This is a genomic window from Mesorhizobium sp. B2-5-4 (assembly GCF_006441095.1).
Lineage (GTDB): Bacteria > Pseudomonadota > Alphaproteobacteria > Rhizobiales > Rhizobiaceae > Mesorhizobium > Mesorhizobium salmacidum.
In genome coordinates this window covers 113899-169763 of sequence record NZ_VFUR01000011.1, presented here as the reverse complement: position 1 = coordinate 169763, position 55865 = coordinate 113899, and the positions used below count along the sequence as shown (strand labels likewise).

Sequence of the window (55865 nt, the reverse complement as noted above, 5' to 3'; positions counted from 1 at the left end):
CGGTCAATTGAAGGCCCTCATCGCCAATGACGGCGCCAAGGCCTATAGCTTCGCCGCCCCGAACGTGAAGCAGGTCTTCCCGACCGTCGATGCCTTCATGAACATGGTGACCAACGGCTACCCACCGGTGCGCAAGCCGCAGTCCTATTCCTTCGGCAAGTTCGAGGAGACCGGCTCGGGTTCGATCGTCCAGCACGTGCTGATCGTCGGCCCCGACGGCAAGGACTACGAGGCGGTCTACACGCTGCAGCAACAGCCCGACGGCACCTTCCAGATCACCGGCTGCAGCCTGCGCGCCTCGAACTCGCTGAGCACCTGAACGCTGCAGCGTCGGTGCGTTACAACGCCGGGATGTCGCCTCTCGCCCAGCCTTCGCTGATATCGGCGCCGCGTGCCTCGAAGCTGCCCGCCTCGATCGCGGCCCGGATGTCCTGCATCAGCTTCTGGTAATAGGAAAGGTTGTTCCAGGTCAGCAGCATCGCCCCGAGCGCCTCCTGCGAGCGCACCAGATGGTGCAGATAGGCGCGCGAATAGTCGCGCGCCGCGGGGCAATCGCTCTCGTCGTCGAGCGGGCGCGGATCGTCGGCGTGGCGGGCGTTGCGCAGATTGACCTTGCCGCGCCTGGTATAGGCAAGACCATGCCGGCCGGCCCTCGTCGGCATCACGCAGTCGAACATGTCGATGCCGCGCGCCACCGATTTCAGGATATCGTCCGGCGTTCCCACGCCCATGAGATAGCGCGGCTTGTTGTCGGGCAGTTCCGGGCACGTGATGTCGAGCATGTCGAGCATCACTGCTTGCGGCTCGCCGACAGCCAGGCCGCCGACAGCATAGCCCTTCAGGTCCATCGCGCTCAGCGCCTGCGCCGAGCGCACCCTGAGCGCCGCGTTGTCACCACCCTGCACGATGCCGAACATCGCCTTGCCCGGCTGGTCGCCGAACGCCGCCTTGCAGCGCTCCGCCCAGCGTAGCGACAATTCCATGGCGCGCTCGATCTCTTTCATCTCGGCGGGCAGCGCCGTGCATTCGTCGAGCTGCATCTGGATGTCGGAATCGAGCAGTCCTTGAATTTCTATGGAGCGCTCCGGTGACATTTCATAAGCCGCGCCATCGATGTGCGAACGGAAGGTGACGCCTTTCTCGGTCAGCTTCCTTAGCTTCGACAGAGACATCACCTGGAATCCGCCGCTGTCGGTCAGGATCGGGTGCGGCCAGCGGGCGAATTCGTGCAGACCGCCGAGCCGCGCCACGCGCTCGGCCCCAGGCCGCAGCATCAGGTGATAGGTGTTGCCAAGGATGATGTCGGCGCCGACGCCGCGCACCTGGTCCATGTACATGGCCTTGACCGTGCCACCGGTGCCGACCGGCATGAAGGCCGGTGTGCGGATTTGGCCGCGCGGCATGTCGATCAAGCCGCGCCGCGCCTTGCCATCGGTCGCCAGCACCTTGAAGGTGAACGTCTCAGCCATTGAATTCCTTGTCGTGGACCGGCGCATCCGGCGCCTGCCTGTCGAGCGATTGGCGATATCGGATGCAGCCGCGCATGAATTTGGGCCAGGGGGGCACAGCGATCGACGGCTCGGCCTTCTCAGGCAGCAGGTCCCACAGATCGGGGTGATGCCAGCACAGATCGTGCCCTGTGGTGTCGCGGTGTGCGCGAATGCCGGCGCGCAGCTTTTTCACTTCCGCGATCAGGCTTTCGCGATCGAGGGTTTGCAGATCATCGTCCATCGCTCATCTCCGCTCGGTAAAGCAGGCTTGCGTCGCCATAGGAGTAGAACCTGTAGCGGTTCGTTATGGCATGCGCATAGGCGGCACGCATCGTGTCGAGGCCGCTGAAGGCCGAAACCAGCATGAACAGCGTCGAGCGCGGCAGATGGAAATTGGTCATCAGCATGTCGGCGGTGCGAAAGCGGTAGCCGGGCGTGATGAAGATGTCGGTCGGGCCTGACCATGGCGCCAGCGTGCCGTCTTCACGCGCCGCGCTCTCGAGCAGGCGCAGCGAAGTCGTACCCACGGCGATGATGCGCCCGCCCCTTGCCTTCGCGGCGTTGAGCGCATCGGCGGTCGCCGGGCTGACCGAGCCGATCTCGGCATGCATTTTGTGGTCGGCGGTGTCGTCCGCCTTCACAGGAAGGAACGTACCGGCGCCCACGTGTAAGGTGACGAAGCGGCGCTCGACCCCCTTGGCGTCCAGCGCCGCAAAAAGCTCCGGCGTGAAATGCAGGCCAGCGGTAGGCGCGGCAACGGCACCTTCTTCCCGGGCATAGATGGTCTGGTAGTCGGCACGGTCGCGCTCGTCGTCATCGCGCTTCGAGGCGATGTAGGGCGGCAGCGGAATGTGGCCGACCGCGTGCAGCGCCTCGTCGAGGAAGGGACCGGATAGGTCAAAGCCGAGCAGCGCTTCGCCGCCCTTGCCCTTCTCGATCACCGTGGCATCGAGCTGGCCGAGGAAACAGGAATTGCCGTCATGGCCGAAATGGATGCGGTCGCCGGCGGCGATGCGCTTTCCCGGCCGCATGAACGCCAGCCAACGGTCTGGAGCCTTGCGCATGTGCAGCGTGGCCTCGACCTGCGCCACCGCCTCGCCGCGCCGCCTGATCCCTTTCAGCTGCGCTGGAATGACCTTGGTGTCGTTGAAGACCAGCACGTCGCCGGTGCGGAGCAAGGACGGCAGATCGCCAACCGTGCGGTCCTCCAGCCCCTTGCCCGGCTCGATGACGAGCATTTTGGCGCTGTCGCGCGGCTCTGCCGGGCGAAGCGCGATGCGCTCCTCCGGCAGGTCGAAATCGAAGAAGTCGACGCGCATCAGTACAGCCGAACGAGCAGCGCTCCGGCCAGCAGAAGCACGGCGCCGGCGATCCGGCCGAGCGAGATTTCGCGCACAGCGACACCAAGGAAGCCGACGCGGTCGATGAGCATGCCGGCGATCAACTGACCGGCCACCAGGAACGCCATCAGGGCGGCCGCACCAATGCGCGGCGTCAGGATAGTTGAAAGCGTGACGTAGAAGCCGCCGAGCATGCCGCCGGCGACGAACAACCAGGGTGCCGGCGCCTTCCAGTCGAGCGAAATCTCTTGCAGCTTCACCACCGTGACGGAGATGATGCCGAGTACGATCGCACCCGACAGGAACGAAAACGCGGCGGCCGCGACCGGGAGACCCAGGCCGCGCGCAAGCTGAGAATTGATCGGCGCCTGAATGGCAATGAAGGCGCCGGACAGGATGCCGAGAAGCGACCAGACGACGCCCATCATTGTCGTTTCGCCTTAGTTGACGTCGGCCGCGACCTTCAGCGACACGATCTTATCGGGATCCTGCACCGGCTCGCCGCGCTTGATCTTGTCGATATTGTCCATGCCTTCGATGACCTGGCCCCAGACCGTGTACTGGCGGTTGAGGAACGCGGCATCGTCGAAGCAGATGAAGAACTGCGAGTTGGCCGAGTTCGGATTCTGCGAACGGGCCATCGAGCAGGTGCCGCGGCCGTGGTTCGCGTTGGAGAATTCAGCCTTCAGGTCAGGCTTTTCAGAGCCGCCCATGCCGGCGCGCGATGGCGCAAACGAAGGCTTGCTCGAATTGCCGAACTTGACGTCGCCGGTCTGCGCCATGAAGCCTTCGATGACGCGATGGAAGACGACGCCGTCATAGGCGCCTTCGCGGGCCAGTTCCTTGATGCGGGCGACATGGCCGGGGGCCAAATCGGGAAACAGTTCGATGACGACCTTGCCCTTGGTCGTTTCCATGATGAGCGCGTTCTCGCGGTCCTTGATCTCGGCCATGTCAGATATCCTTTTGAAAAATTGAATTATTTGTCGGCGGCGATGCGCACTTTGATCATGCGGTCGGGATCGGTGACCGTGCCATTGTCCGCCTCGTCGCCCTTCTTGATCTTGTCCACCAGCTCCATGCCGCTGACGACATTGCCGATGATTGTGTACTGGCCATCGAGCGGCGGTGCCGGTGCGAACATGATGAAGAACTGCGAATTGGCGGAGTTCGGATCCTGCGAACGGGCCATGCCGACCACGCCACGCTTGTAATGCTCGGTCTGCGAGAATTCGGCCGGCAGGTCGGGCAGGTCCGAGCCGCCGGTGCCGACGGCCTGGGCATTGAAACCCTTGTTCATGTTGCCGAACTTGACGTCGCCGGTCTGCGCCATGAAGCCGTCGATGACACGATGAAAAGCAACATTGTCATAGGCATGATCGCGCACCAGCTTCTTGATCTGTGCGACATGCTTGGGCGCCAGGTCGGGGCGCAGGGCGACAGTCACGTCGCCATCTTTCAGGGTGATGATCATGGTGTTTTCCGGATCGGCGGCATGGGCGGAAACGGACGCGGTCAAGAGACCGGCGAGCACAACAAAGAATGAGGCGAGCCTTTTGAGCTGCATGAGGATTTTCTCCGGGCTTATTTCGCGAATTTTGCGGTGAGCGCACCGGCCACGGCCGCCGGCACGAAGGGGCGGATGTCGCCACCCATCGAGGCTATCTGGCGCACAAGTGTGGCGGTAATGGTGCGCACCGATGGGCTGGCGGGCAGGAAAACCGTCTGCAACTCAGGCGCCATGGTTTCGTTCATGCCGGCCATCTGCATCTCGTAGTCGAGATCGGTGCCGTCGCGCAGACCGCGGATCATGATCGAGGCGCCTTCTCGTCTGGCGGCATCGATCACCAGCCCATCGAAAGCGACCACTTTGATGCGGGCGCCGTCGCGGCCGAATTCGGCTTTCGTGGCAGCTTCGATCAACCGCACCCGCTCTTCGAAGGAAAACAGCGGCTTCTTGCCCGGATGAATGCCGATCGCGGCATAAACAGTGTCGGCAACCGCCAGCGACGCTTTCAGCACATCGAGATGGCCGTTGGTCAGCGGGTCGAAGGAGCCGGCATAAAGGGCGATGCGTTCGGTCATGCGGGAGCTTCTAGCGAGCCTCTCTCACAAAGGCAAATCCGATTGGCAGGTGGCCCGTGAACCTTTTCCGGCACATGAACGACAGATGAATACGCTGATCACGCAGCCTTCACGCAGCGTTCACTAGGTTCCACCCTTAATAAGATGAAACCAAAGTCCCATATATCCGTTTGTAAGGCGCAGGAGAACACGCACATGCTGATCTACATGCTCGCCACCGCGATGACCGTCGCCATGCTGATCGCCACAGTATTCGGGCTGCACCAGGAGGCACAGCGCATCCGCGTCAAGGCAACCACCAAGCGCTACGAAGGCTTTGGCTCGCGCAAGCCATATCGTCACTACTAAGTCAGTCCCGACTTGCTGCCACGCCGCCCATCGGCCGGCGTATGTCAAGCCTGCTCCAGGGACTATTCGGCGCTATCCGGACCGCTGTCCGACTCCGCGCCCACGGCCTCTTCCGTTTCCTCGTCCGATTGCGGCTCCGAAATCCGCTCGACCGAAACCACCTTTTCACCTTCAGCCGTGTTGAAGATGGTCACGCCCTTGGTGGCGCGGCTGGCGAAACGGATGCCGTTGACTGGCACCCGAATGACGGTGCCGCCGTCCGACACCAGCATGATCTGATCGTCGTTGCCGACCGGGAAGGTTGCCACCAACTGGCCGATTTCGGTTGTTTTCGAGACGTCGGTGGCGCGGATGCCCTTGCCGCCACGACCAGTCAGGCGGAAATCATAGGACGACGAACGCTTGCCGTAACCATATTCGGTCACCGTCAGCACGTACTGCTCGTGCGCCTTGAGGAATTCGTAGCGATCGTCTGGAAGCTCGGTCTCCTCGCCGATCTCCTCATTGGTGAGCGCGATCTCTTCTTCCTCTCCAGCCGTCTCGGCGGCAAGCCGCCGCTCCGACGCCGCCCGCTTGAGGTAAGCGGCGCGTTCCGCCGGTGAAGCATCGACATGCTCTATCACCGACATGGAGATGATGCGGTCGGTCGCGGCCATGGTTATGCCGCGCACGCCGACGGAGTTCCGGCTCTGGAAGACGCGCACGTCGCCGACCGAGAAGCGAATGCACTGACCCGAATTCGCCGTCAGAAGCACGTCGTCGTTATCGGTGCAGGTCTCGACGCCGAGGATTTCGTCGCCCTCCTCCTCCAGCTTCATGGCGATCTTGCCGTTGCGGTTGACCTGTACGAAGTCGGACAGTTTGTTGCGGCGCACGGTGCCGCGCGTGGTGGCGAACATCACGTCGAGTTCGCCCCAGCTCGTCTCGTCCTCGGGCAGCGGCATGATCGTGGTGATGCGCTCGCCCTGCTCCAGCGGCAGCATATTGATCAGTGCCTTGCCGCGTGACTGCGGGTTGCCGATCGGCAGGCGCCAGACCTTTTCCTTGTAGACGATGCCGCGCGAGGAGAAGAACAGCACCGGCGTGTGCGTGTTGGCGACGAACAGCCGGGTGACGAAATCCTCTTCCTTGGTCGACATGCCGGAGCGGCCCTTGCCACCGCGGCGCTGCGCCCGGTACAGCGAAAGCGGCACGCGCTTGATGTAGCCGGAATGGCTCACCGTCACGACCATGTCCTCGCGCTGGATCAGGTCCTCGTCTTCCATGTCCGCGCCGCCGTCAGTGAGCTCGGTGCGGCGTGGCGTGCCGAACTCGTCGCGCACGGCGGCGAGTTCGTCCTTGACGATCTGCTGGATACGCGCGCGAGACGACAGGATGTCGAGGTAGTCCTTGATCTCGTCGCCGATCGTGTTCAACTCATCGGCGATTTCGTCGCGGCCGAGCGCGGTCAGGCGCTGCAGGCGCAGTTCGAGGATGGCGCGCGCCTGTTCCTCGGACAGATTGTAGGTGCCGTCCTCGTTGATGCGGTGGCGCGGATCGTCGATCAGAAGGATCAGCGATTCAACGTCACCCGAAGGCCAGCGCCGCTCCATCAACTGCTCGCGCGCCGTCTGCGGATCCGGCGCGGTACGTATAAGCTTGATCACTTCATCGATGTTGGCAACGGCGATGGCCAGACCAACCAGCACATGGGCGCGGTCGCGCGCCTTGCGGAGCAGGAACTTTGTCCGCCGGCTGATCACCTCCTCGCGGAAGGTGACGAAGGCCGTCAGCATGTCGATCAGGTTCAGCAGCTCCGGCTTGCCGCCGTTTAGCGCCACCATGTTGGCGCCGAAGGACGTCTGCAGCGGCGTGAACCGGTAGAGCTGGTTGAGGACAACGTCGGCAACGGCGTCGCGCTTGAGCTCGATAACGACGCGATAACCCTGACGGTCGCTTTCGTCGCGGATGTCCGAAATGCCCTCGACGCGCTTGTCGCGCACCAGTTCGGCCATCTTCTCGATCATCGAGGCCTTGTTCACCTGGTAGGGAACCTCGGTGATGATGATCGATTCGCGGTCGTTGCCGCGCTGTTCGATGTTGACCTTGCCGCGCATGACGATGGAGCCGCGGCCGGTGGAATAGGCGCTATAGATGCCGGAGCGGCCAAGCACGATGCCGCCGGTCGGGAAATCGGGGCCTGGAATGATCTCCATCAGCGCCGGCAGGTCGATCGCCGGATTGTCGATGACGGCAATGGCGGCGTTGCAGACTTCACCGAGATTGTGCGGTGGGATGTTGGTGGCCATGCCGACGGCAATACCGCCCGAGCCGTTGACCAGCAGATTGGGAAAGCGCGCCGGCAGAACCTTCGGCTCGGTGTCCGAAGCATCATAAGTGTCCTGGAAATCGACGGTGTCCTTGTCGATATCCTCCAGAAGCTCGTGCGCGACCTTGGTCAGGCGCGATTCGGTATAGCGCATCGCCGCCGGCGGATCGCCATCGATCGAGCCGAAATTGCCTTGCCCGTCGATCAGCGGCACGCGCAGCGACCAATCCTGCGCCATGCGCACCAAGGCGTCATAGATCGAGGCATCGCCATGCGGATGGTATTTACCCATCACGTCGGCTACCGGACGCGCCGATTTCACATATTTGCGGTTCCAGTGGTAGCCGCTCTCATGCGCAGCATAGAGAATGCGGCGGTGCACCGGCTTCAGGCCATCGCGCACATCGGGCAACGCACGGCTGACGATCACGCTCATGGCGTAAGAGAGATAAGAACTCTGCATCTCCTCGATGATGGAGATGGGTTCAATGCCGGTAGGCCCGCCGTCGGCGCCGCGCGGTGTCTTTTGGTCGGTCAAATCGTATCACAATCTAATCAGGAATCACTGCCCGCTTATATAGGAAGCACGGCCGAAACTCCAACGTTCACGGCACTTTTCCAGTGTCATTTTCGGTGGTGATTTCAAAAGGATACCGCTAATTGCGACGATATGGCCATTATGCTTTTCGCCGCCGCCAAGGCAAAAGCCGGCAATGGACCAACTCCCCAAGCAAAAGCCGCGATCACCATGAATTGGAGCCTATGGCCGCCTTTCCGGGCGCTGAGCGGCTGGCAGGCCCGGGATCTCAATGGTGACCTGATCGCGGGCGACACTGGCCGCGATCGCTATTCCCGAACAGATGGCGACAGCCAGGCTCGGCGGTTTTGCTCCAGAGCTCGGCTTTTTCGCCTTTGTCGCCGGTTCGGTGGCGTTTGCCCTGTTCGGCGCCAATCGCCACCTTTCGGCGAGCGCGGATTCGACGGTCACGCCACTGTTTGCCGGCGGCCTCGCCATGCTGGCCGATCATGGACTGATGCCGCGGGTGTGACGCGATTTTTCAGCCGCGGCCCGCGCGCCTGGCGCGATAGCGGCCCGGCGTCTCGCCCATGACACGCCGAAACCGGCGATTGAACGTCGACAGATCGTTGAAGCCGGCCTCGAAAGCAATTGCCGAGATGGCATCGTTGGACGTGCGCAATCGCACCGCCGCGCGATGCAACCGGGTCCTGAGCAGGTACTGATAGGGCGTCATGCCGGCGACCTGCCGGAAGATGCGCAGGAAATGATAGGGACTGGTCGCAGTCTCATCCGCCAACGCCGGAAGCGAGATCGGCCCGTCGGCATCCAGTTCGATCCGCCGCACCGCCTCGGCAACCCTTTTCTGGTCGCGGCGGCTTGGATCGCACCCGGCATGCGTGTCGCCGGAGAGCGTTGCCACGGCGGCACCCGCGACGCGCAGGGCGAGTTCCTCGAATGCGTCCGTGTCGGCCATGTCGCGCGCGGCTTCCGCCTCGGCCAGCAGCGGCGCCAAGGCCTGTAACGGCGGCAGGCGTGGCGCCGCGAAGCTGAGCGTCCTGGCGCCCGGCACGTCGGCCACGATCCGGTCCATATAGGCCGACCCGAAATGGAAGGAGAGGCAACGGTCGCCATTGCCGTGCTCGTGCCCGCATTCGTAGCATGTGCCGGAATTGCCGAGCAGGAGGCTGCCTGGCGCGAGCACTGCCGTGCCTTGCTGCGCGCGGTAGCGGAACGAGCCGCTGGTGACGGCCGCAACGCAGAAATCCCGATGCGCTTCCTCGAATGGCCGATCGCCGGCGCTGGCCGTGCAGATTACATCCGCCACGTGCCAACCGGGTCCGGATGCAAGGGTATCCGCGGTCGCCGTCATGGCCAAAATATAGCAATTTTTCCCAAGCCCAGAACCCTGCCAGCACTTATTCTTGGCGATCTCCTGACAAGAAGAGGCCGCTGCCGTGTTCGACCAATCCTCATTTGCCGAAGCCTTGCACAGTCCCGGACCGATGGAAGGTCTCGCCGAAAAACTGAACCTTTACGGCCGCTTCGTCGGTGCCTGGACGTTTGACGCCTCGCGCCATCTCGAGGACGGCACGGTGCTGACCGGACGTGGCGAGGTGCATTTCGGCTGGGTTCTGGAAGGCCGGGCGATCCAGGATGTCTGGATCCTGCCCGCGCGTGACGCCGGTTCCTCGCCGTCGCTCGGCAAATGGACTTTTTATGGCACGACGCTGCGGGTCTATGACCCCCGCGTCGACGCCTGGCACATTTTCTGGAGCGACCCGCGCAACCAGTATTTCAGCCGCCAGCTCGGCCGCGCCGAAGGCGACACCATCGTGCAGGTCGGCGCCGATGACACCGGCTCCTCCGTGCGCTGGAGCTTTTCGCGGATCACCGAAAATTCCTTCCGATGGCTCGGCGAACGTTCACAGGACGATGGTGCGACATGGCGGCCCGAGGTGGAATTCCTGGCGCACCGATCAGCAAGAAGTTGACACCGCAAAGCATTGTAAGAATGGAGAAAACGATGTTCAATCATATCTCGATCGGCGTTCGCGACGTCACCGCCTCCAAACGTTTCTACGATGCCGCGCTAATGCCGCTCGGCTTCACTTGCGTCAGCCAATCGCCGGGTTCGCTCGGCTATGGCGCCCTGGGTGTCGCGCTATGGGTCAATGAGGCGGCGCGGCCGGTGCCGGCGGACGAAAAATCCGGCCTGCATTTCTGCTTCGCGGCGCCGACACGGGATAGCGTCGATGCCTTTCATGCCGGAGCGTTGCGCGAAGGCGGTAGCGACAATGGCGCGCCGGGCCTGCGCGCCGACTATGGCGAGAACTACTACGCGGCCTTCGTCGTCGATCCGGACGGCTATCGCCTGGAGGCCTATTGCGGCACTGCCGGCTAACCGTCGAGAGCTGTAGTTTCGCAGTCCTGACAGTTCCCACCGACCGGGCTTTGCACTACCAATGCGGGTACGGGCCTGGCCCGGTGGGAGGGTCAGCGATGCCGAGTTTCGACAGCCTGTTCAATGCCTTCGTCACCATTCTCGTGACCATCGATCCGCCCGGCCTGGCGCCTCTGTTCCTGGCCGTCACACGCGGCATGAATCGCGAGGAGCGCAGCCAAGTTTCCGTCCGCGCCTCGATCATCGGTTTTCTGGTGATGGCGTTGTTTGCGCTGGCCGGCGCCTCTATCCTGTCGGTGTTCGGCATCACCCTGCCGGCGTTCCGCGTCGCCGGCGGGTTCCTGCTGTTCTTCATCGCCTTCGAAATGGTCTTCGAGCGCCGGCAGGACCGTAAGGAGAAGATCGGCGACGTCGCCATCACCAAGGACATGATCCACAACATCGCCGCCTTCCCGCTGGCGATCCCACTGATCGCCGGGCCTGGCGCGATTTCAGCGACGGTGCTGCTCTCCGGCTCGTTTCAGGGCTTTGCCGCGCAGGCGGCCCTGGTCGGCATCATTTTCGTCTGCCTCGTCATAACCTATCTGGTGTTCGTGCTATCGGAACGCATCGACCGCATCCTCGGCCAGACCGGCCGCTCGATCCTGACCCGCCTGCTCGGCGTCATCCTGGCGGCCCTGGCCGTGCAGTTCGTGGCAGATGGCATCAAGGCGCTGATGGCCGGTTGAGCGGTATACCGCTCAACCTACTTCGCCGCTGTATCGACGATCTCGAAATCATGCGTAAGCGTGGCCGTCTTGGCCATCATGGCGGAAGCCGAGCAATATTTGTCGATCGAAAGATCGATCGCGCGCTTGACCTTGTCGCGCGACAGCGCACGGCCCTTGACGATGAAATGCATATGGATGCGGGTAAACACTTTCGGGTCGGTCTCGGCCCGGTCGGCGTCGAGTTCGACGACGCAGTCCTCGACCGCCTCGCGCCCCTTCTCGAGGATGTGCACGACGTCATAGGCCGAGCAGCCGCCGGTGCCGATCAGCACCAGCTCCATCGGGCTCGGTCCCGGCGTCTTGCCTTCCGGGCTGGACGCCGTGCCCATCACGACCTTGTGGCCGCTGCCGGATTCGCCAACAAAGGTGCGCTCCTCGACCCATTTGACACGTGCCTTCATCGCTCCATCCTTTCAGTCGTTGATCGCGCCGACTGTCGGCTCAAAATCAACAATGCAAAACCCCGAAAGTCCGTGCAGGACCCTCGGGGCATCTCAAGCAACAAGCATTCGCCGTTTGGTATGGCTTCCGATCAGAACGGTATCTCGTCGTCCAGCTCGCGCGACGAGCCACCGCCACCGCCCCCTTTGGAGCCGCCACCGCCGCCACGGCTAAAACCTTCGTTCGGGCTCGACTGGCCGAAATCGGAACCACGGCTGCTGCCGCCACCGCTGTAGCCGCCGACCTGACCGCCCTCACCTTGGCCGCGCGCGTCGAGCATCTGCAGTTCGCCACGGAATTTCTGCAGCACGACTTCGGTCGTGTATTTGTCGGCACCGGTCTGGTCCTGCCATTTGCGCGTCTGCAACTGGCCCTCGACATAAACCTTCATGCCCTTCTTCAGATATTGCTCGGCCACCTTGGCAATGCCCTCATTGAAGATGACGACATTGTGCCACTCGGTCTTTTCCTTGCGCTCGCCGGAATTCTTGTCGCGCCAGCTTTCCGAGGTGGCGATGCGGATGTTGACGACCGGCTCGCCCGAATTCAGGCGGCGGATTTCAGGGTCCGCCCCGAGATTGCCGACCAGAATGACCTTATTGACGCTACCCGCCATGATATTTCTCCGCGCTCATCCGAAACAAATTTTTGTCGCAGCACCTTACAGGCTGCCGATATTGGCCGCCTGCCAAGGCTGGCTTTTCCCACAAGGTTTTTGTTCCCTTTTCGTTCCTATGTGCATTGCCCCCAATTGTCAAGGAATGGCAGCAATGCCCGAACGCTGCATATGGGTCTCAAAACAGTGCTTGCCAAATCGATAAGTATCGACTTATGCTTTCGTCATGATCGAAGCAGAGATTTTCCGCGCCTTGGCCGACCCGACGCGCCGCGCCGTCTTCGAGCGTCTCGCGGCGAGCGAGATGAGCGTGTCGGAACTGCGCAGCGGCCTCACGGTGTCGCAGCCGGCCGTCTCCCAGCATCTGGCGGTGTTGCGCGGCGCTGGCCTGGTGGTCGAGCGGCGGGCCGGCCGCAACGCCTATTATCGCGCCGATCCGCAGGGGCTTGCCCCGCTGCTCTCCTGGATTGAACGCTATCGGACGTTCTGGCCGGAACGCATTGAAAAACTGAAGGCCGTTTTGAAGGACATGGATCAATGAAAGACGGGCGATCAATGAAAGACGGGCGATCAATGAAAGACGGGCGATCAATGAAAGACGCAAACCAAACCAAGGTCGCTCCAGAGGCGCTCGAATTCGAATACGACCTTGCCGAGCCGCCGGAAAAAGTGTGGCGGGCGCTGACCGTGCCGGAATTGCTCGCCGCCTGGATGATGCCGAACGACATCAGTCCGCGGACCGGCAGCCGCTTTGCCTTCGCCGGGCCTGACGCGCCGATCGAATGCGAGATCCTCGACGCCGAGCCCGAGCGCCTGCTGCGCTATTCCTGGCGGGAGCAGTCCGACGATGCGGCGCAACCGCTCGACAGCACCGTCACCTTCACACTCGCCCGTACCATTTCCGGCGGCACGCATCTGCGCATCGTCCATGACGGCTTTGCCCGCAAGGCGATGCCCGCTGTTGCGATGGCGGGGGCCGGCTGCCGGCTTTCGCTGCGCGGGGCCGGAAAGCCTATTGCCGCGAACACACCACGCCTTCTGCTGCCGCGCGCGGCCTGAACACGGAAATCGGAGAAGAGAAATGAGTGGTGTTGCCAGCCTTGTGCCGATGGTGATCGAGCAATCGAGCCGCGGCGAACGTGCCTTCGACATTTTTTCGCGACTGCTGCGCGAGCGCATCGTCTTCATCAACGGCGAGATCAACGACGACGTCTCGGCGCTGGTCTGCGCGCAGCTTTTGTCGCTGGAATCGGACAATCCCGGGAAGGAGATCTCGCTCTACATCAACTCGCCGGGCGGAATGGTGACCAGCGGCTTCGCCATCTACGACACGATGCAATATATCAGCTGCCCGGTCTCGACCGTGTGCATGGGCTTTGCCGCATCGATGGGATCGTTCCTGCTGATGGCAGGCTCGGCCGGGCGCCGCATCGCGCTGCCGAACGCCACCATCCTGCTGCATCAGCCGCTGGGCGGCTTCCAGGGCCAGGCTTCCGACATCCAACGGCACGCCGAACGCATCGGCCAGACCAAACGCCATATGACCGAACTCTACGCCCAGCATTGCGGCCGCAGCTATGAAGAGGTCGAACGCACGCTCGACCGCGACCATTTCATGACTGCCCGCGAGGCCCAGGCATGGGGCATTGTCGACCATGTTTTCGACACCCGCAAGAAAGCGGCGTGAGGCAGAGCCCCAGATCAAATCCTGCTAGGTGTCGAAGATTTGACGATATCGGTCTGGTTCCGGTGGCGGCAGGTCCCTATAAAAGAGGAATGACCGACACTCATCGACCCAGAACATCGCACCGTGTCACCGGCGCCATGGTGCTCGCAATCGTCGGCCTTGCGTCCAGTTCGGCACTTGCCGACGACGCTTCATCGTCAGCGCGAAAGAGCGCCCTGCCCGGCGTGGCCGGCGACTATCGCATCGCCAAGCCGGCCCCGGTGCCCGAACCCGACGACGCGTTCCCCAGCAGCGGCAATGGGCAGTTCAAGATCGGCAATACGGATGTCAGGATTTCCGGCAGCATCACGGTCGATGTCGGAGTTGGCGGGATCAAGCCGCCAAGGTAGGCCGAGGTCGGAGGCCTGCGAACTCAAGCCCACGCCCAAAAACAGCCCCGCCGTGCCTTGGGCAAACGGACGGGGCTTTTTGTTGGATTCTTAATCCATGCTTCCCGGGAGTGTACTGCCGGCGTTTGATTTCGGATGCTTCGCGGCATTCAGCCGACGATCCGACCAATAGTCTCTGATTTTGACGAATACGGCAGGTCACGGTTTGTCGGGTGGCGCAAACGCCTGCTCTGGCACTTATGCCTGCCGCGGCTCCAGTGACAACTGAAGCCCTGGGGGACTATCCGGTGGCGTCATGCTCCGCTCCTGTGTCCGTTGCGACATCGTCGTGGCGAAGCGCAATCGCAAATGCCTGCGGCGTCTCGCAGGCCGCCTTGGGGCGGCGAGGCCATCGAAAGACGGCCAGCTTCGCTGACTTCCGAAGACTGCTCCCGTGAGTTGGCCGCGTCAACCATCAATAGCCGGTTACGGAAAAATGTGATCACCGGAAGGTTACGTCCAGGTCAGTTTCCGCACAGTTTTGTCAGGAGCATGTTCGGCCTTTGTTCTTTCCGCTTGCCCCTTCGCGCGAAAGACGGTTAAACGACTTCTGTCGGGAGTTGTGGCGTCTCTCGACGTGGCGGCAAAAAGACCTACATAGGGGATGGCTAGGAAAACCCGCCAATCCCACGAATTCCAGATCTGAGGCGGCGACCGGCGATGGCCGACCATAAATTCCTTTCCATTCGCGGGGCGCGCGAACACAATCTGAAGAACGTCGATCTCGACCTGCCGCGTGACAGCCTGATCGTCATGACCGGCCTGTCGGGCTCCGGCAAATCGTCGCTGGCCTTCGACACCATCTATGCCGAAGGCCAGCGCCGCTATGTCGAAAGCCTCTCGGCCTATGCACGGCAATTCCTCGAAATGATGCAGAAGCCCGACGTCGACCAGATCGACGGCCTGTCGCCGGCCATCTCCATCGAGCAGAAGACCACGTCGAAGAACCCGCGTTCGACGGTCGGCACCGTCACCGAGATCTACGACTATATGCGGCTTCTGTTTGCCCGTGTCGGCGTGCCCTATTCGCCGGCCACCGGCCTGCCGATCGAGAGCCAGACGGTCAGCCAGATGGTCGACCGGGTACTCGCGGTCGAGGAAGGCACGCGCCTGTTCCTGCTGGCGCCCATCGTGCGCGGCCGCAAGGGCGAGTACCGCAAGGAACTGCTGGAATTGCAGAAGAAAGGGTTCCAGCGCGTCAAGGTCGACGGCGTCTTCTATGAAATCGCCGACGTTCCAGCGCTGGACAAGAAATACAAGCACGACATCGACGTTGTCGTCGACCGCATCGTCGTGCGCGGCGACCTTGCCACGCGTCTCGCCGACTCCATCGAGACGGCGCTGAAGCTGGCCGAAGGGCTGGCGGTGGCCGAGTTCGCCGACAAGCCGCTCGACGCCAGCCAGACCGGCGAGGATTCGGTCAACAAGTCGAAGAACGAGACGCATGAACGCATCCTGTTCTCGGAAAAGTTCGCTTGCCCGGTGTCCGGCTTCACCATTCCGGAAATCGAGCCCAGGCTGTTCTCCTTCAACAACCCGTTCGGCGCCTGCCCGACCTGTGACGGTCTCGGCAGCCAGCGCGCCATCGACCCCAACCTCGTGGTGCCCGACGAAAACGTGTCGCTGCGCGACGGCGCCGTCAGCCCATGGGCGAAATCGACCTCGCCCTATTACTCGCAGACGCTCGAGGCGTTGGGCAAGGCGTACGACTTCAAGCTCGGCGACAAGTTCAAGGATCTTTCCGCGCAAGCCCAGGAGGCGATCCTGCGCGGTACCGGCGAGCGCGAGATCACCTTCCAGTATGATGACGGCCTGCGTTCCTACAAGACCACCAAGACCTTCGAAGGCGTCATCCCCAATCTCGAACGGCGTTGGAAAGAGACCGAATCCGCCTGGATGCGCGAAGAAATCGAGCGCTTCATGTCGGCGACGCCCTGCCCGGTCTGCAAGGGCTACCGGCTGAAGCCCGAAGCGCTGGCGGTGAAAATTGCCGGCAAGCACATTGGCGAGGTGACGGAACAGTCGATCCGCAACGCCGACAAATGGTTCACCGACCTGCCGGCGCAGCTCAACGACAAGCAGAACGAGATCGCTGTCCGCGTGTTGAAGGAAATCCGCGAGCGCCTGCGCTTCCTCAACGATGTCGGGCTCGATTATCTCACTTTGTCGCGCAATTCCGGCACGCTGTCGGGCGGCGAAAGCCAACGCATCCGGCTGGCCTCGCAGATCGGCTCTGGGCTGACCGGCGTGCTCTATGTGCTGGACGAGCCGTCGATCGGCCTGCACCAGCGCGACAACACGCGCCTGCTCGACACGCTCAAGCATCTGCGCGACATCGGCAACACGGTGATCGTCGTCGAGCATGACGAGGACGCCATCCTGCACGCCGACTATGTCGTCGATATGGGCCCCGCCGCTGGCATCCATGGCGGCGAGATCATCGCCCAGGGCACGCCCCAGCAGGTGATGGCCAACCCCAATTCGATCACCGGCAAATATCTGTCGGGCGCACTCGAAGTGGCAACGCCTGGCGTGCGCCGCGAAGCCAAGAAGAACCGGCGGCTGAAGATCGTCGGCGCGCGCGGCAACAATCTGAAGAACGTCACCGCCGAAATCCCGCTCGGCACGTTCACCGCCGTCACCGGCGTGTCCGGCGGCGGCAAGTCGACCTTCCTGATCGAGACACTGTTCAAGGCGGCCTCGCGCCGCATCATGGGCTCGCGCGAGCATCCGGCCGAGCATGACCGCATCGAGGGGCTGGAATTCCTCGACAAGGTCATCGACATAGACCAGTCGCCGATTGGGCGGACCCCGCGTTCGAACCCCGCCACCTACACCGGCGCCTTCACGCCGATCCGTGACTGGTTCGCGGGTCTTCCCGAAGCGAAGGCGCGCGGCTATCAGCCGGGACGTTTCTCCTTCAACGTCAAGGGCGGCCGCTGCGAGGCCTGCCAGGGCGACGGTGTCATCAAGATCGAGATGCACTTTTTGCCCGACGTCTACGTCACCTGCGACGTCTGCCACGGCAAGCGCTACAACAGAGAGACGCTCGACGTCCTGTTCAAGGGCAAGTCGATCGCCGACGTGCTCGACATGACCGTCGAGGAAGGCGTCGACTTCTTCGCCGCCGTGCCTGGCGTGCGCGACAAGCTGGAGACGCTGAAGCAGGTCGGGCTGGGCTATATCCACATCGGCCAGCAGGCGACGACGCTGTCCGGCGGCGAGGCGCAGCGCATCAAGCTGGCCAAAGAACTGTCGCGCAAGGCAACCGGCAAGACGCTCTACATCCTCGATGAGCCGACCACCGGCCTGCACTTCCACGATGTCGCCAAATTGTTGGAAGTGCTGCACGAACTGGTCGACCAGGGCAACACCGTGGTCGTCATCGAGCACAATCTCGAAGTGATAAAAACCGCCGACTGGGTGCTCGACCTCGGGCCCGAAGGCGGTGATGGCGGCGGCGAACTGGTCGCCTCCGGCACTCCGGAAGCCATCGTGCGCGAGAAGCGCAGCTACACCGGCCAGTTCCTCAAGGAGCTTCTGGAGCGGCGCCCTGGAGGCAAGCGCGAAGCGGCGGAGTGATGACAGAGGATGGTCTCATCACGGTCCAGAGCCGCTTTGGCGTGACCGAAACCATCGACCGCCTGGCTGAGGTGGTCAAGCGCGCGGGACTGCTTGTGTTCGCGCGCATCGATCACCAGGCCGGCGCGCGCGATGTCGGCACCGCGCTGCGGCCGACGGAGCTTCTGATTTTCGGCAACCCGAAGGGCGGCACACCGCTGATGCAGGACCAACAGCTTGCCGGCATCGACCTGCCGGTGAAGGCGCTGGCCTGGGAGGATGAAGAAGGCAAGGTCTGGCTTTCCTACACTGACGTCCATTGGATCGCCGAACGCCACGATCTCCGTGACGCCAGCCGCGATGCCGTCGCTGCAATTGCCGCTGGCATGGAAAAGGTGATAGCGGCCGCTGCCGGAATGGATCAATCATGAGGCTCGCTGGCCCAGAAGATCTCGCCGCGATCGTGACGCTGACGCAAGCGGCCTATGCTCCCTACAACGCCATACTCGACGCGCCACCGATCCCCGTTACCGAGGATTATGCGCCCCGTATCGAGCGCGGCGAGGTCTGGCTACTTGAGAGCAGCAATGATCCCGCCGGGCTTATTGTCCTTGAACGACACGAAGACCACGCCATGATCTTCAGCGTCGCCGTCTCCCCTGCTTTTCAGGGCAAAAAACTCGGCATAGCACTGCTCAATCACGCGGATGAACAGGCGCGTCTGTGGGGTTTGCCGGAGGTGCGGCTCTACACCAACGCCAAGATGGAACGGAACATCGCGCTCTACGCCGCCTATGGCTACCGTGAAACAGGTCGCCGGCCCAATCCCTATCGGCCAGGGTGGATACTGGTCGACATGGCCAAACCCATCGACAGGCCCACCGCGGTCTGATCGCTTTTAGAAATCCGGGAGGACGACAATGAGCACATCGGGAACAATCCGCGCGGGCATGGGCGGCTGGACCTTCGAGCCCTGGGACACGTCCTTCTATCCCGAAAAACTGTCGAAGGCGAAGCAACTGCAATATGCCACACGGCAGGTGCCGAGCATCGAGGTCAACGGCACCTATTATTCGAGCTTCAAGGAGCCGACCTTCGTCAAATGGGCCAACGAGGCGCCGGACGGTTTCGTCTATTCGCTGAAAGGCAACCGCTTCGTCACCAACAGGCGCGTTCTCGGTGAAGCCGGTGAATCGATGATGCGTTTCCTGGGTTCCGGCGTTGCCGCGCTCGGCGACAAGCTCGGGCCGATCCTGTGGCAGTTCGCGCCGACGAAGAAGTTCGATCCGGACGATTTCGAAGCGTTTCTGAAGCTGCTGCCGGAAAAGCAGGACGGCGTCGCGCTGCGCCACGCGCTCGAAGTCCGCAACGACAGCTTCATCGTGCCGGAATTCGCCGCGCTCGCGCGCAAATACAAGGCGGCGATCGTCTATGCCGACCATGCCAAATATCCCGATATCGCCGATATCACCGGCGATTTCGTCTATGCGCGGCTGCAGACCGGCAGCGACGACAATCCCGATTGCTACACGCCAAAGGGCCTCGACGAATGGGCGGCGCGGGCAAAGATTTGGGCGAAAGGCGAGCAGCCGTCCGATCTGCGCCGCGCCGACCCTGCCACCGACGCCCCGGTCCAGCCACGCGACGTGTTCGTCTACTTTATCACCGAGGGCAAGGTGCGCGCGCCGTTCGGGGCGATGGCGCTGATGAAGCGTGTGGCCGATTAAAATGGCAAGCTTGCACCGCGGCCATGTCTTTTGACGAGGCTTCGAGGTCGGGTGTTGCTGCGTGTTCGGAACCCGCAGGGCATCTTGACCGTTTTGCCTATCTAGCCGAGAGCCGGTTTCCATGGCGCCCGGGACGTTGGGCAAAAGCGAGGAGAGATGGCTATCATCCTCATCGGAGCGTTGCTGACCATAGCCGGCCTTGTGTACATGGCGGGTGCAGCCATCAGGCGCGGCCAGTTGAGCGGCGGCTCGGCGCCTGCGGGCTCGACGGGCCCGACGCTTGAGCCACCCCGGCGTGGCCTTCGTTTCCTAGGCCTCTCGCAAGATTGGCCGGGCTTGCTGATGATGGGGGTCGGCATCCTCATGCTGTTGGCGGTGGCAATTCTCTGACACGAGAAATCCTGGCATTCTCGGCCCGTCGTAACCTTATTGACACTTCCTTGCCGCATGAATGCGCCGACGCCAGGCCGCAGAGCTGGAACCGCCGCCGGCAGGGAAAGAAGGGCATGTCGCTCGACTACACTTCACTCCTGCTGGCCGTCGGGTTCTCCGCCGCCTGCCTCAGCCTGACATTGTTCGGCATGTGGCTGACCGCCCGCTCGGAAAAATTCCTGCTGACATGGGCAATCAGCCTGGTGTTCGTGGTCGGCGATATTTTCATCTATGACGCCTATATCGACATGCCCGGGCGTCTGCTCGGCATCGCCACTTCAGCGTTCCTGCTGATCGGCTTTTCGGCCATGCTGGGTGCCGCCTATCAGTTCCGAACCGGCGGCTCGCCGTTGCCGCGGGCGCTGTGGGGTTGCGTTTCGTTGGCGATTGCGTTGCCTCCCATGGCTTTGGGCTATGATGGCCTCGGCTTCATGTTCGAGAACATGCTCGCCGCCTTGCTGCTGTTCGCCACGGCATTCGAATATTGGCGAGGCCGCGATGAGGCACCCGCCCTGACGATCGGCATCACCGCGCTCTATTCGGCCACGGCCACATCCTTCGCGCTCTGCGCCATGGTTCTTGCCTGGGATGGCAAACTGGTTCTGGGACACGCACCAAGCAACTGGGCCGAGGAGCTCAGCCTCATCGTGGTTATCGCCAGCATGACAGGCATCGGCGCGCTTTCGCTTGCCCTTAACCAGGGGCGCCTGGCGAGGTACCACCACCGCAACGCCCTGACGGATCCCTTGACCGGCCTGCTCAACCGGCGCGCTCTGTTCGACATGCACGGCGACGTCCCGGTCGGTGCCTTTACGGCGGTGGTCGTTTTCGACCTCGACAACTTCAAGACCATCAACGACGAATTCGGTCACGCGGCGGGCGATGAGGTGCTGAGGGTGTTCGCCAGGGAACTCGCCGGCAATCTTCGCCAGACCGACGTCGCCGCGCGCATGGGCGGCGAAGAATTCGCACTGGTGCTGAAACGCACTCTGCCGGAAACGGTCGAGCAATCGGCAGAGCGAATCCGGGCCGTATTCGCGACGCGGCTGATAGAAACCGAAAGCGGTTTGCTCACCTGCACGGTCAGCGCCGGGTTTGCCTTTGGCAGCAAGGAAGGGCTCAGCTTCGACAAGGTGCTCAACGCCGCCGACAAGGCGCTCTACGATGCCAAGCGCGGAGGCCGCAACCGCGTGACCGCCTCTCCCTTCCGACGCGTGAGCTGATCACGCGTATCATGGTGAGGCTGTGATTGTTGGATAGCGAAGGCTGCCCTTAGGCCGCCATGACGATTTCATTGAAGGCATCGAGGTCGACATAGAAGACCTTGGTGATCTCCTCGATCAGATCGTCGTAATCGCAGCCCTGTGACCTCAGGATGTTGATGGCGGCGATGATGTCGACGCGTTCGGTAAGCCGCCGCTTCTGGTAGTCCTCGACGTAACGTTCCATGGCTGTCCCTTAGCCTGTGTGCCCAAACGCGTTTGAACGACAATCAGATCGGGAAGCTAGGAAGCCTTGCTTGCGTGGAACTTGCAGAACCTTCGCCGCGCCTCGATCTGCGATACCAGACTGATACGGAAGCGGCCGACTCACAAAGCCTGGAAAAGACTAGCATGCGATATTGCGTGTGCCAGAGACGCAGATGATGGACGGAAGAAATATTGGACTTGCCAAGAACTTCAAATCTTCAAATGAAGTTCAGCGCCGATTCTAGACCGTAAGGAATTTGCGAACATCAGCCCGGTCCAAATCTTCCGCTGGGCCGGTGTGGACGATCTGGCCGCGGTCCATGATGTTGACCTCGTCGGCGAGTTCTCGGCAGAAGTCCAGATACTGTTCGACCAGAAGTACCGCGATGCCGGCTTGGTCGCGCAGGTAGCGTATGGCGCGGCCGATATCCTTGATAACAGAGGGCTGGATGCCTTCGGTCGGCTCGTCGAGCACTAGCAGCTTCGGCCGCATCACCAGCGCCCTGCCGATGGCCAACTGCTGCTGTTGACCGCCGGAAAGATCTCCGCCACGGCGGCCAAGCATCTGCTTCAGCACCGGAAACAGTTCGAAGACGTGCGCCGGCACGTTGCGGTCGGCGCGCCTCAAGGGCGCGAAACCGGATTCGAGATTTTCCCGCACGCTGAGCAGCGGAAAGATCTCCCTGCCCTGCGGCACGAATGCGATGCCCGACCGGGCGCGGTCATACGCCGCGCTCCGGTCGAGCGCCTTCCCCTCGAAGGCAACACTTCCGCTCGTCAGCCGGTGATGGCCGACGATCGATCTCATCAAACTTGTCTTGCCGACGCCGTTGCGGCCGAGCACGCAGGTGATCTTGCCCGCACCCGCCTTTAGCGACACGCCGCGCAGCGCCTGGGCGGCGCCGTAATGGAGCGTGGCATTGGAAACTTCGAGCATGTCAGCGCCTTCTCCAGAAGCGAAGAAACGACATGTCGAAGTGATGGAATTGCACCCGCCAGACCATATTCATCTCCCCAGATAGACTTCGACGACGCGCTCGTCGGCCGAGACGAAATCGAGCGTCCCTTCCGAGAGCACCGAGCCTTCATGCAGGCAGGTGACCTTCACGCCGAGCTCGCGCACGAAATGCATGTCGTGCTCGACGACAATGACCGAGTGGTCGCGGGCGATATCCCTGAGCAGCAGTGCGGTTTCCTCGGTTTCGGCATCGGTCATGCCGGCGACCGGCTCGTCGACCAGAAGCAGTTTCGGGTCTTGCGCCAGCAGCATGCCGATCTCGAGCCACTGCTTCTGGCCGTGGCTGAGATTGGCGGCGAGCTCGCGGCGCTTGTCGCCTAACCGAATGATACCAAGGATGTCATCGATCTGCCGTGCCTCGGCGGCCGATTGGCGGTGGAACAGCGCCGGGAAGATCGAACGCGGCCCCTTCAGCGCCAGCATCAGGTTTTCTTCGATCGTGTGGCTTTCGAAGACGGTCGGCTTCTGGAATTTGCGGCCGATGCCCATCATGGCGATCTCGGCTTCGTCATGCCTGGTGAGGTCCACCTGGCCGTCGAAGAACACTTCGCCTTCATCCGGCCTCGTCTTGCCGGTGACGATGTCCATCATCGTCGTCTTTCCGGCGCCGTTGGGGCCGATGATGGCGCGCATCTCGCCCTTGTCGAGCACCAGCGACAGATTGTTGATGGCGCGAAAGCCGTCGAAGGAGACCGAGACGCCGTCGAGATAGAGGATGGTGTTGGATTTGCTCATTGTCGCTTACTCCGCCGGCTGCGGTTCGGGGTCGGACCAGGACCATTCGCCCGGATTTCGCGCCGGCGAGCGAGCGGGCTTCGACGTCGCGGATGCGATCCCAACCTCGGTGCCGACTTCTTCAGCGAGGGAAGCCCCGCGCAACGCCCTGGCATTGCCGCGCCAACTGTCCCACATGCCGATGATGCCCTTGGGCAAGAGCAAGGTGACGGCGACGAACAGGCCGCCGAGCGCGAACAACCAGAATTCCGGCAGCACGCCGGTGAACCAGGATTTCCCGGCATTGACCAGCAGCGCGCCGATGATCGGCCCGACAATTGTGCCGCGCCCGCCGACGGCCGCCCAGATTACGACCTCGATCGAATTGGACGGCTCGAACTCGCCGGGATTGATGATGCCTACCTGCGGCACATAGAGCGCGCCGGCAATGCCGGCCATGACCGCCGAGACGGTGAAGGCAAACAGTTTTACGTTCTCCGCCCGCCAGCCGAGGAAGCGCGTGCGGCTTTCAGCGTCGCGCACGGCCATCAGGAGCTTGCCGTATTTGGAGCCGACGATCGCCCAGGTGATGAAGACGGCGAGTGCGAGCATGATGGCGCTGGCCGCGAACAGTGCCGAACGGGTCGCATCGGCTTGCACGTTGAAGCCGAGAATATCCTTGAAATCGGTCAGGCCGTTGTTGCCGCCGAAACCCATGTCATTGCGAAAGAAGGCGAGCAGCAGCGCATAGGTCATCGCCTGAGTGATGATCGAGAGGTAGACGCCGGTGACACGGCTTCGGAAGGCGAACCAGCCGAAGATGAAGGCAAGCAGACCGGGCACTGCCAGGACCATGAGGCCGGCGAACCAGAAATGGTCGAAGCCGGTCCAGAACCAGGGCAGCTCCTTGTAGTTCAGGAACACCATGAAATCGGGCAGGATCGGATTGCCGTAGACGCCGCGCGAGCCGATTTGACGCATCAGATACATCCCCATCGCATAGCCGCCGAGCGCGAAGAAGGCGCCGTGGCCGAGCGAAAGGATGCCGCAATAGCCCCAGACCAGGTCGAGCGAGAGCGCCAGCAGCGCGTAGCAGAGATATTTGCCGGTCAGCGCCACGATGTAGGACGGCACGTAGAAAGCGCTGGTCGGCGAGACGGCCAGGTTGAGCAGCGGCACGATGACGGCCACCGCCAGCAGGACGAAAATGGTGATGGCAATGCGGCGGTCGGCACCCGCGGCGAAGAAGCGTCCTGACATCATGCTTCCACCGCCCTGCCCTTGAGCGCGAACAGGCCGCGCGGGCGCTTCTGGATGAACAGGATGATCAGCACCAGCACGACAATCTTTCCGAGGACGGCGCCGGCATAAGGCTCGAGAACCTTGTTGACGATGCCGAGCGAAAAGGCGCCGACCAGCGTACCCCAGAGATTGCCGACACCGCCGAAGACGACGACCATGAAGCTGTCGATGATGTAGCCGCGGCCGAGATTGGGCGAGACATTGTCGATCTGGCTGAGCGCGACGCCGGCAATGCCGGCAATTCCCGATCCTAGCGCGAAAGTCAAAGCGTCGACCCACGGCGTCCTGATTCCCATCGAGGCGGCCATGCGCCGGTTGGCGGTGACGGCGCGCATCTGCAGGCCCCAGGGCGTGCGCTTCATCACGTAGAGCAACATGCCGAACACCGTGAGCGCGAACACCAGAATCCACAGACGGTTCCAGGTGATGGCCAGTTGCCCGATGTCGAAGGAGCCGGACATCCAGGACGGATTGCCGACCTCCTGGTTGGTCGGCCCGAAGATCGAGCGCACCGCCTGCTGCAGGATAAGCGAGACGCCCCAGGTCGCCAGCAGCGTCTCCAGCGGCCGCCCGTAGAGGAAGCGGATCACACCGCGCTCGATGATGAGACCGACGAACGCCGCGACCAGGAAGGCAAGCGGCAGCGCGATCACCAGCGACCAGTCGAACAATCCGGGAAAGGATGTCCGGATCACCTGCTGGACGACGAAGGTCGTGTAGGCGCCAAGCATCACCATCTCGCCATGCGCCATGTTGATGACACCCATGACACCGAAGGTGATGGCAAGCCCGATCGCGGCCAGCAGCAGGACCGAACCCAGCGAAATCCCGTACCAGATGTTCTGGCCGGCATCCCACAAGGCCAGTGTCGAATTGATGCTGGCGATCGCCGCCGTCGCCGCGTCCTTGACCGCGCCCGACGCACTGGCTTCGACCGAGGTGAGCAGCGAAACCGCATCGCGGTCACCACGCGTACCGATCAAGGCGACTGCGGCGAGTTTGTCAGCCTCAGGCCTATCGGACACAAGCACCGAGGCCGCACGAGCCTGTTCGAGCAGGGCCTTGACGCCAGCCACGGTCTCTTTGGCGATCGCCGTGTCGAGTGGCTCTATGTTCGAGGCATCGGGCGTTTTGAACATAGTGTCGGCCGCGGCCAGTCGTGCGGCCGAATCCTTGGCGCCAAGCGTCAACGTGCCCAGCGCGTCGCGGATGACGCGACGCAGCGTGTTGTTGACCTTGATCTTGGTGACGTCGTCCTTGGCAGCCTCGCCTGATGCGTCGCTGCCGAGCGGGTCGAAAAGCTGGATGCTTTCGCCGGCTTCCTTGCCGACGAAAACCAGGGAATCGGCCTTGCGGATATAGAGGTTGCCGTCGGCGAGTGCCGAGAGCGGCCTTTCGACCGTTGGATCGCCTGTGGCGGTTAGTTCATGCACCACTGCTCCGATGTCCGAAAAACCCTTGGCAGTAGCGAACTTGGCGATGGTGGCGCGCAGATCGGCTTCGCCTGCCCCCGACGACGACAGCATCGCCAGCAGGCACAACAGCGTCAGGCCAATCGTGCGGATCAAGGTCATCGGCTTTTGTGGACCCTTGGAGGCTTGAAATTAGGCGTCCGGACTGTGGAGGAAAAACGGCCCGGACGCGCGCGGTCTTGGGCATGGGCCTGAGGGCCCAGCCCGGCAGACCTGGGAGGATCAGTTTGTGCCCTTGCCGCCGCACTTGCCCGTGGCAACGTTGAAGTTGCCGCAGGACAGAGGCTTGCGCCAATCGGAGATCAGCTCCTTGGAGTCCGGCAGATAGTCCGACCATTCGTCGCCCATCACCAGGCCCGGTGTGCGCGAAACCGTTTCGAACTGGCCGTCGGCCTGGATTTCGCCGATCAGCACCGGCTTGGTGATGTGGTGGTTCGGCATCATCGTCGCATAGCCACCGGTCAGGTTGGGCACCGAAACGCCGACCATGGCGTCGATCACCTTGTCCGGATCGGTGGTGCCGGCCTTCTCGACCGCCTTCACCCACATGTTGAAGCCGATATAATGGGCTTCCATCGGATCGTTGGTGGTGCGCTTGTCGTTCTTGATGAACTTGTGCCAGTCGGCGATGAACTTCTTGTTCTCGGGCGTATCGATGCTCTCGAAGTAGTTCCAGGCGGCAAGATGGCCGACCAGGGGTGCGGTGTCGAGACCGGCCAGCTCTTCCTCGCCGACCGAGAAGGCCATGACCGGGATGTCCTCGGCCTTGATGCCCTGGTTACCGAGTTCCTTGTAGAATGGCACGTTGGCGTCGCCATTGACGGTCGAGACAACGGCCGTCTTCTTACCGGCCGAGCCGAACTTCTTGATCGCCGAAACCTCGGTCTGCCAGTCGGCGAAGCCGAACGGCGTATAGTTGACCATGATGTCTTCGGCAGCGACGCCCTTCGACTTCAGGTAGGCTTCGAGGATCTTGTTGGTGGTGCGTGGATAGACGTAGTCGGTTCCTTCGAGCACCCAGCGCTTCACCGAGCCGCCATCCTCGCTCATCAGGTAGTCGACAGCTGGAATCGCCTGCTGGTTCGGCGCGGCACCCGTGTAGAACACGTTGCGTTCGCTCTCCTCGCCCTCATACTGGACGGGATAGAACAGGATATTGTCCAGTTCCGAGAATACTGGCAGCACCGATTTGCGCGACACCGAGGTCCAGCAGCCAAACACCGCCGCGACCTTGTCCTTCGAGATGAGCTCGCGCGCCTTTTCGGCGAACAGGGGCCAGTTGGATGCCGGATCGACCACGACAGCTTCGAGCTTCTTGCCGAGCAGGCCGCCCTTGGCGTTCTGCTCGTCGATGAGCATCAGCATGGCGTCCTTCAGCGTCGTTTCCGAGATCGCCATCGTGCCCGACAGCGAATGGAGAATGCCGACCTTGATCGTGTCGTCGGCAGCCCTGGCCGGAGCGGCCATCAGACCGGCGGCAACCACGCTCGCCGAGAACATTTTTGCTATTGTCGAGAAATTACCCCTCATTACGGAAGACTCCCAAGCTGGTTGATTGCACCGCGACAATGCAATGCAACCCCCATGCCAACCGCTGAAGGTATGCCGAAAATAGGGAAATATCACAAGATTATCAGAGGGTTGTTATATTAGCATGAACAGATAGAAGAGAACCGGTTGAAAATTGACTGAGGGAAAATTGCGCAGTGTAGAGCGCGTTTGCCTAATTTTAGCCCATTTTCCCCAAATGCCTACATTTTGGCCGTATCACACGCGTCGTGGGCAACAAATGTTGCGGCGCGGCGCAAAAATAGGGCAAGCTTGTCGTTCAAGCGGACGGCATCATGACATCAGGCATCTCACGCATATTCATCGGCATATTGTCTCTGGCGGCGGCAACCGCAGCGGCGCGGGCCGACTTCAGCGACGGCAAGATGCCCGATGGCACCTATCACTGCGAAGTCTACCTGCTCGGCCTGTTCCTCAATCTCGGCGACATCACCATCAAGGGAAATGTCTACACGGGGCCCGTCACTTTCGGTACCGCCAAACAGGCTTACAATTACCAGATGGACGCAAACGGTGTGATCTCGTGGCTGGGCCCGCTGGGCGGCTACACCACTGGCGGCAACGCGCTCTCGATGACCCAGGCAACGCTCGACGGCCAGAGCCCGCCCTCCTTCGACATCATCATGAAGCAGCCCGATGGCGCCTTCACCGCCTCGACCTGCACCCGGGGAGGCACACAATAGGCCCTCGCCGCCATTGGGGGCACCAGCGGTCTGCACGTCTTCGCGGCCACCGGCCATCCATGGAGGAGGTGCTGAAGCGCGAGGCCGCCTAGCGCCCTTGCGTGGCAATTTCGAGCGCCAGGCGGCTCATGTCGGTGAAAAGCTCCTGGCGTTCGGAATAGTCGGCCTGTTCGCCTGTGATAAGATTGTCGACGACGGTCAGCAGCGACAATGCCCTCGCGCCGAAATGCGCCGAGATGCGATAGAGCGCGCTGGTTTCCATGTCTACGGCCAGCGCTCCGAGCGCCTTTGCATCGGCATAGCGGGCGGGCGCTTCAGGATGGTAGAATATGTCGGTGCAGGCTGTCAGGCCGGCGTGGTGGTCGATGCCGAGTTCGGTTGCCTTAGCCAATGCGCAAGCGAGCAGCGCCGGATCCGGGCCGACATCAGCTTCGTAAAGACCAAAGACCCTACCGCTTTCGGTGTCTTCAGGCCGTGCCGATTGCGAGATTACAAGGCTGCGCAGCTTTGCCTCGGCGCTCAGGGTACCGCAGGTGCCGGTACGGATCAGTGTTCGGGCACCATAATAGTCAAGCAATTCATGCGCATAGATCAGGAACGACGAAACACCGATACCCGTCGCCTGAATGCTAACGGGCTTGCCGCGAAACAGGCCGGTAAAACCAAGAGCGCCGCGTCGACGATTGACGCAGCGCGGCGCGTCCAGGAAAGTCTGCGCCATCCACTCCGCGCGCTGCGGGTCGCCCGGCAACAAAACCGTGTCGGCGTAGTCGCCCTTGTCTGCCTCGATGTGTGGCGTCAACAGCTGCTCCCCCAAGCCCGCCTGCCATATTGTCAATAATCATGGCGTTGTTACGGCGTTGTGCAAGGGCGCGGCATCAGAAATACCTAGTGGATAGAATCTAACACTTGGTGCCCACGTCTGACCGCTGCAATGATTTCGCGGGTCCCGAGTTCAGAAGAATGGCCTCGACACCACGTAGCGGTTGATGGCGGTTTGGAGATCGACGATGCTTTTGAAGGCGCCGCGCTTGAGGCTTGTTGGATATTCCCTCCGGCGAATACCGGTCCGGCCCGCGACAGGCACTCTTCCGTCAGGTCCGAACCACTAGGATTCAAGCACATCCTTCACGATCGTGGCCAGTTGCTTGAGCGAGAACGGCTTTGGCAGGAAGCCGAAATGCGCCTCCGCCGGCAGGTTCCTGGCGAATGCGTCCTCGGCATAGCCGGAGACGAAGACGAACTTGATGTCCGGCTGGCGTTTGCGCAATTCACCGAGCAGCGTCGGCCCGTCCATTTCCGGCATCACCACGTCGGAAACGACGATATCGACCTTGCCGCCGAGCGCTTCGAACACTTCCAGCGCCTCGACGCCCGAGGACGCCTCGTGAACGGTGTAGCCGCGCGAGGTCAGTGCCCGCATGCCACCCATGCGAACCGCGTCCTCGTCCTCGACCAGCAGCACCGTGGCCGACCCGGACAGGTCCTTGGCATTGTCGACCGGTTTGGCCGGCGCCGTGGCCGGCGCTTCGCCGGGTTCAGCTGCGTTTTTCGCTTCAGCGATGTGACGTGGCAGGAAGATGCGGAAAGTCGACCCCTTGCCGAGTTCGGAATCACAGAAAATGAAGCCGCCGGTCTGCTTGATGATGCCGTAAACCATGGACAGGCCAAGGCCCGTGCCCTTGCCGACCTCCTTGGTGGTGAAGAACGGCTCGAAGATCTTCTTCAGCACGTCGGGCGCGATGCCGCTGCCGGTATCCTCGACTTCGACCACCACATAGTCGGCCGCGGTGAGTTCGCGATAGGCAAAGTTCTTGCACTCCTCGGCGGTCACGTTGCGGGTGCGCACCGTGAGATCGCCGCCGGTCGGCATCGCGTCGCGCGCGTTGACCGCCAGGTTAACCACCACTTGCTCGAACTGGCCGATATCGACCTTGACCGGCCACAGGTCGCGGCCGTGGTCGACCTTGAGCTTGATGTCGTTGCCGACCAGCCGGGCAAGCAGCATCCTGAGATCGGCGAGTACGTCGGTGAGGTTCAGCACTTCCGGCCGCAGCGTCTGCTTGCGCGAGAAGGCCAGCAACTGTCTCACCAGGGAGGCCGCGCGATTGGCGTTCTGCTTGATGTTCATGATGTCTGGGAAGGACGGATCCGACGGCCGGTGATTGGTCAACAGCAGATCCGATGCCATGATGATGGCGGTCAGCACATTGTTGAAGTCGTGTGCGATGCCACCGGCGAGCTGGCCGACGGCCTGCATCTTCTGGCTTTGCGCCATCTGCCCTTCGAGCGCCTTCTGCTCGGTCGTCTCGACGGCGTAGACGATGGCCGATTCCTCGGCTCCTTCGCCGCCGGTGCCGTCGGCGACGGCGTTGACGTAGAAACGGATGTGCCGCTCTTCATTGCCGGGCAGCACGGTGTCGATCGGTTCGATGTCGGCCTGCCGCTGCCGGGCTTTCTCGAACGCGGCTGCAAAGGCCGGCCGATCGCGGTCATGGATCACGGTGTCGAGCCGCACGCGGCGATCCACGGCATCGCGGTCCACGACCGAGGAAAACAGCGAAAGAAAAGGTGCATTGGTGCGCAGGATGCGCCCGCTGGCATCGACACCGGCGATCGCCATCGGTGTCGAATTGAAGAAGCGGGTGAAGCGCACTTCCGAAGCGCGCAGATCGGCCGAGGCATCCTCGCCTTGCGTGCGGTTGAGCACGATGGTGCGTGTTGGGCCGCCGACGCCCTCCCGGCTGGCCGAAACGCGATGCATGAAGCGTACCGGCAGCGCCTCGCCGGTCATCGTCGTCAAGTCGAGATCGATGACCGCATTGCGCGTCGTGCCGGGATCCGCCTTGACGGAGCGCACCAGCGCCATGCCGTCGCCGGCAACGATATCTGGCAAGGTGACGGCGCCGGGCGTGAAGCTGGCAAGGTCGATGCCCAGCCATCCGGCGAGCGTGGCGTTGATATAGGTGACGCGGCCGTCCTGGTCGGCCGAAAAGAAACCGGCCGGTGCGTGGTCGAGGTGATCGATGGCCTTCTGCAGATCGAGGAAGAAACGCTCCTGCTCGGCCCGCTCCTGCGAAATATCGGCGAGCTGCCAGGCCAGCATCGGCAGCCGCTGGCCCGGGACGCTGAACGTGCGGGCGCGTGCCCGATACCAGCGGGCGCCCGGTTCAGCGCCGGGCCGGATCGATTGCGCGAGCCGGAACTCGCCGTCGCCCGGCTGCCCGTCACGCAGGCCGGACGCCAGCCGGTAGATGGTCACCGAGGCTTCGGGGATATCGGAGAGCAATCCTTCGACCGTCTTCAGGTCTGCGGCCGAGGAGGCCCCGGTCATATCGGCATAGGCCCGATTGGCGTAGACGACGCGGCCTTTGGTGTCCGTGACCAGCAGGCCCTGTGACATCGAGTCGACGAAAGCCTTGGACAGTTCGTCGCCCGTCGAGCGCGGTGTGATCTGCACGAAGCCGATCGCGGTCGCGAACAGGAAGCCGACGCCGATCATCGCCAGCACGCCGAGCATGCCGAGCAGGAAGGGATCGCCGAGGCGCTCCCGGAAAAGGCCGAAGACGATTGCCGCTCCCGTCAGAACGACGATGAAGATGATAAGCCGGGTGACCGCGCCCGGTCGCGTATTCTGGTCGACGATCGGTACCGGATAGAAATCGCCGCGCGCTTCCTTGGCCATATGCCCCCTGCTCGTGAAATCCGAGTTTCCGACACCCGCCCCTAATGCATGTCGCCCAAAAGCGACTTCGGTTTCGCGAAAACGACATGCATGAAAAACAAGGACCTAAAGCGCGTCGCATGAATCTGCTTCAGCGCGACGCGCTTTAGCCGGTTGAATCACATTCTCCTAGTCCGGAAAAGGCCCGGGCGGCAAATGTCAGATAAAAATGATGTCGGCCGGCCTTCCCTGTGTTTCAAGCTGTTCACGATGAGTGAAAGGCAACTTGCGGTGGCCAGTCGCAACGGTCTAGTGTCGCGTCACTTCCAAAACCGATCAGGGGGAACCAATGCAGTGGCTGGATAGCGTAGCGGGTCCCGGTTATGCGGCGGCACTCCTGTGGACCTTCGCGGCGCTGATCCTGCTGGTCATCGTTCTCATCATCGTCAGGCTCGTGCGCAACCTGACCTTCGGCACGTTTGTCGCGGGGGGCCGCAACCGCAAGACGCGGCTCGCTGTCATGGACGCCACCGCCGTCGACAGCCATCGCCGACTGGTGCTGGTGCGACGCGACGACATCGAACATTTGCTCCTGATTGGCGGCCCGACCGACGTTGTTGTCGAACGCGACATCCGCCTCGCCGCGCCGCGTCGTCCTGCGTTGACCGGAGATGGCGGCCTGCAGCCTGTCCCGGCGGCCGCGAAGCCGCGGCCGCCGCAGCCCGCTCCCGCGCCTCCCAGACAAGCACCCGCTCCACAGCCGGTGGCAGGACCCGCCCGCCAGCGCCCGGCAGCGCCGCCACCGGCCCCGGCTCCCACACCGAAACCAGCGGCGCAACCCTATCAGTCGACCAATGTCACGCCGCTGCCTGCCTATGGCTCCGCCAACGCCAATGCCGTCAGGCACGCGCCACCGCCGCCGCCGAGGCAGGACAGCATCGACGACACGCTGATGAAGGAACTCGAAGTTTCGCTAGACCAGCCCCAGTCCGGCGGGCCGGCCGACAAACCGGCAGCCAAGGCGCCGCCGTCGCTCGACGATGAAATGACCAGGCTTTTGGGCGAACTCTCGAGCCAGAAGAGATGATTTGCGCCCGGGCCGCCTGCCAGTGAGTTGAACCAGTCGACGTTCAAGCGCGCGCCGACGTCGAACAAAAATGGCCGGAGAACCGGCCATTTGGCAATCAATGCAGAGGCGATCTATCAGTCGTCGCGATAGACTTTTTCACGGCGCTCATGCCGCTCCTGCGCTTCGATCGACAAGGTAGCGATCGGGCGCGCGTCGAGCCGCTTCAACGCGATCGGCTCACCGGTCTCCTCGCAATAGCCATAAGTGCCTTCGTCGATGCGCTGCAGCGCCGAATCGATCTTTGAGATGAGCTTTCGCTGACGGTCACGGGCCCTGAGCTCGATGGCGCGGTCGGTTTCCGAAGAGGCGCGGTCGGCGAGGTCGGGATGGTTGGCGTTTTCCTGCTGCAGGATTTCGAGTGTTTCGCGCGCTTCGCGCAAGATGTCATTTTTCCAGGTGACGAGCTTCGAGCGGAAGTAGGATTTCTGCCGTTCGTTCATGAACGGCTCGTCTTCGGAGGGTACGTAATCGGCGGTAACGATGTCGTTCATTCGACTCACCCAACAGCCCCAAATTTGGCGCTTATATATTCGCCGCCAGACGCCTGCACAAGCGCAATCAACCGCCGACTCACGCAATTGTTAAAGTGTGTCTCCGGCCTTCGCCGGAGCGGGATAAATCTGTTTTGATGGCGAAAGTACGACGATGCTCGCCGATCGCCCTGCAAGTGATTCGCCGTGCCGAAGAACGCGCACCATTGTGCGCGAAGCTTTTCTCGTGGCTAATCGCGGCAGGACTTCGGCTTTTCGGGCGTCATTGGAGGTTGTGTGAGCAGGCTTTATCTGTTGCGACACGCCAAGGCCGGCTGGGCCTTGCCAGGCATGCGTGATTTCGATCGTCCACTCGACGCATCCGGCCGCGCCGATGCCGAAAAGATGGGGACCGCGATGCGATCCCGCTCCTATGTTCCGGACCTGACGCTGTGTTCCAACGCCAAACGCGCCAGGGAAACGCTCGAGGGACTGGCCGGCCAGACCGACACAGGCAAGGTGCTGTTTTTCGACACGCTCTACAGCGAAGACGCGGCCGGCTATCTCCGGCTCGTCCGGGATCATGGCGGACCCGGATCATTGCTGGTCATAGGCCACAACCCGATGACTGAGGATCTCGCCATGGCGGTTTCGGGCGATGGTGGCGAGACGGAGCGGGCAATGCTCAATCATGGCTTTCCGACCTCGGGTCTCGCCGTCGTCCGTTTCCCCGGCAATCTGGCGAAAGCGGCCCAGGGAACGGGTTATCTCGAAGCGTTCCTGACACCTGCCGATCTCTGATGCCGATTTCCAGCACCATTTCAAAGCCTGGTTCCAGCGCCTATATCGGACGGACGCAAGTCCGAGAGAGCACATTTTGGCATCATCGCTGACCACCTTCACCGACGAGGCAAGAATTGCCCTCGACACTTTGTCGGGACGTGCCACCGGACTTTTTTCTCCATCGCTGCGTCTGGGTGTCACGGGTCTCTCCCGCGCGGGCAAGACCGTCTTCATCTCGGCCTTCGTCCACAATCTGATCCACGGCGGACGCCTGCCGCTCTTCGAGGCGCAAAAATCGGGGCGGATCGCGCGCGCCTTCCTCGAACAGCAGCCCGACGATGCCGTGCCGCGTTTTCAGTACGAGGACCACATCGCCGCTCTGGTCAACGATCGCGTCTGGCCGGACTCGACCCGCGCCATTTCGGAACTGCGGCTGACGATCGAATATGAATCGGCCTCCGGCTGGAACCGCATGTTTTCGTCAGGCAAACTGTCGGTCGACATTGTCGATTACCCCGGCGAATGGCTGCTCGACCTGCCGCTGCTCGGCAAATCCTTCGCCGATTTTTCGCGCGAAGCCCTCGAAATGGCCACGCTGCCAGTGCGCGAGGACCTTTCGCGGCCCTGGCGAGCGATCTCGGCGAAAATCGAACCGAATGCCGACGCCGACGAAATGACGGCACGCCGGCTGGCTGATAGCTTCGCCGCCTATCTCAAGGCATGCAAGCTCGACGAGCGGGCGCTTTCGACCCTGCCGCCCGGACGTTTCCTGATGCCCGGCGACCTCGAAGGCTCTCCCGCACTGACCTTCGCGCCGCTGGCAGGCCTCGGAGACAGGCGCGCGCGCAACGGCTCGCTGCACGCCATGATGGAACGGCGCTACGAGGCCTACAAGACGCATGTCGTCAAACCGTTCTTCCGCGAGCATATCACGCGTCTGGACCGCCAGATCGTGCTCATCGACGCCATGCAGGCGCTGAACGCCGGGCCTGGTGCCATGGCCGACCTGGAGCGCGCCGTCACCGAGATCCTGAGCTGTTTCCGTCCTGGCCGGGGCAGCTTCCTCACCGACCTTTTCTCCCGGCGTATCGACCGCATCCTGGTCGCTGCGACCAAGGCCGATCATCTGCACCACGAAAGTCATGAGCGGCTGCAGGCCATCGTGCGGCGCCTGGCTGACCGCGCCGTGGCGCGGGCGAATTTCACCGGCGCCGATGTCGACGTGGTCGCCATGGCGGCGGTGCGCGCAACCCGCGAGGGTACCGTAAAGCAGGGCCGCGAGACATTGCCTGTTATCATCGGCACGCCGATCGCCGGCGAGAAGATCAATGGCGAAACATTCGATGGAAAGACGGAAACAGCTATATTTCCTGGTGATTTACCGGAAAACATTGATGCTGTTTTCGACCTTTCGGGGTCGGACCACAGGCAGGACCCCACGGACCCGGCAATCCGCTTCGTCCGGTTCCGTCCGCCGAAACTCGAACGCACTGCCGAAGGTGTCACGCTGTCGCTGCCGCATATCAGGCTCGACCGCGCCTTGCAGTTCCTGATCGGAGACCATCTGGCATGACCGCGCCCCGCAAACCGGCGGCATTCCGTATCGAGCCGGAAGCCGCGCCGAAACAAGACGCGCCGCAAGCGCGCCAGGCCGAACCGCCGCGCAAACCGCGCCCGATGAAGGCCGATGTGGCGCTGGTCATCCCGGCGGAGGTCGACGTTTTCGACGAACCGGACATTGTTGCCGCCGAGCCACCGCCGGCGGTCGCCCCCAGAAGGCGCTCGGTTCTCGGCAGCATCTTTTTCGGCGCCTTCGGCGTGCTGGTTTCGCTGGCTGTCGGCCTGTGGACCGACCAGTTGATACACGATCTCTTTGCCCGCGCCGAATGGCTGGGCTGGCTGGCCGCCGGCATGGCGGCGATTGCGCTGCTGGCGCTTCTGGTGATCCTGATCCGCGAATTCCTGGCGATCGCCCGCCTCGCCGAGGTCGAAAAGCTGCAGAAGCGCGCGCTCAATGCCATCGCGCGTGACGATCCGAAGGCGGCACGCGCGGTGGTCGATGAACTGTCGGCCTTTGTCGCGGCCAAACCCGAGACCGCGGCTGGCCGGCGCGCGCTGGCCGAATTGCGCGGCGAGATCATCGACGGCGCCAATCTGGTGCGCCTGGCGGAAGCGGAAATCCTCGGTCCCCTCGATGTCAGGGCCAAGGTGATGATTCTCGAGGCCGCCAAGCGGGTCTCATTGGTGACGGCGGTGAGCCCGCGCGCGCTCGTCGATGTCGCCTATGTCGTCTTCGAGGCCGGGCGCCTCATCCGCCGGCTGTCGGAACTCTATGGCGGACGGCCCGGAACGCTGGGTTTCTTCCATCTGGCGCGCAGTGTGCTGGCGCATCTGGCGGTCACCGGCTCGATTGCCATCGGCGACAGCTTTGTCCAACAGATCGTCGGCCACGGCCTGGCGGCGCGCCTCTCGGCAAAGCTCGGCGAGGGCGTCGTCAACGGCATGATGACGGCGCGCATCGGCATCGCGGCGATGGAGACGGCGCGCCCCCTGCCCTTCAGCGCCGCCAAGCGCCCGGGACTGGGCGATTTTCTCGCCGCCCTGACATCGTTCGCGACCAAGAAAGACGCCGAAACAGCCGGCTCCGCCAAATAGCGTCCAGCTCTTTGGGACGGTGCTCGGATTGCGGTTTCGAAGGCTCCCGGTGACGAAGCATTAACCAATCTTCTTCATGGTCAAACCGGTTTCAAACAGTCTCGTTGTTGCCGGGTGTCGTCGATGAAAAGCGTAATTCTGTCCAGCATCCTGCCCCTGGCGGCGGCGATCACAGCGGTCGCCGGTATTGCCTCCGGGGCCTGCGCCGGAGAGCCGGACAAGCAGTTTTTCCAGTCGGCCGAAGGCAAGTGGATTGGCCCCGGCGAGATCGTCGCCGGCAAGTACAAGGGCACGAAATTCAACTGCAGCTTCACCGGCGCCACCCCCGACGGCAAGATGGGCATGACGCTTGACGGCGATTGCCGGGTCGGCATGTTCACCCAGCCGATGTCGGCCAAGATCGAGCGCAAGGGCCGCGACTACAAGGGTTCCTTCATGGGTGGCGCGGCCGGTGCCGGCCTCGATATCATCGGCGGCAATGTCGTCGACGCCCGCAAGGTCGTCTTCACCATCAACCGCAACCAACTGCGCGGCGTCATGCAGGCACGCATTCCCGACGACAATTCGATGACGGTGACGATCGCCGTGCGCGTTCAGGACCAGTTGGTGCCGGTCATCGGCATGAGTCTTAAGCGGGTCGATGCCGTCGAAGTCGGCTCCATCTCGCCGAACTGAGCGACGAAAATCGCTTCACACTTTCCTGGAATTGCTCGAATACACCCCAAAAAAACCAAAGAGGCGGCAGCCCATCGCCACCGCCTCCTTTGAAACAGTCGGGCGTCAGCCCTTGATCGCGGCGGTCACCTCGTCATACGCCTTGCAGGCGTCGGCCAGGGTCGTAGAGCCCTGATATTTGGTCGTCACCGCCTGGACCTTGGCGGTCAGGTCAGCCGCCTTGGAGGGATCCTTGGTGATCGCCTCCTGCAGCGCGGCGGCCATATCCTGCGCCTTCTTGGTCGCCATCTCGGTCGTGCATTCCGGCGCCTTCGAACAGGCGGAACCGGCAAGCACCGCCAGCCCGACGGCAACGAGCAAAAACTTCTTCATGTCAGTCATCTCCTCAAAAGGGTGGGACATGATCGCCGCGCACCCCCAATGGCCGAAGCCGAGCGTGCTTAGCCTTCGACTGCGGCAACAAGCAACGCGTTACCGACGTCAACTTGTGTAACGCGCCTGCAACATTGCCAACGACCGGATTCAGGCTACTGTGTCGGTGGCGGCAAAGTTCAGCTGCGCGGTTGTAGCAGTGCCAAGACGGCCGTCGATGCGGCAAGGATGGCAGTCGCAGTCAAAGGCGCTGTCGGGCCATAAGTATCCACAACATAACCGCCGACAACCGCGCCGATGGTGATGGCGACCTGAAAGGACGCGACCATCAGGCTGCCCGCTGCTTCCAGCGCGTCCGGCGCCGCGCGAGACAGATTTGTCGGCAGCACCACCGGCGCCATGCCGAAGGCGAAGCCCCATAGCGTGGCGAAGCCAAAGGCAACGCCGATGTGCACGCCCCAAAGCACCAATGCCAGCGCCGCGAACGCCATCAATGCGGCCGTAACCACGAGAGCCACGTGGATATTGGCGTCGGCCATGCGGCCACCGGCAATATTGCCGATCACAGCCGCGATGCCAAATCCGAGCAACGCCAGGGCAATTGGCCCGGTCGCAAGGAGCGTCACGTGTTCGAGAAACGGACGTACATAGACCGAGCCGGCAAAATGCCCCGTCATCAGCAAAAGGATAGCAAGCATACCGAGTTGAATGCCACGTCGCCGTGTCAGCCGAAGGACGTCTGCAAGACTATTGCTTGCCGTTGCAGGCAAGGTCGGCAGGCTGAGTAACTGCAGCAGCATGGCAAGCAAGGCCAACCCCGCCGTCATGGCCATGGCGCTGCGCCAACCCAGCCAGTCGCTGATCAACGCGCCCATCGACGGTGCGGCGATTGTTGCGAGCGAGACGCCGAGGGTGACGATAGCCATGCCCCGCCCCGTCGCATTGGCGCCAACCAGCCTCGCCACGACGGCTACCGAAAGGGCCCAGAAAGCGCTGAGAGCGATCCCCAGCCCGGCCCGGCCCAACAATAACAGCCAGAAATTGGGCGCCAGCGCCGCAAGAATGTTGGAACCGACCGCCAAGGCCATGAGGCCGACAAGCACCGTCTTGCGGTTCAATCGGCCGATGAGGACATTGCTCAACATGGCCGTCAAGGCGCCGACGGAAGCGGTGGCGGTGACCACCTGCCCAGCCGTCCCCTCGCTGATGCCGAGATCGCGCGCCATCGGCGTCAACAGACCTGCCGGGAGGAATTCGGCGGACACCAACGCAAAGCTGGTGGCCGCCAACGAAAGGACCGCGAACCATGTGGTTGCGCTCCACGTGGTCGGCGCGGCGTCTATCGCCGCGTCTTCAAGCTGTAATGTTGTGTCAGTCACGGAAGGATCTCCAAAGTTTGGAGATCTTCATAAACAAGTCTTTTCGGATGATATGTATCTCAAAATCCGAAATTCATGTCTATTCGTCCGGGAATTGTGCGACGCACAACGCCCGGCGAGACATTAGTGATGCGCTTGAAGGCGCGAGCGAAGGATGCCTCGGAATCATAGCCCAAGCGGGTAGCAACCTCGGCCACCGACAAGCCGTTTTGCCCCAACAAATCGCGGGCAAGCTGCATGCGCAGACGGGCGAGATAGCGTGCCGCGCCTTCTCCCAATACGGCACTGAAGCGCTTCGCGAAAATCGAGCGAGATTGGCCTGCCAGGCCGGCGAGGCTTTCGAGCGTCCAGTTATGGCCGGGGTCTCTGTGCATGGCTGCCAGAGCGCGGCCAATATGGGGGTCGCGGATGGCCGCGAGCCATCCGGTGGTCGAAGCCCCCGTGCAATTGACCCAGCAGCGAATGAGCCGGGCTGTCAGCAAGTCCGCCATACGAGACAAGATGGTGGCGCTGCCCATCTGCGGTTGCGCGGCTTCCGCGGTCATAGCCGCCAGCAAAGGACCAACGATCGCGTCATTGCCGGCCACGTCGCAACCCCTGATGATGGGCGGCATCAACGTAATTAGCGGGTTTAGCGCACAGGCACTCAAGGCCATGGAGCCGCAGAAAAGGGTGCTTGTCGCGCCTGTGCCTTCCCGCACCACTTCGCAGACGTTGCCCCCCAACTTGGTCACCTGGCAACGCTCGAGCGAGTCGCCCACGACGTCCGGCGCACTCGCCAGCCGATGGGCGATACCTTGCGGCAGCAGCACCAGATCGCCATCGCGCAACTCCTGCCAGCCTTGCGCTTCGGTATAAATCCAGCATGGACCCTGACCAACAAAGTGAAAACGAAGCAGCGATTGTTGCGGAAATTCTATGCTCCAAGGATGTCGGAGCTCGCAGCGACCATAATTGACGCCACTCAAGCGAAAGTCCTGTAGAACTTCGCTGAGCGCATCCATCGGGATGTGAGGCGGGGGACTCGGCCGGGACGAATAGTCAAGCATCTGGCTTATGTAGATACCAGTCGTCCGACAGGCAAGCGGAGACCGTTGTTCCACCAGGGGAATCGCTTCAACGGCATCTACCCGTCCTGGCAGGCTCCCCGCCCTTGCCTCCCCCTCCAACTGCATGCAAGGAGTGATGTCGGACACAGGGACAAGAGGCATGGCAGCGGAAGCATCAGGCAGCGATCTCATTCAGGTGGTGGCGCTGCTGGCGGCGGGTGTGGTGGCCGTCCCGATCTTCAAGCGCATGGGTCTCGGTTCGATTCTCGGTTACCTGGCCGCCGGCGTGGTGATCGGCCCATTCGGCATCGGTGTCTTTTCTGAATCGGGAGCCATCCTCCACGTCGCCGAACTCGGCGTCGTCATGTTCCTGTTCATCATCGGCCTGGAAATGCAGCCGTCGCGGCTCTGGGGCCTGCGCCGCGAGATCTTTGGGCTTGGCGCGCTTCAAGTCGGGGTATGCGCCGTGCTGCTGACCGGTGTCGGCATGGCCGGAGGGTTTCCGATCGCGCAATCCTTCGTCGCCGGCGCCGGTTTCGTGCTGACCTCGACGGCCATTGTCATGCAGCTTCTTGAGGAACGCGGCGAAATCGCCTCGCCCAAGGGCCAACGCATCGTTTCCATCCTGCTGCTGGAGGATCTGGCGATCGTGCCTCTGCTCGCCCTGATCGCTTTCCTGGCGCCCGGCGGTGCCGATACCAGCCTGTCGGAGCGGCTGACCGAGGTCGGCATCGGCCTCGCCGCGATCGTGGGACTGGTGGTGGCGGGACGCTATCTGCTCAACCCCTTCTTCCGCATCCTGGCGGATGCCCGTGCGCGCGAAGTGATGACGGCCGCGGCTCTTCTGGTCGTACTCGGGTCGGCGCTCGCCATGCAGCTCAGCGGCCTGTCGATGGCGATGGGCGCGTTCCTGGCCGGCGTGCTGCTCTCGGAATCGACCTTCCGCCATCAACTCGAAGCCGACATCGAGCCGTTCCGCGGCATCCTGCTCGGCCTGTTCTTCCTTGCGGTCGGCATGTCGCTCGATCTGCATGTGGTGGCCGCGAACTGGAAGCTGATCGCCACCTATGTCGTCGCCTACATGATGATGAAGGCTTTCGGCATCTACATCGTCGCCCGCATTCTGAAATCAGGCCACCGCGAGGCGCTGGAACGCGCGATCTTCATGGCGCAAGGCGGTGAATTCGCTTTCGTGCTCTATTCCGCGGCCGCCGCCGTGGGTATCATCGATGGCCAGGCAAACGCGACGCTGACGGCGATCGTCATCATCTCCATGGTGCTGACGCCGCTGGCGATCATTGCCTTGCGCTATTTCACGCCGCGCGACGAGCAGTCGCTGGATGGCGTCGAAGTCGCCGACGGCCTGACCGGCAGCGTGCTGGTCATCGGCTTCGGCCGCTTCGGCCAGATCGCGAGCCAACCCCTGCTCTTGCGCGGCATCGACGTCTCGATCATCGACAACGATGTCGAGATGATCCAGGCGGCCGCCGATTTCGGCTTCAAGGTCTATTATGGCGACGGCACGCGGCTGGACATCCTGCACGCGGCCGGGGCCGGCCGCGCGCGGGCCGTGCTCATCTGTGTCGACAAGCCCGACGCCGCCACCCGGATCGCCGAACTCGTCAAGGCGGAGTTTCCCTTGCTTACGGTGCTGGCACGTGCGTTCGACCGCGGCACGGCACTGCAACTCATTCGCGCCGGCGTCGACTATCAGCTGCGCGAAACCTTCGAATCGGCGCTCGTCTTTGGTGGCTCGACCCTCGAGGCGCTGGGCGTCGATCCCGAAGACGTCGCCGAAACGATCGAGGACGTCAGGCGCCGCGACACGGCCCGGTTCGAGACCCAGCTCGCCGAAGGCATCCGCTCGGGACAGCGTTTCCTGAAAGGCAATATCGGCACGCCGATCCCGGCCCCGCTTTCCACGCCCCGCCGTCCCGGTCAGGCGCTCAACGAGGAAACGGCCGGCGTCCTGCATAAATCCGAACCGGCGAATTGAATTGGGGAATCAGGCAATGGAACTGGACAGCAGAGCCCTGTCGGTCACCAAATTCTGGCGCGACGCCGGCGAGGATGCGTGGTTCGAGAAGAACAACGCTTTCGATGCCGATTTCCGCGACGGCTTCCTCGACCTCCATTACGCCGCCGCGCGCCGTGAATACGACGACTGGTCAGGATATGCCGAAGGCTCGCTGGCGCTGATGATCCTGCTCGATCAGTTTCCGCGCAATTGCTTTCGCGGCACCGGCCATATGTATGCCACCGACCCGTTGGCGAAGCATTTTGCGCAAAAGGCGGTCGCTGCCGGCCATGATATCGTGCTGGAACCGGAGGTCCGAGTGTTCCTCTATTTGCCGTTCGAACATTCGGAAAACCTTGCCGACCAGGAACTGTCCGTCGAACTTCACACCGCCAGGGCCGAGTTCAATCTGAAATACGCGCTGGAACATCGCGACATCATCCAGCGCTTCGGCCGTTTCCCGCACCGCAACAGAATGCTCGGCCGCGAGACGACTGCTGAGGAAAAAGCGTTCCTGGATGACGGTGGTTTCTCCGGCTGATACCGCCGGTCTAGCTAGCGCAGCCACCAGTCGCGGCCGGACGGCAGCCGCTCGATGCCGGCCGCATCGACCGCGCCCAGGCGATCGACAACGCGTTTGCCGTCTACGGTAAGGTCTGGCGCGATCTCGGCCAGCGGCGCCAGCACGAAGGCGCGCTCCAGCATGCGCGGATGCGGCACTTCGAGGCCCGTTTCATGGATGATGCGGTCGCCGAACACCAGGATGTCGATGTCGATGAGGCGCGGCCCCCACCTCTCCTCGCGCACACGTTTGAGCTTTCGCTCGGCATCGAGGCAGAGGTCGAGCAATGTCCGCGGCGACAGCCGTGTCGACAATTCGGCGGCCGCGTTGAGGAAGTCCGGCTGGTCGAGCTTGCCCCAGGGCGGCGTCCGGTAGAGCGAAGAAACGGCGGCCACGTCAGTGTCGGTATCGGCGTCGAGCAGGCGCAACGCGGCCCCCATCGACTTGGCCGGATCACCGAGATTGCCGCCGAGGCTCAGATAGACGGTGTTACTCGGGCCAGACAACGGTCACCTCGACGTAATCGAGCACGCCAGGCACCGGGGCATTCGGCTTCCGAACGGTAACCTCGGCTTTGCGGATCTGGGGAAAGCGCCCGGCGAGAGCCTTTGCGACTTCCAGGGCCAAGGCCTCGATCAGGAAACGCCTGTGTCCAGTGATGATTTCCTCAATGACGGTGAAGGCGACGCCGTAATTGACGGTTTCCCCGATGGCGTCATCGACGAGCGCGCGTCCGGGCTCGACGGTGAGCGAGGCATCGACATAGAAGCGCTGACCGAGCGCTTCTTCCTCGTCCAGCACGCCGTGCCGGGCAAAGAAGGCGCAATTCTTCATGCGGATGACATACATGGCTCAGCGTTCCGATCCGGTTTCCCGCGCCAGCATAGCATCCGCCACGGCCAGCGCGTCCACGTTGATTGCGACATCATGGACGCGAAACAGATGCGCGCCCTTGAGCCGGAGAATGACGCTGGTCGCCGCCGTCCCGGCTGCCCGGTCGGCTGCATCGCGACCGGTGACGGTGCCGATGAAGCGCTTTCGCGACGTACCGGCCATCAGTGGGAAGCCGAGTGCATCAAGCTCGGAAAACCGTGCCATCAGGTCGAGGTTTTCCTCAGCCGTCTCCTTGGCGAAACCAAAGCCGGGGTCGAGCACGATCTGGTCGTCGGCGACACCTTGCCCGCGCCCGATCTCCAGCGATTTCCCCAGGAACGCCAGCTGGTCCGCGATCACGTCGGGAAGCTTCTCGCGATCCCGGCCGGTATGCATGATGACGAGCCCGGCGCCGGTTTCGGCCGCCACTCGCGCAATGTCGGGCTCGCGCTGCAGACCCCAGACATCATTGACGATGTGCGCGCCGGCGGCCACGGCGAGCCGCGCTGTCTCCGCACGATAGGTGTCCACCGAGATCAGCACGTCGCCCGCACGTGCCAGCGCCTCGATCACCGGCAGGATACGGGCCTGCTCCTCGGTGGCCGAGATCGCGGCGGCGCCCGGCCGAGTGGATTCTCCGCCGACATCGATGATTGCGGCGCCTTCCCCGATCATGCGGCGCGCCTGGACCAGCGCGGTTTCGGGAGCATCAAACAGGCCGCCATCGGAGAAGCTGTCGGGCGTGACATTGAGGATGCCGACCACCACGGCCTTGCCGCCAAGCCCGAGATGGCGCCCATGCGCCAGCTGCCATCGCCCCGCCGTCATTGCGCATCAACCATGGGCTCATCAACCAAGAGGTCATCAACGATGTGTGATCCGCATCGGATCAGTTCCGTTGCGTCGGCAAAGGCCGTAAAGCAAGGTGACAGAAGAGGCAACATGATGACACGATCCCTGCTCTGCGCACTGCTGCTTACCGCCGCCGTTCCGGCGGATGCGGCCAATCTGGTGAAGACATACAGCTATTTCGCCATCGGCGGCAGAACGCTGGAGGATATCGAGCAGCAACTCGCCAAACACGGGCCGCAGGTCAAAAGCACGGGATCGCGCCACCCTGGCGCCACCCAGATGGCCTTCACGACACGCATCAGCTACGCTAGCCAGTCCGGCTCCTGCCGGATCGCCGACGCGGTCGTGACCGTCAAGGTCAAGGTGATCCTCCCCGAATGGCGCCGGCCGCGCAAAGCCGATGCCGACGTGCGGCTGTTCTGGGATACATTGTCGGCCGACATCAAGCGCCATGAAGACCGCCATGTCGAGATCGCCAAGAACCACGGCCGTGCACTCGAAGACGCGTTGAAGGCAAGCTATCCGCAGAAGGATTGCGATGCGGCAAAGGCCAAGGCCGCCAAGATCACGGCAGTTGAGCTTGCCAGACACGATCAGGATCAGCTGCGGTTTGACCTTGTCGAAGGCGCCAATTTCGAAAGCCGCATCCTGCGGCTGATGCGCTACCGGATGGAACGCATCGGAAGTGGCCAATTGCCGCCGCCGACCTGAATCTCCTCACCGCTTCCGTTGGTCTGGATGCAAGCCAACCGGGCGGAAGCGTAGTGCCAGTTTCGATTTTTTTCGAGCACTAGTCGAAATAGGCCTATACGGAACGACATATCCAGGGTTGCTACGCGCACAAGCTGGAAGCACGAGCATCACGATCGATCGCACCGCGGATGCACCAGACAGACCCGATGCGGCAGCGCAAAGCGCATGGACGAGAATTATGGACCAGGCTGTCGACAAGCAGGTCATCGCGGCGGCGAACGCGCCGCTGACCGAAAGCGAAAAGAACGCTATCATCGGCGGCGTCCTCCTGTCGATGCTGCTGGCAGCCCTTGACCAGACCATCGTCGCGCCCGCCATGCCGACCATCGGGCGCTCGCTCGGCCATGCCGAATACCTGCCATGGATCGTCACTGGTTACCTCTTGACCGCAACCGCCGTGGCACCGCTCTACGGCAAGATTTCCGACGTCCATGGACGGCGACCGACCGTCTATGCGGCAATCCTCATCTTTCTCGCCGGATCGCTGGTCAGCGCACTGGCCCCCAACATGTTCGTTCTTATCCTGGGGCGCGCGATCCAGGGGGCTGGTGGCGGCGGCCTCTTCGCGCTGACGCAGACCGTGGTCGGAGACCTTGTCCCGCCGCGCGAGCGCGCGCGCTATGCGGCGTGGTTCTCCGGCACCTGGGCCGTTGCCAGCGTCGCCGGGCCGCTGCTGGGCGGCACTTTTGCTGAACATCTGCACTGGTCCCTCATCTTCTGGATCAACATCCCGCTGGGCTTTGTTGCGATGGCGATCATCAACAAGCCGCTCAAGAAGCTGCCGATCGCGGCCAAGAATCACAGCATCGATGGTCTCGGCGCATTGCTGCTCATCGTCGCCACGGCGCTGTTGCTGCTGGCGCTGAACTGGGGCGGCAGCGCCTATCCCTGGTTATCGCCGGAAGTCATTGGCGTCCTGGCGTGCTCCGCGCTTTTCTGGGGCGCCTTTGCCCTGCGGCTGACGCGGGCGGGCGAACCGCTCATTTCGCTTGAGGTATTAAGCAACCCGATCGTCCTGGCCGGCACTCTGTCGATGTTCCTGCTCCAGGCCGCCAGCGTCGGCCTTGCCGTCTATCTGCCTGTCTATCTGCAATCGATACTTGGCCTGACGGCGAGCGAGTCGGGCATTGCAATGCTTGGGCTACTGCTTGGAACCGTGGGCGGCGCCGCGTCCAGCGGCCGCCTGATACCGCGCTTCACCCACTACAAGCGCATCGCCATGGTCGGCGTCATCTTCGCCATCCTTTGCATGGGCCTGCTGGCCTTTGTCGCCGGCCATTCATCGCTGCTTGTCGTCGAAGTCCTGACCATCTGTATCGGGCTGGGAACCGGTACGACGTTTCCGGTAACCACCGTATCCGTGCAGAACGCCGTCGACCGAATGCATCTCGGCGTAGCGACTGGGGTGCTTACCTTTCTGCGTTCGCTGGGCAGTGCATTGGGGGTCGCGATGCTCGGCGCCGTCGCTCTGGGCTTCGGATTGCCGCTGGCCGGTGAAGGCGTTGAGGTGGCCGGACATGTCGTATCGGCCGAACCCTTCGCGATGATCTTCCTCGTCGCGGCCGGCACTCTGGGACTGGGCCTCATCGCGCTGACCCTGATGCCCGAGAAAGAACTTCGAGGCCACGTCGACGATCCGGCGCCGATCCTGTCGGAATAATTAGCCCGAGACGCCGAGCTTCTTCTGCAGGCTGGTCGACGAAGTCGTGTACTGGAATACGATGCGTTCGCCAGGGCTGATGACGCGCTTGGCGGCCTGCGCCATCAGCGCCACCTCGTGGAAACCCGACAGGATCAGCTTCAGCTTGCCCGGATACGAGTTGATATCGCCCACCGCGAAAATGCCGGGCACCGATGTTTGGAACTTCTCGGTGTCGACCGGGATCAGGTTCTCGTGGAGATCGAGCCCCCATTCCGCGATCGGGCCGAGCTTCATGGTCAGTCCGAAGAACGGCAGCATGCGGGTACAAGGCACCTCGATGTCGCCATCCGGACCGCCCTTGATCGTGGCCGATGCCAGCTGGCCTTCGGCCCCGGTAAGTCCGGCCACCTGGCCGACCCTGAATTCCAGCTGCTTCATCTCCTGCATGGCGTACATCTTGTTGACGCTGTCGGGCGCCGCGCGAAACTCTGGCCGCCGATGAACGAGCGTCACGCTCTTTGCCACCGGCTGCAGGTTCAGCGTCCAGTCAAGCGCCGAATCGCCGCCGCCCACGATGACCAGGTCATGGCCGCGAAAATCCTCCATCCGGCGGACCGAATAGAAGACGCTCGTGCCCTCAAAGGCTTCGATGCCGGGAATTGGCGGGCGCTTCGGCTGGAATGAGCCGCCGCCGGCGGCAATCACCACCACCTTGGCCTCGAACACCTCGTTCTCGTCGGTGGTCACGCAAAAGCCGCCGTCGTCCAACTTTTCGAGGCTGGAGACCATGCGGTTGTAGGTGAAGTCGGGCTTGAACGGCGCAACCTGCTCGAGCAGCTTGTCAACGAGCCCTTGCGCCGAGATCGAGGGCCAGCCGGGAATGTCGTAGATCGGCTTTTCCGGATAGAGTTCCGCGCATTGGCCGCCGGGCTTGTCGAGAATGTCGATCAGATGGCACTTCAGGTCCAACAGGCCGAGCTCGAATACCGCGAACAGGCCGACCGGCCCTGCCCCGACAATGAGGACGTCTGTGCTGATGATGCCGGTCATGATGCGCCTCGCTGCGAAAGTCCTGGCGAGACTGCATGACCGTTGGCCCGCTGCCAAGCGTCAGCGGGAAAAATCGCCGATGTTGGATTTCAGCCCTGACGTTCGGGAACCCGCACGATCAGGCCGTCGAGAGCGTCGCGCACCTTGATCTGGCACGACAGGCGCGAGTTCGGCTGGACCTCATAGGCGAAGTCCAGCATGTCTTCTTCCATCGCCTCGGGCTCGCCGACTTCAGCCGTCCATGCCTCGTCGACATAGACATGGCAGGTCGCACAGGCGCAGGCGCCGCCGCACTCCGCCTCGATGCCCGGCACGGCGTTGCGGATGGCGTTTTCCATGACCGTCGAACCGTTTTCGGCATCCACGTCGAAATGTGTGCCGTCATGGGCGATGAAGGTCAGTTTGGTCATTTGTCACCTGAAGGGGAGTTTCGCCCGAGACGAAAGGGAATTTTGCCCGAGATAATCACTCCGGCAAACAAGTCAACTGCCGCGCGAAAGCGGCGCTCCGTGACGTTTTTGTCGCAAACCGGAATCAGCGACTGATGGCGGCGATGAAGTCGCGCACTTCGTCGATCAGCCCGCCGAGCCGCTTGAGGGTCTGGACATCCTCCGGCCGGTGCTCGATATCGGTGGCGCAATCGGCGATGGCGAAGGCGCCCACACCGCGGGCCGACCCTTTCAAGCCGTGAGCCAGCAGAAGCCGGTCCTTGATGTCGGCATCGACTATTTTGTCGCGCACCGATAGTGCCTGCTGTACAAATAGCGCCAGCACCTCTTGCTCGAGGGCGCGGTCGCCCATCGTTTGCCGGCCAAGGTGTGCCAAATCGACCGGCCGGGACTGCCTCGTTCCCGATACGTCGCCCCCGGGCATTGAGAAGGCAATGCCGCTTTCGCCACGCATGAACTCGAACTCCATTTTCTTCGGCCGCCCTGAAAAACTAGGCGATTCCAGTGGACAACGGGTTAATGAATGGCCGGGAAAAATGTTGCGAAAGCGGCGCCCAAATCACGGTTGCGTTAACCTTATATTTAAAGTTTTACGTATCCCGCGGAATGCATGTTTTCTTTACCCCCCTGTGTCATTACGATACGAGGGTCCATTTTTCAGCCTCCTGCGCGGGGGTAAGACAAACAGAATTATAAGCCCCCGCGGCAGCTAGTACAGGGTAGCGAAGGCATGGCGAAGAAACCAACGACGACCAGAAATCTCGACAGCGACGTAGCCAGGGAACTCGAAAAAGCGCTCGATCTCGACTTGAGCGGCGATGCCGACAGCGGCGACCTCGATATCGCGGCTTCGATGGAAGATCTGGAAGCGCAGATATCCCAGGCCGCCGACGAGCTGGCACGCGAGGGACGCAATCAGCAGCCGGCGGCGCCCGTCGTCAATCAGGCTCAGGGCGCCAAGCCCGCGCCAATGGCCAAGCCGGCCGAACTTCGCCCGGTGGAGACGCGCAATGGTGGCCAGCCCGCTGGCTTCGCCCCAGCCAACGATGATCGCCAGAAAGATTACAAGACCCTTCTGCACAGCCTGAACAGGCGCGCCTCCAACACCATCTACTGGGTCATCGCCTTTGTCTCGCTCGCCTGGATCGCCGGCGCCGGCGGATTGGCCAACCTGCTTTTTGGACCGAGCATCTGGCGGATACGCACGCTGGACCAGTTCTTTGCCCGCCCCGAACTGATCGGCCTCGCCGTCGCGGCAATCGTGCCCGTCATCCTGTTCTGGGCCTTCGCGGCGATGATTCGCCGCGCCCAGGACATGCGCATCGCCGCGCAATCGATGACGGAAGTGGCCTTCCGCCTGACCGAGCCGGAAAACATGGCTCAGGATCGCGTCATGATGATCGGCCAGGCCGTCCGCCGCGAAGTGGCCGCAATGGGCGAAGGCATCGAACGCACCCTTGCCCGTGCCGTCGAACTGGAAACGCTGGTCCACAGCGAGGTCAACCAGATCGAGCGCTCCTATTCGGAAAACGAAACCCGGATCAGGTCGCTGGTCGACGGACTGGGCAGCGAACGCGAAGCGGTGGTCACCCATGCCGAACGCGTCCGCGCCTCGATCTCCGGCGCGCACGAGACGTTGCGCGATGAAATCGGCGCGGCAAGCGACATCATCCGCGACAGCATCCTCAATGCGTCGACCAAACTGTCGATGACGATCACCAATTCCGGCGACACGCTGATCGACCGCATCAACGAAAGCTCGATGTCGATCTTCGACTCCGTGGAGGGCCGCCTCGACAACATCACCGACCGGCTTTCAACCTCCGGTGAGGCTTTCGCCAGCCTGCTCGACACCCGTATCGCCAAGCTGACGGACACCACGGACGGCTTGACCCGTTCCTTGACCGACCTGCTCGACGACCGCACCACCGGCATGGTGTCGCTGCTCGGCGGCGCCGCACGCACCCTCAATTCCGAGTTCGAAGCCAGCCTCAACGGCATCGAGCGCACCTTGGCCGAACGGGGCCAGGCGCTGATCAGCGAGTTCCAGACCCGCGCAGAAGCGCTGGATACCGGCACCCAGAAGCTCAATGCCGCGCTTGAGGCCCGTGCCCGCCAGATCAACGAAACGCTGGTCGAGCGTGCGCGTGAAATCGCCCACACCTTCGCCGAGAGCAAGGACACGCTTTCGGCTATGATCGATCAGGGCAAGACCCAGATCGGCGCCGACATGGCCGACATCGTCACCTCGACCTCATCCATGCTCGAAGCACGCGCCAGCGATTTCGCCGGCCGCATGGAGGCAGCCCGCCACGTCGTGTCGCGCTCCTTCGACGCCGACATTCAGCGGCTTGCCGATGCGCGCGTCGGTATCGAGGAAGCCGTCGAAAACCACAGCCGCAAGCTCTCCGAGAGCCGCGAGCGCATGGCGGCCGCCATGCACGCGGACCTGGAGAAATTCGCCGAGGGCCGCGCCGGCATCGATGCCGCCGTGACCAACCAGGTGCAGAAGCTGGCCGAAGGCCGCGGCCTGATAGCGCGTGCGCTCGAAGAAGACCTGCGCAAGGTCAACGAATCGCGCGCCGCCATCGATGCGTCGCTCGGCAGTCATCTCGAACGATTGGAAGAAGGCCGCAACCGGCTCTCTCTGGCTCTCAACGAAGACTCTGGTAAATTGGTGCAAGCTCGCACGATCATTGATGAAATGGTCGCCGGACATGTCGGAAAGCTGGCTGAAGGCCGCAACATCCTGTCGCGCGCCCTGGAAGCTGATCTCGGCAAACTGTCCGACAGCCGCGCCGACATAGACGGCCTTGTCGCCGGCCAGGTCGAGAAGATCGCCGAGGGCCGCGCGGTGCTCGCCAAGGCACTGGAAAACGATATTGCCGGCATCAAGAACCTCATCGAGGCGCATTCGGCAAAACTGGCCGAAGACCGCTCGCAGCTCGGCCGTTCGCTCGAAAGCGACCTGTCGGGCATACGCGGCCTGATCGACAGCCATTCCGGGCGTCTGGCAGAAGACCGCAGCCTGCTGTCGCAGACGCTTGAAGCCGACCTCGCCAAGCTGGCCGAAAGCCGTTCCAGCATCGACGGGCTGGTCGCCGGCCAGGTCGAGAAGCTGGCCGAGGGCCGCGACATCCTCAAGCGTGCGCTGGAATCCGACCTCAACACGATCAAGAACGTCATATCGAGCCAGTCGGACAAACTGGCCGAGGATCGCGGACAGCTCTCGCGCGTTCTGGAAGCCGATCTGCAGAATGTGAACAGCGTTATCGCCGATCACATGAACAGGCTGGTTCAGGATCGCTCGACCTTGTCGAAAGCGCTGGAGGACGATCTCGCCAAGCTGGCCGAAAGCCGCTCCAGCATCGACGGGCTGGTTGCCGGCCAGGTCGAGAAGCTGGCCGAAGGTCGCGACATTCTGCGCCGCGCATTGGAGGCCGACCTCAACACGGTCAGAAACTCCGTTGCCGACCAGTCCCAGAAACTGGTCGACGATCGCTCCCAGTTCGCCCGTGCGCTGGAGGCTGATCTCGAAACCGTCAACAGCCTTGTCAACAGCCATTCGGACCGGCTTGTCCAGGAGCGTTCGACACTTTCGAAGGCGCTTGAGGCCGACCTGCTGACCGTTAGCGGGCACGTCAACAATCACGCGGAACGGCTTGTCGAGGAGCGTTCGACCTTATCGAAGGCGCTGGAGGACGATCTTGCCAAGCTGGCCGAGAGCCGATCCAGCATCGATGGTCTGGTCGCCGGCCAGGTCGAGAAGCTCGCCGAGGGCCGCGACATTCTCAAGCGCGCTCTCGAAGCCGACCTGCAGAGGCTGGCCGAAAGCCGCGGCGATATCGACGACATCATCGCTGGACATGTCGGCAAGTTGTCCGAAGGCCGCAATATGCTCAGCCGCGCGCTGGAAGACGATCTTGGCAAGCTCGCCGAGACCCGCAAGGACGTCGATCGCTCGCTGTCCGGCCACATCGACCAGATCGCGGCCAGGAGCACGGACATTTCCGCCGCGATTGCTGCCGATGTCGACAAGATCGAGCAGGCGTTCAGCCGCCAGACCGGCATCATCGAGGAACGCGCCGGCACCATGGAGCGCGCGCTGTCGACTGGTGTCGATAACGTCCGCAACGTACTCGAGAAGAGCGCGGTCTTCGTCGCCGGCGCCTTGCGCGAAAAGGTCCTGGAAGTCACCAGCACGCTGCACGAGCAGGCCGGTGCCGCCTTCAGTGACGCCGATCGCAAGATCGCCGAGCGCGCCGAACAGACGTCCGCCGCCCTGCTGGCACGGGCCGAAGACATCGCCCGCACCTTCGAGGAGGCCGACCGTCGCCTGCACGCCCGGGCGGAAGATACGTCGAACGCCTTGCTCGCCCGCGCCGACGACACCTCCAGCTCGCTGCTGGCCCGCGCCCATGAAACCGCCGATCAGCTCGCCGCTCGCGCTGGCGAGATCGCAGGGACCTTCGACATGGCGGACCAGAAGCTCGCCGCCCGTGCCCAGGAGACAGCCGATCAGCTGGCCGCCCGCGCAAGCGAGATTGCCGGCACGTTCGACGCGGCCGACCAGAAGCTCGTCGCCCGGGCCGTGGAAACTGCGCAGTCGCTGGCCGCCCGCGCCGGCGACATCCTGCGCAACTTCGAAAGCGCCGACCAGCGGCTCGGCATGCGCATCGGCGAATCCGCCGAGGCGCTCGCCGCCCGCGCGTCGGACCTCGGCCGCATCTTCGATGCAGCCGACCAGCATTTGGTCTCGCGCATCGCAGAGGGTTCGGGCGCGCTGTCCAGCCGGGCGTCCGAAATCGCCCGCATCTTCGACGACGCCGACCAGCGCCTGGTTTCGCGCATCGCCGACAGCACCTCGACGATCGGCGAGCATGCGCAGACCATTGTCGGCGCCTTCGCAAGCACCGAACAGAGGGTTGCCGATCGCGCGCGCCAGACCGGCCAGGAACTGGCCGTGCATGCCCGCGAAATCGAGCAGGCGCTTGCCGGCGCCGACGAGCGTCTCGCGTCGAGCGCGGCGGCCGCCGCCGCCCGTGTCGAAGAGCAGATCGCCGGCGTCGAAAACCGGCTCGCCAACACTGCCGAGACGATGGGCCAGAGGCTCAACGAGCAGGTATCGACTGCCGAGGCGCAACTCGTATCGCGTGCCAACGTGATCGCGGAAACCTTCACCGCGGTCGGCCAGCATATCGGCCAGAGCACCAACGACGCCGCCAAAACGATCGGTGCCAACACCCGCGAGCTCAACACCATGCTCGCGGCGCGGTCCGCCGAGATGTCGAAGATCCTCGACGAAACCGCGCGGCCTTTGGTCGAGCGCTTCGCCCAGGGCGGCTCGGAACTGCAAAAGAGCATGGAAGAAGTCACCGAACGCGCCACCGAGAAGCTGCGTAGCGAGAATGCGACCCTGGTCAACGCGCTCGCCAACCGTACCGCCGAAACCTTGTCGGCGGTCGAAGGCGCCCGTTCTTCGCTGTCCGACAGCGTCGCCGATCTCATCGGCCGCATGACCAAATCCAGCTCGCAGCTCGGTCAGCTGATCGAGCAGGCCGCGGTCAACCTCGGCGAGGTCGACCAACGTCTGACCGGCAGTACGCAAAGCTTCGCTGCGACCACCGAAAAGGCGGCACAGACCTTTGCCAGCTCGGCGCGTCTGGTCGATTCGAACACGACAAGGCTGACGGAACTGTCGTCGTCGACCTTGCGCGAAGTCGCCTCGATCGCCACCAAGTTCGACGAACACAGCCGTCTGCTCGCCGGCGCTTCCGACCTCCTGAGCTCGGCCCAGAGCAACCTCGAACACACGCTGGAAAGACAGTCGTCGCTCGAGGATCTCGCCGTCGGCCTGGTCAAGAAGTCGGAAGATCTCGAAAGGGTCATGCGTTCTTTCGAAAACCTCGTGGGCCAGACGCTGCAGAACGCCGAAGGCAAGACGCTGGAATCGGCCGACAAGATTCGCAACGCCATCACCGATGTCGTCGAGTCGGCAACCAAGCGCTTCGCCGATGCGACCGAGGAAATGCGGCGTACGGCGGGCTCGATCAAGAGCGAACTCGACCTCACCCGCGCCGAGCTCAAGAAAGGCGTCATCGAGATGCCGGAAGAGGCCAAGGAATCGACCTCGGCCATCCGCCGCGCCGTTTCCGAGCAGATCAACGCCTTGAAGGAGCTTTCGGATATCGTTGCGAAATCCGGTCGTGGTGGCGACTCCTCGGAACCGCGCCCCTTGCGCCCGGCGCCGCAGGCACCGGCGGCACGCGCCGCCGAGCCGCCCCGTCGTGACCCGGCACAGCCGCAGGCGGATCTACGCCCGCCACAGGCACCGCTGGGTGGCGCGGGACTGCGTGGCACGCTCGATCTGGAGCGTCCGGCGGAGGCGGCACCGCGCCAGCGTGCCGCCGACGCCACTGCCCGCGCGCCGCAAGGCGGTTGGGTGCGCGATCTGCTGACCGCCGCGTCGAACGATGCCGAGCTCAGGCCGGCGGCCCCCCAGGCGCCTGCGGAAGCACCGCGCCCGGCCCCTGCCCAGCGTTCGCCGCTGCATGTCGTGGAATCGCTGAACTCGCTGTCCGTCGATATCGCCCGGGCTATCGACCACGATGCCTCGATCGAGCTATGGAACCGCTATCGGCGTGGCGAGCGTGACGTGTTCACGCGCAGGCTTTACACGCTGAAAGGCCAGCAGACGTTCGACGAAATCCGCCGCAAATACCAGGCGGAGGCCGAATTCCGCGCCGCCGTCGACCGCTATTGCGACGATTTCGAGAAGCTGCTCAAGGATGTCTCGCGCAACGACCGCGACAACATCATGGCGCAGACCTATCTCACGTCCGACACCGGCAAGGTCTACACCATGCTGGCCCACGCCAGCGGCCGCCTGCACTAAGCGGTCAACAAGCCAAAACGAAAAAGGCGGGGAACTCCCGCCTTTTTTCTTGAAGGGACTGACGTCGCTATCCGGAAGACGCATCCGGGTTTTTATCTCGTTTTCCGGAACCGGATCCTGAGTTGTGAAGACGACAATCATCTTCGACTGCGAGTTTCTCTGCCTTGAGGGCTCGCAACGCAGATTCTGGTGCGCGGCCCATGACCCCGATCCGG

The 55865-nt window shown here is 62.8% G+C and carries 56 protein-coding genes and 1 pseudogene (2 of these 57 only partly in view); 28 read left to right on the top strand and 29 right to left on the bottom strand.

Annotated features, from left to right (window positions below):
* Positions 1-319: the 3' portion of a DUF4864 domain-containing protein gene (locus FJ492_RS16375; RefSeq protein WP_140503751.1), read on the top strand. The gene continues 101 nt to the left of window position 1, outside the view; only the last 319 of its 420 coding nucleotides appear in the window; its start codon lies beyond the left edge, outside the window; it ends in the stop codon at positions 317-319.
* A gap of 19 nt (positions 320-338) precedes the next feature.
* Here FJ492_RS16375 and tgt read toward each other — a convergent pair whose 3' ends face one another.
* From tgt to coaD, 7 genes are read right to left on the bottom strand one after another with little or no spacing between them, the layout of a single operon-like run.
* Positions 339-1469 carry a tRNA guanosine(34) transglycosylase Tgt gene (gene tgt / locus FJ492_RS16370; RefSeq protein ID WP_140750211.1) on the bottom strand — a complete coding sequence of 377 codons (1131 nt, stop codon included), beginning with the start codon at positions 1467-1469 and terminating at the stop codon, positions 339-341.
* On the bottom strand, positions 1462-1731 hold the full coding sequence (locus FJ492_RS16365) for a hypothetical protein (protein ID WP_140770903.1): 270 nt from the start codon (positions 1729-1731) through the stop codon (positions 1462-1464). The genes tgt and FJ492_RS16365 overlap by 8 nt, the downstream gene beginning before the upstream one ends.
* On the bottom strand, positions 1721-2809 hold the full coding sequence (gene queA, locus FJ492_RS16360) for a tRNA preQ1(34) S-adenosylmethionine ribosyltransferase-isomerase QueA (RefSeq protein WP_140770901.1): 1089 nt from the start codon (positions 2807-2809) through the stop codon (positions 1721-1723). Before queA ends, FJ492_RS16365 begins: the two co-directional genes overlap by 11 nt.
* Positions 2809-3258, bottom strand: coding sequence for a DMT family transporter (locus FJ492_RS16355; protein WP_140503745.1), 450 nt, complete (start codon positions 3256-3258; stop codon positions 2809-2811). The genes queA and FJ492_RS16355 overlap by 1 nt, the downstream gene beginning before the upstream one ends.
* 12 nt (positions 3259-3270) lie before the next feature.
* Complete coding sequence (locus tag FJ492_RS16350) at positions 3271-3783, bottom strand: peptidylprolyl isomerase (RefSeq protein WP_140770899.1); 513 nt, start codon at positions 3781-3783, stop codon at positions 3271-3273.
* Positions 3784-3809: 26 nt separating this feature from the next.
* Entirely contained in the window at positions 3810-4397 is a 588-nt protein-coding gene (locus FJ492_RS16345) for a peptidylprolyl isomerase (RefSeq protein WP_140503741.1), read from the bottom strand.
* A 17-nt stretch (positions 4398-4414) separates the two neighbouring features.
* Positions 4415-4915, bottom strand: a complete 501-nt coding sequence (gene coaD / locus FJ492_RS16340; protein WP_127281064.1) for a pantetheine-phosphate adenylyltransferase — start codon at positions 4913-4915, stop codon at positions 4415-4417.
* 195 nt (positions 4916-5110) lie between these two features.
* Between coaD and FJ492_RS16335 the strand changes: the two genes are divergently transcribed.
* The gene (locus FJ492_RS16335) at positions 5111-5263 is read left to right on the top strand and encodes a hypothetical protein (RefSeq protein ID WP_140770897.1); all 153 of its coding nucleotides are present in this window, start codon (positions 5111-5113) and stop codon (positions 5261-5263) included.
* A gap of 62 nt (positions 5264-5325) precedes the next feature.
* On the opposite strand, the gene gyrA is transcribed toward FJ492_RS16335, so the two are convergent.
* Positions 5326-8109: a DNA gyrase subunit A gene (gene gyrA / locus FJ492_RS16330; protein ID WP_140750208.1), complete on the bottom strand. Its 2784-nt coding sequence runs from the start codon at positions 8107-8109 to the stop codon at positions 5326-5328.
* Between the two features lie 210 nt (positions 8110-8319).
* On the opposite strand from gyrA, the pseudogene FJ492_RS16325 reads away from it, so the two are divergent.
* Positions 8320-8593, top strand: a pseudogene (locus FJ492_RS16325) (SulP family inorganic anion transporter); the annotation flags it as partial.
* 36 nt (positions 8594-8629) lie between these two features.
* On the opposite strand, the gene FJ492_RS16320 reads toward FJ492_RS16325, so the two are convergent.
* Positions 8630-9460: an AraC family transcriptional regulator gene (locus FJ492_RS16320; protein WP_140503736.1), complete on the bottom strand. Its 831-nt coding sequence runs from the start codon at positions 9458-9460 to the stop codon at positions 8630-8632.
* An 85-nt stretch (positions 9461-9545) separates the two neighbouring features.
* Here FJ492_RS16320 and FJ492_RS16315 point away from each other — a divergent pair, with 85 nt between their 5' ends.
* The 3 genes from FJ492_RS16315 (at position 9546) to FJ492_RS16305 (ending at position 11220) form a co-directional block, all read left to right on the top strand.
* Entirely contained in the window at positions 9546-10082 is a 537-nt protein-coding gene (locus tag FJ492_RS16315) for a hypothetical protein (protein ID WP_140503734.1), read from the top strand.
* Positions 10083-10114: 32 nt separating this feature from the next.
* On the top strand, positions 10115-10492 hold the full coding sequence (locus FJ492_RS16310; protein ID WP_140503732.1) for a VOC family protein: 378 nt from the start codon (positions 10115-10117) through the stop codon (positions 10490-10492).
* Between the two features lie 98 nt (positions 10493-10590).
* A complete protein-coding gene (locus FJ492_RS16305; protein WP_140770895.1) occupies positions 10591-11220 on the top strand; it encodes a MarC family protein in 630 nt (209 codons plus the stop codon).
* A 17-nt stretch (positions 11221-11237) separates the two neighbouring features.
* Here FJ492_RS16305 and FJ492_RS16300 read toward each other — a convergent pair whose 3' ends face one another.
* Positions 11238-11663 (bottom strand): OsmC family protein, encoded by a 426-nt coding sequence (locus FJ492_RS16300; RefSeq protein ID WP_140770893.1) that lies wholly within the window; start codon positions 11661-11663, stop codon positions 11238-11240.
* 131 nt (positions 11664-11794) lie between these two features.
* The gene (locus FJ492_RS16295; RefSeq protein ID WP_027144945.1) at positions 11795-12319 is read right to left on the bottom strand and encodes a single-stranded DNA-binding protein; all 525 of its coding nucleotides are present in this window, start codon (positions 12317-12319) and stop codon (positions 11795-11797) included.
* 226 nt (positions 12320-12545) lie between these two features.
* Here FJ492_RS16295 and FJ492_RS16290 point away from each other — a divergent pair, with 226 nt between their 5' ends.
* From FJ492_RS16290 to FJ492_RS16245, 10 genes are all read left to right on the top strand, one after another.
* Positions 12546-12860, top strand: a complete 315-nt coding sequence (locus FJ492_RS16290) for a metalloregulator ArsR/SmtB family transcription factor (RefSeq protein ID WP_140503724.1) — start codon at positions 12546-12548, stop codon at positions 12858-12860.
* Positions 12861-12910: 50 nt separating this feature from the next.
* Positions 12911-13378: an SRPBCC domain-containing protein gene (locus FJ492_RS16285; protein WP_140770891.1), complete on the top strand. Its 468-nt coding sequence runs from the start codon at positions 12911-12913 to the stop codon at positions 13376-13378.
* Positions 13379-13400: 22 nt separating this feature from the next.
* A complete protein-coding gene (locus FJ492_RS16280) occupies positions 13401-14006 on the top strand; it encodes an ATP-dependent Clp protease proteolytic subunit (protein ID WP_140770888.1) in 606 nt (201 codons plus the stop codon).
* 137 nt (positions 14007-14143) lie between these two features.
* Positions 14144-14395 (top strand): hypothetical protein, encoded by a 252-nt coding sequence (locus FJ492_RS16275; protein ID WP_140770938.1) that lies wholly within the window; start codon positions 14144-14146, stop codon positions 14393-14395.
* 699 nt (positions 14396-15094) lie between these two features.
* A complete protein-coding gene (gene uvrA / locus FJ492_RS16270) occupies positions 15095-18016 on the top strand; it encodes an excinuclease ABC subunit UvrA (RefSeq protein ID WP_027144940.1) in 2922 nt (973 codons plus the stop codon).
* Entirely contained in the window at positions 18016-18426 is a 411-nt protein-coding gene (locus FJ492_RS16265; RefSeq protein WP_181166000.1) for a DUF302 domain-containing protein, read from the top strand. Before uvrA ends, FJ492_RS16265 begins: the two co-directional genes overlap by 1 nt.
* On the top strand, positions 18423-18887 hold the full coding sequence (locus FJ492_RS16260) for a GNAT family N-acetyltransferase (RefSeq protein WP_140750164.1): 465 nt from the start codon (positions 18423-18425) through the stop codon (positions 18885-18887). Before FJ492_RS16265 ends, FJ492_RS16260 begins: the two co-directional genes overlap by 4 nt.
* A 28-nt stretch (positions 18888-18915) precedes the next feature.
* The gene (locus tag FJ492_RS16255; protein WP_140711742.1) at positions 18916-19722 is read left to right on the top strand and encodes a DUF72 domain-containing protein; all 807 of its coding nucleotides are present in this window, start codon (positions 18916-18918) and stop codon (positions 19720-19722) included.
* A gap of 156 nt (positions 19723-19878) precedes the next feature.
* Positions 19879-20112, top strand: a complete 234-nt coding sequence (locus tag FJ492_RS16250) for a hypothetical protein (protein WP_140503709.1) — start codon at positions 19879-19881, stop codon at positions 20110-20112.
* A gap of 116 nt (positions 20113-20228) precedes the next feature.
* The gene (locus FJ492_RS16245; RefSeq protein ID WP_140770886.1) at positions 20229-21377 is read left to right on the top strand and encodes a GGDEF domain-containing protein; all 1149 of its coding nucleotides are present in this window, start codon (positions 20229-20231) and stop codon (positions 21375-21377) included.
* Between the two features lie 49 nt (positions 21378-21426).
* On the opposite strand, the gene FJ492_RS16240 is transcribed toward FJ492_RS16245, so the two are convergent.
* From FJ492_RS16240 to urtA, 6 genes are all read right to left on the bottom strand, one after another.
* Positions 21427-21603, bottom strand: a complete 177-nt coding sequence (locus FJ492_RS16240) for a hypothetical protein (protein WP_084636783.1) — start codon at positions 21601-21603, stop codon at positions 21427-21429.
* A gap of 261 nt (positions 21604-21864) precedes the next feature.
* The gene (gene urtE / locus FJ492_RS16235) at positions 21865-22560 is read right to left on the bottom strand and encodes an urea ABC transporter ATP-binding subunit UrtE (protein WP_140750158.1); all 696 of its coding nucleotides are present in this window, start codon (positions 22558-22560) and stop codon (positions 21865-21867) included.
* A gap of 69 nt (positions 22561-22629) precedes the next feature.
* Positions 22630-23376, bottom strand: a complete 747-nt coding sequence (gene urtD / locus FJ492_RS16230) for an urea ABC transporter ATP-binding protein UrtD (protein WP_140711748.1) — start codon at positions 23374-23376, stop codon at positions 22630-22632.
* 6 nt (positions 23377-23382) lie between these two features.
* Positions 23383-24618 (bottom strand): urea ABC transporter permease subunit UrtC, encoded by a 1236-nt coding sequence (urtC, locus tag FJ492_RS16225; RefSeq protein WP_140770884.1) that lies wholly within the window; start codon positions 24616-24618, stop codon positions 23383-23385.
* Positions 24615-26231 carry an urea ABC transporter permease subunit UrtB gene (gene urtB / locus FJ492_RS16220; RefSeq protein WP_140503700.1) on the bottom strand — a complete coding sequence of 539 codons (1617 nt, stop codon included), beginning with the start codon at positions 26229-26231 and terminating at the stop codon, positions 24615-24617. Before urtB ends, urtC begins: the two co-directional genes overlap by 4 nt.
* 120 nt (positions 26232-26351) lie before the next feature.
* Positions 26352-27629 carry an urea ABC transporter substrate-binding protein gene (gene urtA / locus FJ492_RS16215; RefSeq protein WP_246676039.1) on the bottom strand — a complete coding sequence of 426 codons (1278 nt, stop codon included), beginning with the start codon at positions 27627-27629 and terminating at the stop codon, positions 26352-26354.
* A 344-nt stretch (positions 27630-27973) separates the two neighbouring features.
* Here urtA and FJ492_RS16210 point away from each other — a divergent pair, with 344 nt between their 5' ends.
* A complete protein-coding gene (locus tag FJ492_RS16210; RefSeq protein WP_140770880.1) occupies positions 27974-28381 on the top strand; it encodes a hypothetical protein in 408 nt (135 codons plus the stop codon).
* Between the two features lie 88 nt (positions 28382-28469).
* On the opposite strand, the gene FJ492_RS16205 is transcribed toward FJ492_RS16210, so the two are convergent.
* Positions 28470-29183 (bottom strand): DeoD-type purine-nucleoside phosphorylase, encoded by a 714-nt coding sequence (locus FJ492_RS16205; RefSeq protein WP_140770878.1) that lies wholly within the window; start codon positions 29181-29183, stop codon positions 28470-28472.
* A 306-nt stretch (positions 29184-29489) separates the two neighbouring features.
* Complete coding sequence (locus FJ492_RS16200) at positions 29490-32066, bottom strand: ATP-binding protein (RefSeq protein ID WP_140503694.1); 2577 nt, start codon at positions 32064-32066, stop codon at positions 29490-29492.
* Between the two features lie 328 nt (positions 32067-32394).
* Between FJ492_RS16200 and FJ492_RS16195 the strand changes: the two genes are divergently transcribed.
* The gene (locus tag FJ492_RS16195; RefSeq protein ID WP_140770876.1) at positions 32395-33132 is read left to right on the top strand and encodes a flagellar biosynthetic protein FliO; all 738 of its coding nucleotides are present in this window, start codon (positions 32395-32397) and stop codon (positions 33130-33132) included.
* 116 nt (positions 33133-33248) lie between these two features.
* Here the strand turns inward: FJ492_RS16195 and dksA are convergent, their stop codons facing one another.
* Positions 33249-33665: an RNA polymerase-binding protein DksA gene (gene dksA, locus FJ492_RS16190; RefSeq protein ID WP_027144926.1), complete on the bottom strand. Its 417-nt coding sequence runs from the start codon at positions 33663-33665 to the stop codon at positions 33249-33251.
* A gap of 276 nt (positions 33666-33941) precedes the next feature.
* Here dksA and FJ492_RS16185 point away from each other — a divergent pair, with 276 nt between their 5' ends.
* The 4 genes from FJ492_RS16185 to FJ492_RS16170 all read left to right on the top strand — a co-directional run bounded on the left by FJ492_RS16185 (position 33942) and on the right by FJ492_RS16170 (position 37757).
* A complete protein-coding gene (locus FJ492_RS16185; RefSeq protein ID WP_140770874.1) occupies positions 33942-34445 on the top strand; it encodes a histidine phosphatase family protein in 504 nt (167 codons plus the stop codon).
* 76 nt (positions 34446-34521) lie between these two features.
* Entirely contained in the window at positions 34522-36000 is a 1479-nt protein-coding gene (locus tag FJ492_RS16180) for a YcjX family protein (protein ID WP_140770872.1), read from the top strand.
* Positions 35997-37082: a TIGR01620 family protein gene (locus FJ492_RS16175; RefSeq protein WP_140503689.1), complete on the top strand. Its 1086-nt coding sequence runs from the start codon at positions 35997-35999 to the stop codon at positions 37080-37082. The genes FJ492_RS16180 and FJ492_RS16175 overlap by 4 nt, the downstream gene beginning before the upstream one ends.
* A 123-nt stretch (positions 37083-37205) precedes the next feature.
* On the top strand, positions 37206-37757 hold the full coding sequence (locus FJ492_RS16170; RefSeq protein ID WP_140770870.1) for a hypothetical protein: 552 nt from the start codon (positions 37206-37208) through the stop codon (positions 37755-37757).
* Positions 37758-37862: 105 nt separating this feature from the next.
* On the opposite strand, the gene FJ492_RS16165 is transcribed toward FJ492_RS16170, so the two are convergent.
* The 3 genes from FJ492_RS16165 to FJ492_RS16155 all read right to left on the bottom strand — a co-directional run bounded on the left by FJ492_RS16165 (position 37863) and on the right by FJ492_RS16155 (position 40557).
* Positions 37863-38129, bottom strand: coding sequence for a hypothetical protein (locus FJ492_RS16165; protein WP_140503685.1), 267 nt, complete (start codon positions 38127-38129; stop codon positions 37863-37865).
* Between the two features lie 179 nt (positions 38130-38308).
* Entirely contained in the window at positions 38309-39508 is a 1200-nt protein-coding gene (locus tag FJ492_RS16160) for an MFS transporter (RefSeq protein ID WP_140503683.1), read from the bottom strand.
* A gap of 59 nt (positions 39509-39567) precedes the next feature.
* Positions 39568-40557 (bottom strand): AraC family transcriptional regulator, encoded by a 990-nt coding sequence (locus FJ492_RS16155; RefSeq protein WP_140503681.1) that lies wholly within the window; start codon positions 40555-40557, stop codon positions 39568-39570.
* Positions 40558-40717: 160 nt separating this feature from the next.
* Here FJ492_RS16155 and FJ492_RS16150 point away from each other — a divergent pair, with 160 nt between their 5' ends.
* Entirely contained in the window at positions 40718-42553 is a 1836-nt protein-coding gene (locus FJ492_RS16150; RefSeq protein WP_140770868.1) for a monovalent cation:proton antiporter-2 (CPA2) family protein, read from the top strand.
* Between the two features lie 16 nt (positions 42554-42569).
* A complete protein-coding gene (locus FJ492_RS16145) occupies positions 42570-43115 on the top strand; it encodes a DUF924 family protein (protein ID WP_140503677.1) in 546 nt (181 codons plus the stop codon).
* 14 nt (positions 43116-43129) lie between these two features.
* Here FJ492_RS16145 and folK read toward each other — a convergent pair whose 3' ends face one another.
* Genes folK through folP form a run of 3 tightly spaced genes read right to left on the bottom strand, consistent with a single transcriptional unit; the run spans position 43130 to position 44837 of the window.
* Positions 43130-43642, bottom strand: a complete 513-nt coding sequence (gene folK / locus FJ492_RS16140) for a 2-amino-4-hydroxy-6-hydroxymethyldihydropteridine diphosphokinase (RefSeq protein WP_140503675.1) — start codon at positions 43640-43642, stop codon at positions 43130-43132.
* Positions 43626-43985, bottom strand: coding sequence for a dihydroneopterin aldolase (folB, locus tag FJ492_RS16135; protein WP_140503673.1), 360 nt, complete (start codon positions 43983-43985; stop codon positions 43626-43628). Before folB ends, folK begins: the two co-directional genes overlap by 17 nt.
* Positions 43986-43988: 3 nt before the next feature.
* On the bottom strand, positions 43989-44837 hold the full coding sequence (gene folP / locus FJ492_RS16130; RefSeq protein WP_140770866.1) for a dihydropteroate synthase: 849 nt from the start codon (positions 44835-44837) through the stop codon (positions 43989-43991).
* A 114-nt stretch (positions 44838-44951) separates the two neighbouring features.
* Between folP and FJ492_RS16125 the strand changes: the two genes are divergently transcribed.
* Positions 44952-45572 carry a DUF922 domain-containing protein gene (locus FJ492_RS16125; protein WP_181165999.1) on the top strand — a complete coding sequence of 207 codons (621 nt, stop codon included), beginning with the start codon at positions 44952-44954 and terminating at the stop codon, positions 45570-45572.
* Positions 45573-45792: 220 nt separating this feature from the next.
* Positions 45793-47274, top strand: a complete 1482-nt coding sequence (locus tag FJ492_RS16120; RefSeq protein WP_140750130.1) for an MDR family MFS transporter — start codon at positions 45793-45795, stop codon at positions 47272-47274.
* Here FJ492_RS16120 and FJ492_RS16115 read toward each other — a convergent pair whose 3' ends face one another.
* The 3 genes from FJ492_RS16115 to FJ492_RS16105 form a co-directional block, all read right to left on the bottom strand.
* A complete protein-coding gene (locus FJ492_RS16115; protein ID WP_140770864.1) occupies positions 47275-48306 on the bottom strand; it encodes an NAD(P)/FAD-dependent oxidoreductase in 1032 nt (343 codons plus the stop codon).
* A gap of 89 nt (positions 48307-48395) precedes the next feature.
* A complete protein-coding gene (locus FJ492_RS16110) occupies positions 48396-48716 on the bottom strand; it encodes a 2Fe-2S iron-sulfur cluster-binding protein (protein WP_027144910.1) in 321 nt (106 codons plus the stop codon).
* Between the two features lie 124 nt (positions 48717-48840).
* On the bottom strand, positions 48841-49209 hold the full coding sequence (locus FJ492_RS16105; RefSeq protein ID WP_140770861.1) for an Hpt domain-containing protein: 369 nt from the start codon (positions 49207-49209) through the stop codon (positions 48841-48843).
* A gap of 276 nt (positions 49210-49485) precedes the next feature.
* Here FJ492_RS16105 and FJ492_RS16100 point away from each other — a divergent pair, with 276 nt between their 5' ends.
* A complete protein-coding gene (locus FJ492_RS16100) occupies positions 49486-55650 on the top strand; it encodes a kinesin (RefSeq protein WP_140770859.1) in 6165 nt (2054 codons plus the stop codon).
* Between the two features lie 124 nt (positions 55651-55774).
* Positions 55775-55865: the start of a 3'-5' exonuclease gene (locus tag FJ492_RS16095; RefSeq protein WP_140503659.1), read on the top strand. 524 nt of this gene lie beyond the right edge of the window; 91 of the gene's 615 nt are visible here — the first part of the coding sequence; its start codon is at positions 55775-55777; the stop codon falls past the right edge of the window.

Bases quoted from the DNA above. Each gene is read 5' to 3' on its own strand.
- tgt (WP_140750211.1), bottom strand. From the start codon at position 1,469: ATGGCTGAGACGTTCACCTTCAAGGTGCTGGCGACCGATGGCAAGGCG.
- FJ492_RS16365 (WP_140770903.1), bottom strand. From the start codon at position 1,731: ATGGACGATGATCTGCAAACCCTCGATCGCGAAAGCCTGATCGCGGAA.
- queA (WP_140770901.1), bottom strand. From the start codon at position 2,809: ATGCGCGTCGACTTCTTCGATTTCGACCTGCCGGAGGAGCGCATCGCG.
- FJ492_RS16355 (WP_140503745.1), bottom strand. From the start codon at position 3,258: ATGATGGGCGTCGTCTGGTCGCTTCTCGGCATCCTGTCCGGCGCCTTC.
- FJ492_RS16350 (WP_140770899.1), bottom strand. From the start codon at position 3,783: ATGGCCGAGATCAAGGACCGCGAGAACGCGCTCATCATGGAAACGACC.
- FJ492_RS16345 (WP_140503741.1), bottom strand. From the start codon at position 4,397: ATGCAGCTCAAAAGGCTCGCCTCATTCTTTGTTGTGCTCGCCGGTCTC.
- coaD (WP_127281064.1), bottom strand. From the start codon at position 4,915: ATGACCGAACGCATCGCCCTTTATGCCGGCTCCTTCGACCCGCTGACC.
- FJ492_RS16335 (WP_140770897.1), top strand. From the start codon at position 5,111: ATGCTGATCTACATGCTCGCCACCGCGATGACCGTCGCCATGCTGATC.
- FJ492_RS16320 (WP_140503736.1), bottom strand. From the start codon at position 9,460: ATGACGGCGACCGCGGATACCCTTGCATCCGGACCCGGTTGGCACGTG.
- FJ492_RS16310 (WP_140503732.1), top strand. From the start codon at position 10,115: ATGTTCAATCATATCTCGATCGGCGTTCGCGACGTCACCGCCTCCAAA.
- FJ492_RS16305 (WP_140770895.1), top strand. From the start codon at position 10,591: ATGCCGAGTTTCGACAGCCTGTTCAATGCCTTCGTCACCATTCTCGTG.
- FJ492_RS16300 (WP_140770893.1), bottom strand. From the start codon at position 11,663: ATGAAGGCACGTGTCAAATGGGTCGAGGAGCGCACCTTTGTTGGCGAA.
- FJ492_RS16295 (WP_027144945.1), bottom strand. From the start codon at position 12,319: ATGGCGGGTAGCGTCAATAAGGTCATTCTGGTCGGCAATCTCGGGGCG.
- FJ492_RS16290 (WP_140503724.1), top strand. From the start codon at position 12,546: ATGATCGAAGCAGAGATTTTCCGCGCCTTGGCCGACCCGACGCGCCGC.
- FJ492_RS16285 (WP_140770891.1), top strand. From the start codon at position 12,911: ATGAAAGACGCAAACCAAACCAAGGTCGCTCCAGAGGCGCTCGAATTC.
- FJ492_RS16280 (WP_140770888.1), top strand. From the start codon at position 13,401: ATGAGTGGTGTTGCCAGCCTTGTGCCGATGGTGATCGAGCAATCGAGC.
- FJ492_RS16275 (WP_140770938.1), top strand. From the start codon at position 14,144: ATGGTGCTCGCAATCGTCGGCCTTGCGTCCAGTTCGGCACTTGCCGAC.
- uvrA (WP_027144940.1), top strand. From the start codon at position 15,095: ATGGCCGACCATAAATTCCTTTCCATTCGCGGGGCGCGCGAACACAAT.
- FJ492_RS16265 (WP_181166000.1), top strand. From the start codon at position 18,016: ATGACAGAGGATGGTCTCATCACGGTCCAGAGCCGCTTTGGCGTGACC.
- FJ492_RS16260 (WP_140750164.1), top strand. From the start codon at position 18,423: ATGAGGCTCGCTGGCCCAGAAGATCTCGCCGCGATCGTGACGCTGACG.
- FJ492_RS16255 (WP_140711742.1), top strand. From the start codon at position 18,916: ATGAGCACATCGGGAACAATCCGCGCGGGCATGGGCGGCTGGACCTTC.
- FJ492_RS16250 (WP_140503709.1), top strand. From the start codon at position 19,879: ATGGCTATCATCCTCATCGGAGCGTTGCTGACCATAGCCGGCCTTGTG.
- FJ492_RS16245 (WP_140770886.1), top strand. From the start codon at position 20,229: ATGTCGCTCGACTACACTTCACTCCTGCTGGCCGTCGGGTTCTCCGCC.
- FJ492_RS16240 (WP_084636783.1), bottom strand. From the start codon at position 21,603: ATGGAACGTTACGTCGAGGACTACCAGAAGCGGCGGCTTACCGAACGC.
- urtE (WP_140750158.1), bottom strand. From the start codon at position 22,560: ATGCTCGAAGTTTCCAATGCCACGCTCCATTACGGCGCCGCCCAGGCG.
- urtD (WP_140711748.1), bottom strand. From the start codon at position 23,376: ATGAGCAAATCCAACACCATCCTCTATCTCGACGGCGTCTCGGTCTCC.
- urtC (WP_140770884.1), bottom strand. From the start codon at position 24,618: ATGATGTCAGGACGCTTCTTCGCCGCGGGTGCCGACCGCCGCATTGCC.
- urtB (WP_140503700.1), bottom strand. From the start codon at position 26,231: ATGACCTTGATCCGCACGATTGGCCTGACGCTGTTGTGCCTGCTGGCG.
- urtA (WP_246676039.1), bottom strand. From the start codon at position 27,629: ATGTTCTCGGCGAGCGTGGTTGCCGCCGGTCTGATGGCCGCTCCGGCC.
- FJ492_RS16210 (WP_140770880.1), top strand. From the start codon at position 27,974: ATGACATCAGGCATCTCACGCATATTCATCGGCATATTGTCTCTGGCG.
- FJ492_RS16200 (WP_140503694.1), bottom strand. From the start codon at position 32,066: ATGGCCAAGGAAGCGCGCGGCGATTTCTATCCGGTACCGATCGTCGAC.
- FJ492_RS16195 (WP_140770876.1), top strand. From the start codon at position 32,395: ATGCAGTGGCTGGATAGCGTAGCGGGTCCCGGTTATGCGGCGGCACTC.
- dksA (WP_027144926.1), bottom strand. From the start codon at position 33,665: ATGAACGACATCGTTACCGCCGATTACGTACCCTCCGAAGACGAGCCG.
- FJ492_RS16175 (WP_140503689.1), top strand. From the start codon at position 35,997: ATGACCGCGCCCCGCAAACCGGCGGCATTCCGTATCGAGCCGGAAGCC.
- FJ492_RS16170 (WP_140770870.1), top strand. From the start codon at position 37,206: ATGAAAAGCGTAATTCTGTCCAGCATCCTGCCCCTGGCGGCGGCGATC.
- FJ492_RS16165 (WP_140503685.1), bottom strand. From the start codon at position 38,129: ATGAAGAAGTTTTTGCTCGTTGCCGTCGGGCTGGCGGTGCTTGCCGGT.
- FJ492_RS16155 (WP_140503681.1), bottom strand. From the start codon at position 40,557: ATGCTTGACTATTCGTCCCGGCCGAGTCCCCCGCCTCACATCCCGATG.
- FJ492_RS16150 (WP_140770868.1), top strand. From the start codon at position 40,718: ATGGCAGCGGAAGCATCAGGCAGCGATCTCATTCAGGTGGTGGCGCTG.
- FJ492_RS16145 (WP_140503677.1), top strand. From the start codon at position 42,570: ATGGAACTGGACAGCAGAGCCCTGTCGGTCACCAAATTCTGGCGCGAC.
- folB (WP_140503673.1), bottom strand. From the start codon at position 43,985: ATGTATGTCATCCGCATGAAGAATTGCGCCTTCTTTGCCCGGCACGGC.
- folP (WP_140770866.1), bottom strand. From the start codon at position 44,837: ATGACGGCGGGGCGATGGCAGCTGGCGCATGGGCGCCATCTCGGGCTT.
- FJ492_RS16125 (WP_181165999.1), top strand. From the start codon at position 44,952: ATGATGACACGATCCCTGCTCTGCGCACTGCTGCTTACCGCCGCCGTT.
- FJ492_RS16120 (WP_140750130.1), top strand. From the start codon at position 45,793: ATGGACCAGGCTGTCGACAAGCAGGTCATCGCGGCGGCGAACGCGCCG.
- FJ492_RS16115 (WP_140770864.1), bottom strand. From the start codon at position 48,306: ATGACCGGCATCATCAGCACAGACGTCCTCATTGTCGGGGCAGGGCCG.
- FJ492_RS16110 (WP_027144910.1), bottom strand. From the start codon at position 48,716: ATGACCAAACTGACCTTCATCGCCCATGACGGCACACATTTCGACGTG.
- FJ492_RS16105 (WP_140770861.1), bottom strand. From the start codon at position 49,209: ATGCGTGGCGAAAGCGGCATTGCCTTCTCAATGCCCGGGGGCGACGTA.
- FJ492_RS16100 (WP_140770859.1), top strand. From the start codon at position 49,486: ATGGCGAAGAAACCAACGACGACCAGAAATCTCGACAGCGACGTAGCC.